Source organism: Pseudomonas sp. GW823-FHT04A03, assembly GCF_058796615.1.
In genome coordinates, this window is record NZ_JBXAIV010000006.1 from 113,834 (window position 1) to 169,062 (window position 55,229).

Genomic DNA, 55,229 nt, shown 5'->3' on the forward strand with positions numbered 1-55,229 from the left:
CTGTTGCGCGGCTGGCCGCAGTTGACACCGAACCGCTTCAACCTGCGCATCGACCCGCCGAATATCCCGGCACTGCTCACGGCCTTGCAGGCACGCTTCCAGCTCGATGACAGCCGGATCGTCGATCAGGCGCGGCTCAAGGGCTGGTCGATGCAAGTCTTCGAACGCACCTTCGCCGCGACCGCCGCGCTGAATAGCCTGACGCTGGCCGTCGCCGGCGTGGCGCTGTTCATCAGCCTGCTGACCCAGAGCCAGAGCCGTCTCGGCCAGCTCGCACCGTTGTGGGCGTTGGGCGTGACGCGGCGGCAATTGATGCTGCTCAATCTCGGGCAAACGTGGCTGTTGGCGCTGCTGACGCTGGTACTGGCCTTGCCATTGGGTATCGGCCTGGCGTGGTGTCTGGACGCGGTAATCAACGTTCAGGCCTTCGGCTGGCGTCTGCCGCTGCGGGTGTTTCCATTGCAGTTGCTGCAACTGATGGGGCTGGCGCTGCTGGCGACGTTGCTGGCCTCGGCGTGGCCGCTGTATTCGCTGTACCGCACGCAACCGGCGGACTTGTTGAGGACGTTTGCCCATGAGGACTAGGTTTGCGCTGGTGTTTTTGGCGTTGTTGCTCGGTGGTTGTGACAACCCCGCACCGGAGCAGAAGGGGTTCGCCGGGATGGGCGCTCAGGCGCAGGCGTTTACGCCGGTGGTGCCGGGGCGGGTGTTCAGCTTCCCGGCGGATCACGGCGCCCATGACGGTTTTCGCATTGAATGGTGGTACGTGACGGCCAATCTCAAGGATGCGCAGGGCAACGATTTCGGCGTGCAGTGGACGTTGTTTCGCAGCGCTCTGAACGCCTCGCCGCAGCAGCCGGGCTGGGCCAACCAGACGATCTGGCTCGGGCACGCGGCGGTGACCTCGGCCAGCGTCCACCACGCCGCCGAGCGTTACGCCCGTGGCGGCGTCGGGCAGGCCGGCGTGCGTGCGGCGCCGTTCGAGGCGTGGATCGATGACTGGCGTTTCGTCAGTCAGGCGAGCGATCCGCTGGCCGACCTGCAACTCAGCGCCCGGGACAAGAACTTCAGCTATCAACTGCGCCTGACCTCCAGCCGCCCGCTGGTGCTGCAAGGCGACAAGGGTTACAGCCAGAAATCCGAACAGGGCCAGGCGTCGTATTACTACAGCCAGCCGTTTTTCCAGGCCAGCGGCACCCTGCAGATCGATGGCCAGACCTACACCGTCAACGGCCCGGCCTGGCTCGACCGCGAATGGAGCAGCCAGCCGCTGACCGCCAACCAGACAGGGTGGGACTGGTTCTCCCTGCATCTGGACAGCGGTGAACACGTCATGCTGTACCGCATGCGGCAGAAGGAAGGGGCGCCCTACCTGACCGGCACGTGGATTGCCGCCGATGGCCAGACCGAAACCCTGCACGCCGAACAGATCAAGCTGACCCCGAAGGACACTGCGAAGGTCGCCGGCCGTTCGATGCCGGTGCGCTGGTCGATCGACATTCCGCAAAAAAATCTGCAGATCACCCTCGATGCAATCAACCCCGACGCCTGGATGAACCTGCGCATTCCCTATTGGGAAGGGCCGGTGCGCCTGAGCGGCAACCGGGGCGGGCAGGGTTATCTGGAGATGACCGGGTACTGATTGACCTGGATCGAGGAGCAACGGCCGATCAGCGTCTATGCTCCTTGGCACGCCCGGTGCCGAGACCGATTCGGCGCCGGGTGCTGCCATCCATCACAGGGAAAGTACCGCTTATGAAGCTCCAAGCACTGACGCACGCCATTGCACTTGCAACTGTCCTGTCCGCTTCCACGGCTTTCGCTGCCGATATTCCGTTGTCGGCGGCTGTCGAGAAGGATCAGGTCACCACCAAAGTGCTGGCAGTTGATCCGGCCAATCATCAGGTTGTCCTTGAAGGCGAAGAAGGTCGCCAGGTGCACGTTCAGCTCAGCGACAAGGCGAAAAACCTCGCCAATCTCAAGGTTGGCGACCAAGTTCAGATCGAGGTGACACGTTCGGTCGCGGCTTTCCTCGACACTGACGTGGATAAAGGTCTGCCTGGCTCCACCGAGCGTACCGGTGAACTGCGCAACGCCGTGGGCAGCAGCAACCCCGGTGGCGAAGCCTTCCGCCAGGTTCAGGTGCAACTAAAAATCACCAAAATTGATTTGGCGAAAAACCAGGTGACCCTGGAAAACCCGTCGGGCCAGTCGAAAACCCTCAACGTCGAGAAGCCTGAGATTCAGGCCAAACTGAAAAACCTGAAAGTCGGACAGAGCGTCGTGGTCACTTACACCGATGTATTAAAAGTGACCAGTCAGCATGAAAGTTGAGTATTGACTCTACAGAATGACTGTTCTTGTACAAGTAATTGTATGAGAGCAGTCATATAAAATGTTCGAGTCGGATAATTCTGAAAGTTTGTCGGGAAATATCGGTCATCAATATTCGTTAACTTTTTAGTACATAAATTTCATCTTCAATTAGCACGACATATCCGCCAACTTCCATTAAAATCCCTCCCGTTCGCCCAGTGTCAGGGCTCTTTACCGGTGCATGGATTGCCAGGCCATTACACTGGGCGAACACCTCCCCGGAGTGGAGGCCAAAGAATTCAGATGCAAAAAGGGCGACTTTGAAGTCGCCCTTTTTTATTGTCTTACTATTTTGCAGGTCGCATGCCTTGTTGTAACTGAAGGCGCTTGAGCGTTTCCTGATACATGGTGGTGCGACGGTGTTGCGTACCGTATCCACCGATCGCGGCCACGGTGCCGGCCTGGATGTGATCGAGGTAACGGAAGATCGTCCGCGGCGAAAGACATTTGATGCCGTAACCAAGGCTGCTTAAACGATCCTGCAGCGTGTATCCCGGGACCCGGTCGTCCATCGAAAAATGCAGCCCGTGAGCCTTGATCAACCGTGCATTCCACAAGGTGCAGAAGCTTTTCAGGTGAGTTTCCCGGTACGGTTTCGGATCTCGGGACGGCAACCCAAATTGCTGTTTTGCCCGGCGGAAATAGTGTTTGAAGTAACGCGAAGACAAACGCCAGGTGTCTCTAAGGACGCCGCGATCCAATTGCTCGACGCAACCTACCGCTGCTGTATCCAAAGATTGCATGCACTCATTCATCATCATCGAAAAGACAGTGCTGTCAAAAACGAAAGTGTCGGTGTGCAGCAAAAAAAGGTAATCGGTTTCAACTTTCGCAAGTGCCAGATCAAGTGCCTTGCCATGAGCGATATGTCCCGCTTCCTTGCCGGGTGAAGGGCGCTCGATCAAGTTGATCCAGTCCAGGGACCGCAAGTAGATCAGGCTTTCATCGGCGGAATCGTTGTCCACCACCCACACCGGAATTTGATGATCCTTGACGTACTGCTGGAGAAACTCCAGGCACATCCGGGTTATTTCCGGCGTCTTGTAATTGACCAATACAAGACTGAAGGCGGGCGGTTGTTTAGAGGTGGAATCGATCGCACTCATGGTCCGGGCTCACTTCAAGTTGAAGGGTTCTGCTGACGGCAATCAGCACACAGAACCGCTGCTTTGTGGCCCGGATGGTAGGGACGCAACCTTAGTTGAAGCTTAATTTTCGAGCGCCCGGGCCGGGCGACTTGTTACGGCTTGCGACACCGGCGAGGCGCTTGGCGATCAAGCGCGGTTCCACGGTAAGATGCGCCGCCATTCCAAGCTCAAGGAAGACAACGGCCCGCGCCGTTCGCCACGGATGAAACCACTTTCCCTCTACCACCCGGCCCTTTACTGGCTGCGCGTGTGGCAAAAAAGACTGTTCCGCCACATCGCCTGGCACTGCTCGAGCAAACGCTACGCGCGGCCTGCCACAACGTCCGCGCGCCTGCCTTACCGCTACCTCAAACACACCTCAAAACTGATCCGCAAACTCGGCGACTCTGACCTTGCGCTGCAACACAACAAAGTCATCAACCTCAAACTCGCCGTCGCTGCCATCGATGGCGTCACCATCGCCCCCGGCGAATATTTCTCCTTCTGCCGCCTCGTCGGCCGCCCGACCCGCCAACGCGGCTACGTCGAAGGCATGGAACTCTCATTCGGCGAAGCCCGCACCGGCATCGGCGGCGGCATCTGCCAACTCAGCAACCTCATCCACTGGATGGCCATTCACTCACCCCTGGTCGTCATCGAACGCGCCAACCACAGCTTCGACCCCTTCCCGGACGACGGCCGCGTCCTGCCATTCGGCTCCGGCGCGGCGATCTTCTACAACTACATCGACCTGGTACTGCATAACCCGACGGATCGCAGCTTTCAGCTGAAGCTGAAGGTGGGGGAGACGCAGCTGGAGGGGGAGTTGTTGTGTGATCGGGAGCGGGCTTATCGGTATCACGTGTTTGAAGTGGGGCATCGGTTTGTGCGGGAGGGGGAGCGGGTGTACCGGGAGAATGAGATTTGGCGGGAGGTGAGGGAGAAGGGGCAGGTGGGGGCGTTGGTGGAGAGGGAGCGGTTGTATGGGAATCGGGTGGTGGTTAAGTATGAGGTGGGGGAACAAGCCATTGAAAGGCAGCAGTAGGTTGTGTTTCTTGCCTTAGGATTTCTACCGTGCGACGGAAATAACGCAATTACAGGTTTCGGTAGGGATACGTTTCGCCGCATAGGTGAAGCGTATCGTCCAAATAATAAACTCCGGAAATCGAGTTTATTACTAGTTCGAGTTCTCCCTTTGATGGGTATAGCAAATAGAACAGCTCAAAGAATAAGTAGTCCTTGATGAGGATTACCGCTACGTCTGGGTGGTTTTTTATCAAGGTTGAAAGTAGCGGGTAATTGCAATCTCGTAATGCGGGGATGTCGGCGTAGCCTTGTTTGTTATCGTCTTGTATGCATTCGGTGATGAATGCATTTGTTAGCTCGTAGAATTGCTCGGGCAGTTCGTGATTTTTTATTGATAAAGTATATTTTTTGGCATGGTTGGAGAGAGGTTCACCGAAGCCAAGGCTGCGGTAGGTTACAGAGGCTGGGTCAATGATGTTGTTTTCAGATTTGAAGATCATGATTTTTTAATCGCTGGAGGGAATGAGGGCGATGCTGTATGTACGCAATCGTGGTCGTCTACATAAGTTAAGAAGCTAAGGGCTGTATTGGTTGTCCAGAATGGAAAGCCAGTTGTTTCTGAAAGCAATATTTTCAGATCGGATGATGACTGAAGCGTCCAAGCATGGATTTGGTTGTCGAGGACGATTAATGTTGGTTTCTCAGAAGGGTATAGGAGATCGACCTTTTTCCAAAAATCTGGGTCGTGTTGTTTTGTTACGAATTTTAGATTCAAGGGGGCAAGGGTATTTGTGTTGGAGTAAAAGAAGCGGGTTTTTACGTCTGAAATTATTTTTTCTAATTCATCTTTTTTGAGTTTCTGGTTTTTTAGATGATTTGTTTCGAGTGCTGATGTGATTTCTTTTTCCAAGTAACTCATCGAGGTATTCCTGTTGTTTTTTTTTTTTTTTTTTTTTTTTTGGAGCGTGAATGGAAGTGAGTTAATTCCCTTTGTGGAAGTGTTTTAATTATTGATTGTAGATTCGATAGCCAGCGCAAAAGTTGCTAGTGGTGTGAGTGTTGCTATATGTGGGGTCGAATAGGCCTGTGAGGGGTGGTTGAGTAGGTTTTTCTCTTGAGTTTAGTTTTTCTAAAGATTTTTGAAGCTCGGGGTAGCTCTCAATGTATGTGTGGTCTGATGAGTTAAATTCAAGTGTTACAGTGTCGGGTGAAATGAATGCGAAGTTAATCAAAAGCTCAGGGGTCGAAAAAACTCTTCCGCTGATGTCGTAAATCTTGTCTCCGGTATTTAATTTTTGACCGTAGCACTCGTGGGTTAAATATCCGTGATCTTGGTTTGATCGTCGCAGTAGTTTTTCGTAGCCTTTTATTGACTCAAAGGAAATGCTGGCTTGTCTTATTATAAGGAAGCCGTCTTCGGTCATGTTCTTCAAAAACGTTGAATTCTGCCTGTTGATCGAATCGATGACGGTCTCGTCGATCAGGTTAAGTACAAAATTTGATAGCTTAAGGCGAAATTTTTCCTGAGGATTCTCGATGGGTGGGATGCTGATACAGCTTATAATCCCGCCTGCGTTATCGGAGTCGATTGCGCCAAAGCACTCTGTGATATCAATTGAGAAAATCATTGCGCTCTCCAGCGAGAACTGAATACACCTATAAGATGTTGGAAGTGGATGTTTTTAATCTTCTTTATTCCATTCCGCATGGGTCTCAATGGCTATTTTTAGCCACGCGCTAAAGTCAGGATGTTCTCCGTGAAGCTCCCATCCCTCTGAAGCATATGCATGTATTATTAGCACTTTTGGATTGCCGGATAAGTCATAGCCGTCAAAGCAAGCAATATCATCATTGGCGTTGAACTTTGCGAAAGGAACTAACGTGCGGTTGGGATACAGATTTTTTAGCGTGTTGTGCCAGTAATTTATTTTTCCCTCTTGATATATTAGTAACCACCAAGGTTTGATGTCCGGTTCAGGTTCCGTAGTCGCGAATTCTATAAAAGTACTAGGGAAGTTATAGTTTTTCAGATGTTCAATGTTGAGAAAAATTTTCATTTTGGTTGTTCGAAAAGGGGATAGATTGTCCCTTTGATTCTGTTTTTTTATTAAGACCATTCTATGGAAAGGTTGTCTGGCCGATCAATGGGTACTATTGCTAATGTGCCGCTTGATGATTGAACATGGATGCTGCTGTTGTAAATGATGATTTTTTCAAATGGATTGGTTCCGCTCAATACGATCAGCCAGACTAGTTCGCCGGTGTATTTTTTGGAAAGTGCAATGAAGCCATCGTCCCCGGAGGCTAGGCATTCGCCGCAAGTAAAAGAATTGTTATTAGACCCTTCTGCTGTATAAATGGTCGATAGGCCCTCGCATGTGTCAGTGTGGTTTAGCAAGAAATCATTTGCCGGAATCCATATTTTTTTTGTTAATTTTTCTTCTTTTGCTGAGTGCTCGAAGAAGCAATAGAATCCATTATTGAACGTAATTGAGTTTTGTCGAGGGTATATTTCTTCAAGCCAATGTTCTTGAATTTTATTTTTGTCGGCGGTGAACATTTTTACTTGCCAATTCGTTTATCTTTGGTTGGTCTTTCAAGCCTGTTAGCTGAAAGGGGATAGATTTATTCTCTTCAGTAAAAAATAAATCTACCCCCTTTGTTTTGTAGTTTTGATAGCCCGTTTTAGCTTTCTAGTGGTTACTCTAGATAATAGTTAAATTTTTCCTCCCATCCGAAATTCACATCCTGTTGCTTCGTACGTTCAAAAATATTTATTATTTTATTGTACGAATCTCCCATGTTTTTTTGAGAGTGTTCAGAATTTTTCCATATTAAATCTACTGGGCGTTCCACGTCGGTGCTGAGTAGGTCCCATAAGGCGCTGAGATTGTTTCCATAAAAATCTGTCACCGCAAAAGCAATGGCTATTTTTTTATGAAACTCTTGCTCTGATGAAATGGTTAAGCCATCAAGTACAATTATCATTTTTAAAACTCACTTCCAGGTTCCAATAGAACTAACGGTGTCGTAGTGGTCGCTAGTTATATAAAGAAGTCCATCGTCTGAATAAAGTAGTCTTGTTCCTGGTTGGTTGCTACGAGACATTGTATTGTTAAGGCCTACATCAGCTTCATACCAAGTTCGACCAGGGGCTGAAGGGAGTACGTTTGTATCATTATGGAAAACATCACCACCTAGCTGACCACCAGGAACGCTATTGTTTAGTGCTTTTCCCGGTTTCCATCCACTCTGCGCTGCTTGAGTCTTTGTGACATAGTTGCCTGGAAGCTGTCCCGTCGTTCGTAGGCTTTCAACCACAGGGTTCGCAGCCTCAGTCGTTTTTAGGTCTCGCTTCATTGCCGCGTATTTAGCAGCGTTATGAGCCGAGTTGTCATACGTTTCGGGTCCATCGCATTCTTTACTCGCTAATCCCAACGGATCCACCCACCCCGTAGGGTTAGGCACGTACTGGTAGTTATTCAACCCACCAGCAAGCTTGATCGGATCCGGAGTCAGAAAACGCCCGGTCCCCGGATTGTAGTAGCGATGACGGTTGTAGTGTAGGCCCGTCTCTGCATCGAAATACTGACCCTGGAATCGCAACGGATTGTCGATTTCGCTGACATCCAGTGCAGCGAGGTTGCCGTACGCATGGTACTTCGCCGACCACATGATCTCGCCACTGTAGTCAGTGAGTTCCTGCGGCGTGCCCAGATGATCGAGCTGGTAATAGAACGGGGTCGCCTTGCGAGGCCCTTCACCATCGAGCATGGCAAGAGGGCGGAATGTGCCCGGTTCATAGATATAGCTGCGGTAACGATTGTCAGCGCTTTCGGCGATCAGGCGTTCGCCTTGCCACAAGAATTCGGTTGTGTGGCCGTCGACGGTTTTCTCGATGCGGCGACCGAAAGCGTCGTACTTGTAGGACGCGGTGCTACCACTCGGCAGGCTCGCGCCGATCAGTCGATGCTGGGAATCGTAGCGGTATTCAGTGACGAGTTTCTGGCCAGCGCCACGGCGTTCGCGGATCAGGTTGCCATAGGCGTCGTAGTCGTAGTGGCGGTCGCCCTGCATCAGCAGACGGTTGCCTTTGACGTTGGCGAGGTTGGCTGTGCCTTCGTTGTTCTGGCCGAGCAGGTTACCGGCCGGATCGTGAGCAAAGGTTTCCGGCGTAGCGCCACGAACGCTGATCAAGCGATCGAGCGGATCGTAGTGGTAGCTGCGGTTGCCTTTGCGGCTGTCGTCGATGCCGGCGAGGTTGCCGTTTGCGTCGTAGTTGTAGCGGCGCTGGAACAGGTTTTTGTCGCGTTGGCTGACACTGTGAGCCTGCAAGCGGCCCTGTTCGTCATATTGATACTGGCTGAGCAGCAAGCCTTGCTGGCGCTGCTGTTCGCGACCACCGCTGAACTGGTGAGACGTCAGGCGCGAGCCATTGAGGTCGATGCCGCTGAGCAGGCCGCCGGGTTGGTGGCGATAGTCGAGTTTGCTGCCATCGGGCAAGCGACAGTGCTTGAGCTGGCCGACGCTGTCGTACTCATAGCGCAAGGTGCCCCAGCCCTGGTGTTCGGTGACGAGGCGATCTTGCAGGTCGTATTCGTAGGCGAGCGGCCAGTGTCCGTCGTGGACGTTGACCAAGCGGCCGAGGGCGTCGTAGCTGTAGTGGATTTCTTCGCCATCGGGAAGAGTTTTCACCAGAAGCCTGCCTGCGGCGTCGCGTTGGTATTCAGTCACCAACTCGCTGCCGTCATCGCCGAATTCGGTTTTCTTCAGCAACTGGCCATTCAGGTCGTATTCGTACGCAGTGCGACGACCGTCGAAGCCGGTTTCTTGCTGGATCAGGCCATTCGGGAAGTAGTCGAGGTGGTAATGCTCGCCGCGTTCGTTTTCGATCTCGGTCAGCAGCAAGCGCGAGTTGTCGTAGCGGTAGCTCAACTGGCTGCCGTCAGGATTGATGCGACGGCTGACAAGGTGCAGTTTATCGGCGTATTCGTAACGGGTGACGCGGCCAAGTTCGTCACGTTCAGCAGTGACGTTGCCGTAGGCGTTGTAGGTGAACGCGCGTGTTGCACCGCCCGGCAGGGTAATTTGTGCAAGGCGGTTGGCGGTATCCCATTGGTACTGGGTAATGGCCCCGGACTCTTCTTGCCGAGTAATCTGCCGCCCCAACGCGTCGTAGCGGTATTTGCGTTGACCACCGTCGGGTAGGCGTTCTTCAAGCAATTGACCGAGGTTGTTCCAGCCCAGTTGGTGACGGCTGCCATCCGGGTGACGGATCTCCAGCAAACGTCCTTGACGGTCGTAGCTGTAAAACGTCGAATTTCCGTCCGGGTCGATCTGCTGGGTAACATCGCCCTGTCTGTTGCGTTGATACTTCCAGCTGGCTTTGCCGCGATGAACATCGCTGACGAATCCGTTGCTGTATTCGTAGGCGATGGCCTCATCTTCAGGAGGGATGACGGCGATCATCAATCCATTGTCGTCGTACCGATATTCGGTCACGGCGCCGAGAGGATCTTTTTCCGCGACCAATTGGCCTTTATCGTTATAGGCCTTGAGGTGCTCGGCACCATCCGGATCGATCTTGCTGACCAGTCGCGCCTGGTCGTCGTGGGTGTAGACCTCTTCGCTGCCGTCTGCGTTGGTAACGGTCACGCTACCTTTGTCATCCCAGGCGTAGTGCGCGTCCATCTGCGAGAAGTTTGCCCAATGGTGGACGCATCGAGCCAGTTTGCCTTCGTTCTCCCACTCCCAGAAGAAGCTCGCGCCACCGGCCAGTTGCCGTTCCAGAATCACGTGTTGATCATTGTAGCGATAACGCTCGGCTTCCCCGGCAGCATTCTTCGCTTCAATTAACCGGTGCTGCGCGTCATAGGTGTAGGTGACCAGCGTCTGGACGGTGTTCCAGGCATCCTCAAGATTGTCCGCTGGAAGAAACTGCTGATAGTCGACTGCGACAATGTGTTTGCGGTCGTAGCGTAAAAGCAGGGCACGACCTGCGCCGTTGTCGAGGCGTTTGATCCGTCCGTGGATGTCCCGTGTGATGTGCAGGCGATTGCCATAGCTGTCGCTGATGGCGATCAGGGTGGCGCCTTTGCTGTTGAACCGGAAGTGGTAGAACGATGGGCGTTTGCCGGCTTGAGCCAGTACCAGTTCTGACGGGTCATCGCCGAGGAAAATGGCTGCACGCGAGAGGCTGTTGGTGATCGCCGGGCGCTGCTCGCTTGGAAGCGGGAACGGTGTGGAGCGGTTTTCGTGGTCGGTCCAGATGACTTCTTCGCCCACGATTTCGATGCGGTGAGCAAGGGCGTGACTCCACCCGTATCCCAGGCCACAGTCGAGTTCCACGGCACTGGTTCTGTACAGGCGTGTCCATTCAAACGGCAGCAAGCCGTCGAGTTGGCCATCTGTCAGCGTCAATAGTTCTTCGCCGGTGACCATCGACACCGGGCATCCGTTGGTACATGTCTCCGAGGCTGGCTCGGCGCTCTTTTCCGCAGGCGTCTTTGCCTGTTTTGAAGCGTCATCACCGACTTCGCCTTTACCCAGCCTTGCGTTCTTTTTCCCGTCGAAGCGCAGCTGAGAGACTCCGTTTCTCACCTTTGCCGTCACCCCGCGCGCCGCAACGGCGGTGTATTTCGCGACGTACTCCATAAAGCCATTGATGATCTTGAACAACGACTTCACGAAGCTGGTGACAGCGTTGATGACAAGCTCACCGTACTTCTTCAGTCGGGCGGCGAGGTAGATAACCCCTGTGCCTTCAGCCGCAATCGTCAGAACCACGCCAATCACGATGTCGATCGCGATGCCGACGACAATGGCCGTGGTCATCTTCGCAACGTCGCCGGCCATTTTCATTGGCGGCAAGCCTGCCAGCCAGATCACGGCACTGCGTACCAGCAGGAACAAAGCGGCTTCGTCGCTGGCCAGCAACATGGCTTTTTTCATGATGTCTGGCGAGCTTTGGGCGACTTTGATCAGGTCCTGGACGCCTGCGCCGAGATCATTCGCAAACTTCTTGGGGTCTTGCAGAATGTCGAGCACCAGGCTGATGCCATCCCACACGCCTTTGATGGCTTCCCAGCCACCTTCAAGAATGCCGTTTCCGATGGCCATCGCAGTGCCTGAAGCCGACAGGTTCGACCATTGCGGCTTGAACCCGGCCCACTCCTTGCGCAGGAAACCTTCGAGGTCTGCTGTCACGCCGCTGTAGGAACTGAACAGAGCGTCGATCTGCGCGGGTGTCACTTCGTTGTGAACACGGATTTTGTAGAACTTGCCGGGAATCCCACCGGTCCAGCTGGCTTTGCCTTGTTGATCGAGTTTGACCTTGCTGACTGCACCACCTTCAACAGCGACGATCTCGACTTCGATATCGCCTACAGGAATGTCATAAACCGATTCGAACTTGCTTTCGATCAGCAGCGGTCCCTTCAACGGGCACTGAGCCACGTTCGAAGTGAAGTCGCCGTCGGTCATGCTCACCGATTTGCTGGTGTCGCCAACCTTGATCACTCGCTCCATGCCCAGCAGGGAAGGTAGGTCAGCCGCTCGGCTGGCTTTGTCCGCGACGTTGGCGTACCAGGTTTTGGTCTGTTCCTGATACAGCTTCAGACTGTCCTTGAAGGTGTTCAGTTGGTTGTCAACAAAGGCAACGCGATCCATCAGCCTTGCTCCAGAATCAGGTGGTTTAACAGTGCTTCTTTAAGGTTGTCCGGAGCATCCGGGCGACGCACGAAACGGGTGATTTTCAGTTTCAGGTTGTTCTCGGGCCACGCGCTGTAGAGGTCCGGGCGTGCTTCTTCGAGCCATTGCATCAAGTTGCCGACCAGCGTCGTCTGATCTTCTTTCGCCAACTGATCCAGCAACTTCTTCGGCACCTCCCACCACGGCCAATCCTTCGCCTTCGGCACCACCCTCGGCCCGACTTCCAGGCTCTGCCCATTGATCAGATACCGCTCAAACACCGGCAACACTTCCCCAGCCGTCTCACCCAACCCTTCAAGAATCGGATAGATATGCCGCCCATCCCAGAACCGGAAAAACACTTCGGTCCCGTCCGGCATCTTCACTTGGGTCAAGCTGCGCAGGTGTTCGAAAACTTCGTTGGGCTCCGAGCGGGAGACCGCCAGCCAGCCCCAGTCGAGGGCGTCGGTTTCGGTGATCCAGGGCAGGAAGGCCGAGTTGGCCTGGAGTTCGGCGACGTAAGGCATCACCGGTTGCCAGGTGGAGTAGGGCGTTCCGCCCCAGACGGGAATGGCCTGGATGGACGGTTCGCTCTGATACAAGGCTTTGAGCGCTTGTGCATCGCTCGCGGCGCTGATGACCAGATACAGACGTTCGTCTTTCTGCAACGGCTGTTGTGCCAGCCAATCCTTGGGTGTCAGTCGATTAGATGGCACAGGCACCTGCCTTGCATTTTTCACACTCTTCACAAAACGGCGCATTACGTTTGAGGGTATTGATTTGCGCCGGCGTCAGCACGGCACCCGCCTTGTCGGCATCCGCCTGTTTCAGCACGCCCGGCATCAACGGTGCAGCACCGGTTCCGCTGCCCGGTCCGCCGCCGGAGTTGATGTTGATCGCCGGCCCGCTCATGGTCACGCCGCCGCCATCGATCTTGATGAAGCTGCCACCGCCGACCAACGTCAGTTCAGCCCCAGCCTCCAGCACCACCTTCATGCCACTGCTCAGGTGAATTTCCTGGCCGGCGTCGATGAATTGCCCGGTGCCGATCTTGATGTGCTGGTTCACGCCCACGGTCAGGTGGTCGTTGGCGCGTGCTTCGACTTTGCGGTCTGCGTAAACGGTGTGGTGTTCTTCGGCCTTGAATTCCGTGTAGCTGTTTTTTTCCACGACATCGTGGCGTTCGTTGCCGACGCGGATTTTCTGGTCGTGTTCGATGTTTTCGTCCCAGTCGCGCTGGGCGTGGAGGAAGATCTGTTCCTGGCCTTTCTTGTCTTCGATGCGCAGTTCGTTGAAACCACCGCCACCCATCGAGCTCAGGGTCTTGAAGGTGGTGCGGGTCTTGTTCGCCGGCAGGGCGTAGGGGACGGTGTTTTCCTTGTGGTACAGGCAGCCGCTGATCAGCGGCTGGTCGGGGTCGCCTTCGAGGAAGGTCACCAGCACTTCCATGCCGATGCGCGGGATGGCGATGCCGCCGTACTGGGCGCCGGCCCAGGCGGAAGACACGCGCAGCCAGCAGCTGGTTTTGTCGTCGGCCTGGCCATCGCGGTCCCAGTGGAACTGGACTTTCACGCGGCCGTATTCGTCGCAGTGGATTTCTTCACCTTTCGGCCCGGTGACCACGGCGCTCTGGCTGCCGAGGATGCGCGGCTTTGGATGGCACAGGGGCGGGCGGTTCGGCACGTCCCACGGGGTGGCCTGGAAGCGGTTGCGGTAGCCTTGATGGAAATCGTCTTTCAGGGCGGTGGTGTCGCTGGTGACCGACTCTTCCAGCACTTGCGGCTGCTTGCCTTCGTGCAGGACTTCGGTGAGCAGCCACAGGTCATTCCACTTGGCTTTCGGATGTTCTTTCAGCGCGAGGAAATGACCGCTGACCAGCAACGGCTGGTCGCTCTTGCCTTCGGCGAGCTGGAAGTCGCTGCGATGACGTTCGAGGGCGCGTTTGGCCAGGTGCTTGCCGCGTTCGCGGTCGACGAAACGGCCCGGGTAGTCGTAGTCCTCGAGGTCGGGCAGGGCGTCGCCGCGGTTTTCGCTTTCGAGGGTGATCCGGGGTTTTTCGAAGTCGTAGTCGCGGCGGGTGGTGCGGCTGGTGCGGGTTTCCAGGCGCAGGTCGAAGCGCTTGATCACCGGGTCGCTGGCGACCATGCCGGAGTCCTGCTGATAGGCCACCGGCGCCAGTTTCTTAAACACCGTCTGGTCATCGCCGAACACCAGTTTGTGCGCCGTCGCGCTGTGCTGGAAGTGGTAGTGAATGCCTTCTTCTTCGCACAGGCGCTGGATGAAATGCAGGTCCGATTCGTCGTACTGCACGCAGTAGATGCGATCGGGGTAGATCGAACCGGTCTGGAACGCGTAGGCGTTGCCCTGTATACCGTGTTCTTCGAGCACCTTGCCGATGATTTTCGGCACGCTGAGGTTCTGGAAGATCCGCTGGTTGATCCGGTGGGCGAGGTACGCGAGTTGCGGGCGTAGGGTCACGGAGTAGCGGGTCAGGCGCTTGCCGGAATCGCCTTGCGCGGCGCGATAGATCAGGCCGTGGATGCCGCTGCCGTCGGGCGACAGTTGCAGGAAGGCCGGTTTGTGCAGCAGGGTTTCGAGGTCCAGCGACGGCTGCTCACTGACCAGCTCCACCTCGAATACGAAAGGCTGGCTGACGGCTTCCCGACCGGTGAGGGTAAACACCTGGAAATCGGCGGAAAGACCTTCGATGGTCAGGGCAAAGTGGGTTTCATTGGCCGGCGCGAACATCCCTTGTTCCTCGTGCTGTACAGCGGCGTTCGTCGATGACCGCCAAGCGGATCAACGCACGCGAAATTCTGGAGGGGCGTAAACAACATCGACCAGCAGAGCTGGCCGATGCTTGAAACGATCAGCCGTAATTAAACGACTGGAGCACGCCAGTCATCGGAACCCGAAGTACCGGATACTTCGTGGGTCCAGGTGATTTTGCGGTAGGTGAACTGCACTTCTTCCAGGTGGGTGAAGTGCGCGTTGCCTGGATCCTGGCAGTTGTGCATTTTGTTGTTGATGGCGACGATGATCGCGTCTTCCAGTTTGGTGGTGTAGTAGTGCTCTTGGGTACCTTGAGCCGAAGTGCGGTACCACTGGATAACGATTTCGCTCATGCGCTCGCCGGAGGTCAGAGCGGCTTGCAGCAGAGGCGAAGCCTTGTCGTAGACCTTGGTGATCACAACTGGCTTGTGCACGCGCTGACCGGTTGGCTGACCGGATTGTGGGTCACGCGGGATGATCACGTCGTGGGTGAAAGCCTGAACCATAACCTGGTCTTCGTGGCCTTCCTGATAGGTGTTGCCAACGGAGTCGGCGGTGAAGGCGCCGGCAGTGATCAGGCCTTGTTTTTCGCCGGTAACCGACATGTACGCTGGTGTTGCCATGGGATGCTCTCCTTGCGGATAAAGTTAGGGTGCCCGGGAGGCGAAATCGCCCGGTGGGTGGCTGACTGTTATCAAGGAGCGTGCCAGCTTTTGGCACATGCCCGGGAGCTGGGGACTTCGCCGCTCTGATTCGCGGCTTTGAGCGTTTTTTGAACAGCGAAATGGCTGGAAGTGCGCAAGAAGTTGCGCAGTACTGCGCAACTTCTTGCGCACTTGGCTGGAGGCCTTGAAACACATGGCCTCCAGCAGAATCGGTGAGCGTTTTCAGGGAACAAGTGCGCAACTTCTTGCGCAGTATGGCCAATCGCCGCTTTTTACGCGGATCGGGCGATTGCAGCGAGGCATTCCTCGATCGAGCGTTGCTGGGTTTCGGCATACAGGCCCAACTCATCAATGGTCGAACGCCCCAACGCCAACTCGAACGCTTGTCGGTTGGAATGCTCGCCATAGTGCGCCTGCGCCGCGTCTCCCAGGTTCGACTGAAAAATTCCCGCCGCACTCACTGGCAGGAAATCTTCGTACACCAGCGGTTCGGCTTTCACATAGCCGTCGCGCAACAATGCTTGCAGCGAAACATCAGCGGGACGACTCGCCGCCAGCCCTTTGTCTGTCAGGAAATAACGGAAGTACGCCAGCTCCTGCTCGCGCATGCCATCGAGGCTGTCAGGGAATTCGCTGAAATGCTGAGCCATCAGCGCGTTATAGCGTGAGGCGTTGGCTTCGTTGGGGAAGTCGCCGAGTTCATCGCGCGCCGCGTTCAGCAGTCGGTCGTACAACGCACGGCCTTTGGGAGTGAGCGCCGCGCCGCGTTGTTCGATTTCACCGAAGCGTGCGCTGTGGCTGCCTCGGGTTTGCGTCTGGTCGGTGAAGGCGATCGGCTCGTCCAGCGCCTTGAAACTGGTCTGACGCAACAGGATCGGGTGCTGCCGACGCGGTGGGCCTTCGATCACCGCTTTGGGCGTGATGCCATGCTGCGGCATCTGCGCCTGGACGATGTCGATGTCCAGCGTGCGCGGGGTCAGGTGGTTGATGTGCGGGCCCTTGAAGGCGACGACATCGGCGATCAAGCGATGCTGAGCGCTGAGGGTCTGGTATTGCGCAGCGGTGACGGTGGCGCTGTGGTGCCAGCGAAAAGTCTCCAGCGCTTGCAGGACAAATTCCCCGGCCTCGGATTCATTCAGTCCGCCAGCGGACTCGGCCTGTTCGATCAGCCTTAGCGCCGAAGGTGTAAAGATCGAACGCTTATCCAGCACCGATTCAGCAAAGGCCCGCAGCTCAGGATTTTCAATCAATTCCAGTCGCAGCAACGAGGTGAACACCCGGAACGGGCTGACCTGCAGCGCATCTTCATGCACCGCGCGAAATGCCGTGGAATGCACCGGCACCCCGGCAGGTGTCAGGTCGTAATAACCCACGGGCTGCATGCCCATCACCGCGAACAGGCGGGCGAGGGTGGCCAGCTCAGTGGCGGTGCCGACGCGGATCGCACCGTGGCGCTCCATGTCCAGCCGTTCGATTTCTCCGGTGCTGTGCAGTTGGCTGGCGATCTGCGGTTCGCGTGCCAGCACGTCGCGATTGGTCTGTTCCACCAGTTCCATCAACGCGCCGTACAGTGGCACTTCTTCGCGGTACATGTCGGACATCGCTTTGGAGAAGCGTTGGCGGATCAGGTCGGGGCTGATGAAAGGCTGCACGGTCATGAAAAAAATTCCTGGCACGGTCACGTAAAGGATGTCGGAAAAGATCGCAGTCTTCGCCGACGCGGGCAAACGAAGAATCCTACGAACTTCATTCTGCCAACGACTGACCGGTTACCTGTCCTGACGCGAATTCTCCCCCAGGAACTCGCGATACAGACGTGCCGTGTTCGACGGTTGCTCGACCATCGGCATATGGCCGACGCCATCCCAGACATCGACCCGCAAATTGCTGATGCCTTTGCTCCACACGGGCACGCTGCTGACGTCGATCAACCGGTCCTTGCGACCCCAGAGCAACAGCGCCGGGCATTTGATGTCCGGCAGTTTCGGCTCCATTGGCGGGCTGGCGCGAAAATCCCGGAAGATCTCTTCCAGTTCATCGCGACATTGTTCGTAACGCTGGGCGATCGCATCCAGAACCAGACCAGGCACCCATGGCGGCGAGGCCATGGTCATGGCATAGAAGCGTCGGAATTCTTCCCGGGAATTGATCAGGAACGGATTGTGCCCACGGGCCAGATGGCGCTCCATGTCGCTGGCTTCGGGTGCGGTGACGCCGGCCGGGTCGATCAGCGCTACCGAAGCGATGCGATCCGGGTAGGTTGCCGCCAGCCACGCGGCGATGTAGCCGCCCATGGAGTTGCCGATCACGTGGACTTTCTCGACGCCGCAGACGTCGAGCAACTGGATCATGCGCTTGGCCTGCACCGGGATGTCGTAGCCGCCGCCGGCCTTGAAGCCGGTTTCGCCGTGGCCGGCCAGGTCCGGGATGATCACCCGGTACTGCCCGACAAAATGCCGGGCGAAGCGCAGCCACAGGTTCTTTTCGGCGCTGTAGCCGTGCAGCATCAGAATGCTGCTCGACGCTTCATACGGCCCGCCTTGCCAGGTCGACACGGTCATTTCGGCAATCGGCACTTCAATCTTGTGCAACCGGTACAGCCTGGCCTCGAGGGCCGCGCTCAGATCGTAGAGCCAATGGCCGACCGCCGGGTAACTCAACCAGCTCCAGGCCACGAAAACCGCGAGGGCGACAAACAGCAAAAGCATCGTGGGTCTTCCTTGTTCAAGACAGAATGTGGTCGGCCGGTTTCAGCGCCCGGGTCAACCGGTGGTAGCTGAAACTGAAGCCGGGGAACATCGCGATCACGTGACCGCTCCTGCTTTGATACCAACTGTGGCAGCCGCCGGTTTTCCAGACCGTGCGTTCCATCTCCCGATGAATCATCTGAGTGTAGGTACGTTCTGCTTCGGGGCGAACTTCGATGCTGCGCAGACCTTTGGCCTGCAAGGTGCGGATGCAGTCGAGGATGTAGTTCATCTGCGATTCGATGATGAACAGCGCCGAGGTGTGGCCAATGCCGGTGTTCGGCCCGGTGACGATAAACAGGTTGGGAAAGTCCGGCAGGCTGGTGCCGAGGTAGGCGCGCGGATATTGCGCCCAGACATCGCGCAGTTGCACGGCGTTTTTTCCGCTGACCGGGTAGGAAATCACGCCGTCGGTGGCGTCGTAGCCGGTCGACCAGACGATCAGATCGACGTCGATGTGCTGGCCGTCCGTGGTGACGATGCCGGTTTCATCGAGGCTGGCGATGCCTTGTTCGCGGCTGTGCAACGTGACGTTGGAGCGGGTCAGTGCCGGATAATACGTGCTGGAGAGCAGCACCCGTTTGCAGCCGATGGTGAAGTCCGGCGTCAGTTTTTTCCTCAACTCGGGGTCAGTCACCTGGCGTTTGAGAAACTTCAGCGCCTGGCTCTGCACCATGTGAATCGCCGGTTTCGAGTATTTGAAGGCGATGACCCGGGTTTCGAACTGCCAGTAGATCATCCAGCGCAGCAGTTTGTAGGCGGGTTTCAGACCCAGCAGCCAACGCTGGAAACGCCCGAACGTACGATCGGCCCGGGGCAGCACCCAGTGCGCGGTGCGCTGAAATACGTGTAATCGGGAGACTTTAGGTGCTATCGCCGGAATCACCTGGGCCGCACTGGCGCCGCTGCCGACAATCGCCACCCGTTTACCGTGATAGTCGTAGCTGTGGTCCCAATTGTTTGTATGAAAGGTCTTGCCCTGAAAGCGATCCTGACCGGGGAAGTGTGGGATAACCGGTTGGCTCAACGGCCCGGTGGCATTGATCAGGAACTGCGCATAAAAAATGCCCTTGGTGCCGGTGTGTACGGCCCAGCGTTTTTCGGTGTCGTCCCATTCGACGCGCTCGACGTTGGCTTCCAGTTCTACACGGTCGCGCAGGCCGAAGCGTTCGACCACATGGTCGGTGTAGCGGTGCAGTTCGGCCTGTTCGGCGAACATCTGGGTCCAGCGGTAAGGCGCAAAAGACAGCGAATACAGCGGCGACGGCACATCCACCGCTGCACCGGGGTAGGTGTTCTGGCACCAGGTGCCGCCGAAAAAGTCCCGACGCTCCAGCAAGCGAAAATCGTCGATACCGGCCTTGAGCAGATTGACCGCCGCGCACTGGCCGCCAAAACCGCTGCCGATAATCAACACTCGATAGGTCTGCATGGGCCTCCTTCTTATAGTCTTTTTTCCATTTTCCTACTTTCATGTATAGCTAAACATTTGCCTGCCGTGTGGTGCTGATGACGGGGTATTCGGCCCGCTGGCCGGTGATGGCTATTTAACGTCGCCCTGATAGACTCCCAGCACATCCGGTCTGCGGCCTGCGCAGTGCCGTCGAGTGGTCGAGGCCCCTATGGGAAGAACGGGAGGAAAGGGACTTTCACTGGCCAGGAGGCTCTACACATCGCGAACCCTCGGCTTGGTACTGGGGCTTTTGTGCGTGAGCGTCGCGATGTACCCGCTCGACCCGCCGGCCTGGGTCTGGGCGCTGATGCTGTTCAACGGCCTGGTCTGGCCGCACCTCGCGTATCAATGGGCGCGCCGGGCGAGGGTTCCGTACCACGCCGAACACCGCAACCTGTTGATCGACGCCTTCCTCGGTGGCTTCTGGGTCGCCGCCATGCACTTCAATCCCTTGCCCAGTGCCACGACCATTTCGATGATGGCGATGAACAACGTCGCCATCGGTGGCCTGCGTTTTCTGCTGGCTGGGGCGGCGGCGCAGTTGCTTGGCGTTGGCGTCGGGCTGGTGGTGTTTGCCCCCGCGTTCGTCCCGATGACCACGCCGGCGCAGCTCTATGCCTGTCTGCCGCTGTTGATGCTGTATCCGCTGGCGCTGGGCTGGATCTGCTTTCGCCAGGCCTACACGCTTGGCCTGCATAAACGTGAATTGCTGGCCCTGAGCCGCACCGACAGCCTCACCGGTCTGCTCAACCACGGCGCCTGGAAGGATCAACTGGAAATCGAATTCGAACGCTGCAAACGTCAGCAGACCGGTGCCGCGATTGCGCTGATCGACATCGACCACTTCAAGGCGATCAACGACACCTACGGCCACGTGGCTGGCGATATCGTCCTGCGTCAGCTGAGCAAGATGCTCAAGCAGAACCTGCGCATGGCCGATGTGGCGGGGCGCTACGGCGGCGACGAGTTTTGCGTGATCCTGCCGGACTTGCCGCTGTTCAATGCGGCGCAGGCGATGGAAGCGTTGCGTGAGCGTTTTTCCTTTCTGGTGTACGAACAGAACCCGGCGCTGAAAGTCAGCTTGAGCATCGGTCTGGCGGCGCTCGATCCGGCTCATGGCGATGCGACACGCTGGCTCGATGACGCCGATCAGGCGCTGTACGAAGCCAAGGCCGGCGGGCGTAACCGGGTGATCTGCTGCAGCGACGACAAGCCTAGGCGCGAGGTATTCGATTCGGTTTGATCGGATTGGGTGTCGCATCCGGGATAGAGCCTTGGCGCAATGTCAGGTACGGTTCAGTACCCGACACGAAACAAGGATTGATTCATGACGTTCAAATTCCCTCGTTCCCTGCTGGCCGCCGGTCTCGGCCTGACCCTGTCTTTCGCCACCGCTGGCGCCTTCGCCGAACCGCACAAACAGGTGCTGGCCGACGCCGAGCAATACAAACCCGAAGCCCTGAAACTGCTCGAACGCCTGGTCAATATCGACTCCGGTTCCGGCTATGAACCGGGGCTCAAGCAAGTCAGCGACATCGCCATCGATGAGCTGAAAAAGCTCGGCGCCACCATCGAACTGGTGCCCAACACCCCGGAAAAAACCAACCACGTGCTCGCCACGCTCAAAGGCACCGGCAAGGCGAAAATCCTGCTGATGGCGCACATGGACACGGTGTTCAAGGAAGGCTCCGCCGCCGAGCGACCGTTCCACATCAAGGACGGCCGCGCCTACGGGCCGGGCGTGATGGACGACAAGGGCGGGATCGTCGCCGGCATCTATGCGCTGAAAATCCTCAAGAACCTCGACTTCAAGGACTACGCGCAAATCACCTTCCTGCTCGATGCCAGCGAAGAAACTGGTTCGGACGTCGCCACCGACCTGATCAAGAAAACCGCCAAACTCCACGACGTCACCCTCAATCTCGAGCCGGGCCGTCCGGCCGATGGTCTGGTGGTGTGGCGCAAGGGCAGCGCCACCGCGCTGGTCGAGGTCAAGGGCAAGGCTGCCCACGCCGGTGTCGCGCCGGAACTGGGGCGCAACGCGGCGATGGAGGCGGCGCACCAGATTCTGCAACTGGGCAAGCTTGGCGACGAGGCCAAGAAAACCACCATCAACTTCACCGTGCTCAAGGCCGGCGACCGCACCAACGTGATCCCGGATCAGGCCACGGCCAAGGCTGACGTGCGGGCGGCGGTGCCGGAGGAATTCGACCGGATCGAGAAGGATCTGGCGCGGGTGTCGCAGGACAAACTGATTCCTGACACCGAAGTGAAGACTTCATTGCAACGCGGCTTGCCGCCGATGCCGCAGACGGCGGAGTCGGATCGTTTGATGGCGATGGCGCAGGGGATTTACGGTGAGATTGGCCGCAAGTTGACCGAAGAAGGTAGCGGCGGGGCGGCGGATGCCAGTTTGTCGGCCGGGGTGGGGACGCCGACGCTGGACGGGTTCGGGATTGTCGGCGGCAACATTCATACGCCGGAGGAATACGCGGAGGTGGAGAGTGTGGCTCCGCGGATTTATCTGTTGTCGCGGATGATTATGGAGTTGGCGAAACGGTAACGGCAGGCAGCGGTTTCGCGGCGGGCGCCATGCGAGTGGACTCGTGATGGCGTCGGGCCGCTCTGCCTCTTTGTAGCGTGGTGCGAGGTTACTCTTTGACGCTCATGTATTCCTTGGCCCAGAGGATGTATTCCTCAGGCTGGGTGTAGGTGTGGGTCAGTTCGGTGGCGCTCAGGTCAGAGGCCTGGGTGAAGATCTGGCGTTGTTCGCGCAGGCTGTCGTAAGTCGCCTTGATTGCCGCGAAGTAGGCACCGTGGCCGTCGATGGTGACGCGCACACCGAGTTCGGCCAGGCGTTTGTCGTCGCGCAGCGCCGGGTTGCCGTAGGTCACCAGCATCAGCGGGACGGTCAGGTGTTCGGCGATTTGCTCGAGCTGGTCGAAGTCCTGGATACCCACCATGCAGATACCGTCAGCGCCAGCAGCTTGATACTGCTTGGTGCGGCTGATGATTTCCTGGTTTGGCAGGATACCGGCATTGGTCCGGGCGATGATTGCCATTTCCGAATCGACCCGGGCTTCCAGTGCCGCGCGGATCTTGCCGACGCCTTCGGCGACGGTGATCAGGTCGGTGGATTTACGGCCGAACTGGGCCGGCAGCAGGGTGTCTTCGATGGTCAGCGCGGCGACGCCGGCGCGTTCCAGTTCAACGATGGTGCGCATTACGTTCAGGGCGTTGCCGTAGCCGTGGTCGGCGTCGGCGATCACCGGCAATTGGGCGACGCGGCCAATGCGGGTGGCCTGCTCAGCGAATTCGCTGAGGGTGATCAGGGCAAAGTCCGGAGCGCCCAGGACCTGCAACGAGGCGACCGAGCCGCCGAGAATCCCTACTTCAAAACCCAGGTCAGCGGCGATGCGGGCGGACATCGGATCGAACACCGAGGCGGTGTGATAGCAGGTGTCGGAAGCCAGCAGCTGACGGAAGTTACGGCGCAAATCTTGATGAGAAAGCCTGGTCATACGAGTTCCACCAATACAAAGGAATGGAAAGGCTTGAGCAAAGGTGTCAACGCCGAAGGTGAAAAGGCTATCACGCCAATGGGTCAAGGATCATGACGAATTAACGAGGAAGTTAACCAGGAAAATCCTGTTCAGGCTTTCTTGCAGCAGGCAGAGGCGCTCAGGCCGCCACCGCCTGCTGCTGTTGATTGGGCAGCGGCACCGCCCGCACCGAGTTGCCCGGCTGCAATTGCAGGCGTTTGGCAGTGAGGCGGTCGATCACCAGACTGCTGCCGACCCGACGTCCCGGCGCGACGGTGATGCGGCAGTTTTCCAGACGGCGGTTGTGGATCAGCCACAGCGGTGCCTGATCGTCCGGGGTGCCGATGCTCAGGGTCAGTTCCAGGCTGTCGCGCACGGTGCGGATGCTGCGGATCGGTGCTTCGATCACCGGGCCACCGTCGAAGATGTCGATGTAGCCTTTGTGAGCGAAACCCTCGGACTGAAGAATTTTCAGTGCCGGCTCGGTGTTGGGGTGGGCCTGACCGATCACGGCCTGGGCCTGTTCGGTGAGCAGGCAGGTGTACAGCGGCTGACGCGGCATCAGTTCGGCGATGAAGGCCTTGTTGCCCAGCCCGGACAGATGGTCAGCATGGCTGAAGTCCATCTGGAAGAAGTGCCGGCCCAGACTGTCCCAGAACGGTGAACAGCCTTGCTCGTCGGCACTGCCGCGCAGTTCGGCGATCATCTTCTCGCCGAACAGGTGCGGGAATTCGGCGACAAACAGCAAGCGCCCCAGCGATAGCAGTCGTCCATTGCTGCCGTGGCGCTGGTCGTGGCGCAGGAACAGCGAGCACAGTTCCGATTGGCCGGTCAGTTCGTTGTTGAGGAACAGCGTCGGGATCTGCCGCTGGATGCCCAGATCCGGCGCCGAGCTGACGGTCAGCCCTACCCGATAGTTGTACCAGGGCTCACGCAGGCCGACGGCCCCGGCCAGGGCGCTGACCCCGACCACTCGCTGCTCGTCGTCTTCAAGCACGAACAGGTAATCGGCATCGGCCCGCTCGACCTGTTCGGCGAAGGCGCGTTGGGCCCAGCGTACCCGGTGGGCCAGGCGATCTTCGTTGGCGGGCAGGGTGGTGAACCCCGGCCCGGCCTGTTGCACCAGCGTCATCAACGCTGGCAGGTCGCTGACTTGAACCGGACGGACAATCATGCTGCAACTCCTTTTGCGCGCCTGCTCGGGCACTGTCGTTGGGTAGGGGCGCGGTTCACAGAGCGATGACCCGGATCGTGCCGCCAGCGCGGACGTTCAGCGCCGCGCACAGGGCCGGATCGAGCGCCAGGGGCTGACCGGGCTGGAAATCCAGCTCGGCGACCACCGCCCGAAAGCCATGCAGAGCATCGTTGCTCACCAGATAGCGACCGCGAGCATCGATCAGCGGTTCCTCCTGAACCGTGACTGTCTGGCTCTGCGCGATCGAACGGATGTTGGCGGTGCGTGCATACAAGGTCGGGCCGGCATCGAACAGGTCGATGTAGCTGTTGGTTTCAAAACCCTCGCGCTCGAGGATGTCGAAGGCTTCCTGGCCGTCCGGGTGGATGCGGCCGATGCAGTCCTGCGCGGCTTGCGGCAGCATCGGCACGTAGATCGGGTATTGCGGCATCAGTTCGGCGAGAAACGTACGGCTCTGCAAACCGCACAGGCGTTCGGCCTCGACGTAGGGCAGGTCGAAGAAATGTTTGCCCAGCGCATCCCAGAACGGTGAATGGCCTTGAGCGTCGCTGTAGCCGACGATTTCGGTGATCACTGCTTCGGCAAATCGCGGCGCGTGAGCGGCGATGAACAGCAGGCGTGCCCGCGACAGCAATTCGGAAAACGGCGTGCGCACCAGCGCTTCATCGATGTGAAAACCGCGCAACAGCGTATGCCCGCTGAGGTCGTGACACAGCGACAGCGCCGGCACGCCGTGTTCGATGTTCAGCTCTCGCGAGGCACTGGTGAAGTGGCGGTTGCGCAGGCTGTAGAACGGCTCGTTGAAACCCGCGGTGGCGAGGATCTCCGAGCAGCCGACCAGTCGATGGCTATCGTTGTCTTCCAGCACGAAGAAGTAGTTCTCCGGGCCCTGAGCGGCCGCATCGCTGTCGAACGAGGCGCAGGACGCGGCGATTTTTTCGCCAAGGTGCTCGCTGTCGTCCGGCAGGGATGTGACGCCCACCAGGCTGTCGCGCGCCAATTGTTGCAATTGAGGCAGGTCGGTTGGCTCGACTGGACGTAAGACCAGCATGGATGCACTCCTGTATCAAAAGGTTCGGCCCATTCGCCGAACCTGACTATCACTGTCGGTTTCCACGCGTTAAAGCGGCGGTCGCCTGATTTGTTGTCAGACGCCACTCTTTTTCTTGTCAGCCATTGCTCGGGTCAGGCAGCGCGGTACTGGCGCCGAGCTTGTTCAGGAAGAACAGGTACACCAGACCCAGTGCGATCCAGATCAGGCCGAGTTTCTGTGCATCGACGCCCATGTTGTACATGATGGCCGCGACGATGATGAAACCGATCACCGGGCAGATCAGATGACGGATCACCTGGCCGGATTTCTGCCGGCGCCAGTAGTAATTGATCACGGTCAGGTGCAGCAGCATGAAGCCGCTCAGGGCGCCGAAGTTGACCAGCGAGGTCAGGGTGTCCACCGAATTGATGAACAGGTAGCAGATCACCAGCGACAGCACGGCCACCAGATAAATGCTCAGGTACGGCGTGTTGTGTTTCGGATGCACCTTGGCCAGCACCTTCGGCAGCTTGCCGTCGCGGGCCATGCCGAACAGCAGGCGCGAGACTGCGGCTTGCGAAGTGATCGCCACCGCCACGCCCCAGGCCAGGGCCGTGGCCACGCCGGTCAAGGTTGCGAGCCAGCTGCCAGCGGCGATTTCGGCGATTTCATAGAACGCGGTGTCGGCGGACTTGAAGCCCATGCCGGCTGCCAGATCGGTAGCGATCCAGGTTTGCGCGACGAAAATCACACCCATCACCACCAGAGTGATCAGTGCCGCTTTGCCGACGCTGCGGCCCGGATCGCCCTTGATCTCTTCGGCGAGGGTGGAGATCGCATCGAAGCCGAGGAACGACAGCACCGCAATCGACACCGCTTGCATCAGCAGGGCGAAGTTGAAGGTTTCCGGGTGATACAGCGGCGCCAGGGTCAATTGACCGTTGCCGCCACCGTTGTGCAGGGCATTCCAAGCGTAGAACAGGAAAATCCCCAGCACCACGAGTTGTGCCAGCAGGAACAGGATGTTCATGCGGGCGGTGAAGGTGATACCGCGCAGGTTGACGAAGGTCGCACTGACCAAAAACGCCAGAATGAACCCGACCTTCGGGATGTCCGGGTACAAATGGTTGAGCGCCATCGCTGCGTAGACGTAAAGCAGCGGCGGAATCAGCAGGTAATCGAGCAGCATCAGCCAGCCGGCGATGAAACCGACGTGTTGATTCAGGCCCCGTTGCGCGTAGGAATACACCGATCCGGCGATCGGAAAGGCCCGGGCCATGCTGCCGTAACTCAGCGCAGTGAAAACCATCGCCACCATGCCGATGATGTACGCCAGAGGCACCATCCCCGGTGCCTCGGCGTTGACGTAGCCATACACGCCGAACGGGGCGATGGGGATCATGAAGATCATCCCGTACACCACCAGATCGGTCAGTGTCAGGCTACGTTTCAACTCCTGTTTGTAGCCGAACTCTTCTATTTCCATGAAGCGCAACTCCTTGTCAGCCAATCGGTCGTTTTAGTTGTTATATCGGTCCGTCGTTTACAGCGTCAGCAGTGGTTACAACAATCCTTACAGCAATGGAGCCAGATAATTCGCCCAGCGGGTCACCGCTTCCGGGCTGCGCAGCAGGTCGTTGCGCACTTCGATCAACACCGACTCCAGACCCCGGGCATCGCCGTGTACCGGCACGGTCATGTCGCCCAGCGGGTCGATCTTGTACGGCTGGTTGCCGGCGACTTTCAGCGGATGTCGTTCCAGACCGTCGAGCATCCGTTGGGCATAGGCCCGGGCCTGACCGAACAGCACGCCGACTTCCAGCTCGCGCGGCTGGCCGTAGTACACCGGGGTGAAACTGTGAATCCCTACCACCCGTACCGGCCGACCTTCGGCCAGACGTGCATCGATCAGTTGTTGCAGCCGTGTGTGAAACGGCTTGAACAGGCACTGGCGACGGTATTCGCGGGTCGCTTCGTCGAGCTCGCGGTTGCCCGGCACCTGATAGATCTCGCTCTGCGCCGGGATGCTGTCGGGCGCATGCCGGGGGCGGTTGAGGTCGATCAGCAGGCGCGAATAGTTGGCGCTCAGCAACGTTGCACCCAGTTGCTCCGACAGTTGCTCGGCCAGCGCCAGGGCACCGATGTCCCAGGCAATGTGTTCGCGCGCCGCCGTTTCATCCAGGCCCAGATTGTTCAGGGCCTCGGGGATGTAGCGGCTGGCGTGTTCGCACACCAGAATCAGCGGGTGCGTCGAATCTTCACGACTCAGGTTGTAGACCGGTCGGGTGTACAACCCAAGCTCGGCGGATTCAGTACAGGCGTGCATAGTGCTCACATAGATCAGCGGGCGAGAGCTGTTCCGTCAGCGCCAGTTCCTCGGTTTTAAGGGCGAAAAAGGTTTCGAGCAACGCGGTTGGCAGCGCTTCGACCAGCGCTTCACTGCGACGCAGGCAATCCAGTGCCTGGGCCAGGGAGGCGGGCAGGGCAACGATGCCCCGGGCCTTGCGTTGTTCGTCATTGAGTGAATCAGGGATTTCATCAGTGATCGCGTTCAGCGCCAGACGCTGCTCGATGCCCAGACGTCCGGCGATCAGCAGCGCGGCCATTGCCAGATGCGGCGAGGCGGTGGCGTCCATGGCGCGGAATTCCAGGTTGTATTGCTTCGCCACGGGCTTGTTGCCCAGGCTCACGGTCGGGCAGATGCGCAGCGCCGCTTCGCGGTTCTGCTGGCCGAGGCATGCGTAGGACGCGCTCCAGTGGTGCGGCTGCAAACGTTCATACGACACCGGCGTCGGTGCAGTGAACGCGCACAGCGCCGGCAAGTAATGCAGCACGCCCGCCGCCCAGTGCTGGCCGAGGGTCGACAGACCATTGCTGGTGCCCGCGTCGTAAAGCATTGGCTGGCCGGCCAGATCGAGCAGGCTGATGTGCAGGTGCACGCCGTTGCACACCGCGTCGGCCGCAGTCTTCGGCGCAAAGCTCAGATCCAGGCCCATCTGCCGGGCGATTTCGCGGGTGATCTCGCGCACGTTCACCGCGCGATCCGCCGCCGCCACGCCAAGGGTCGGGCGGCAGGTGATTTCGTATTGATGCTTGCCGTATTCGGGCAGGAACATTTCCGGCTCGATGCCCCCGGCGCGCAACGCGCTGAGCAGCCAGCCACCGAATTCGGCGCCCTGGCGCTGGGCTTCGAGCGAGAACGCCAGGTGTTCGGCAAACCCGGCGTGCAGATTGAATTCGTGTTCGAACGCTGCGTTGACCTGCAAGCCGAGTTCATCGCGATAGCGCTCGACCTCATTGCGCAACAGCGTGCGCGGGCAGGCTGCCCATGGTCGGCCATCGGTTTCGCGGATGTCGCCGTGGATGAAATCCAGCGCTGGTGCTGCGGCATCCGGGCCGTTGCCGACGGTGACGCGGCTGGCCAGATCGGGAATCAGCCGCAGATCGCCATAAGCGCCCCACGGGCTGGTCGAGGCGATAATGTCCTGCGGCGTCAGCGCGCTGTTGGCCGGCACCCAGCCGCAACCGGCGGCCTGATAATGCTCCAACTCATCGGTGGGAAACGAACGGCCACGGGTGACGCCGATCAGGTCGGTGGTGACGATGGTGGTCATCGGCAACGGCGACAGGCGTTCGCTCATGGATGCATCTCCTGCAACCGGCCGAGAACGGTGTCGGTGTCGGTGATCCAGCAGTAGCCCTTGATCGCGTTCAGACAGGCGTCGTGGCGTGTTTCGGTGTAGGTCGCGCAGGCGTCTGCCACCAGAGTGACGAGGTAGCCACGGTCGGCGGCGTCGCGTACGGCCATGTCCACGCACTGGTCGGTGACGATGCCGGCGATGATCAGGTGACGGGTTTCCAGATTGCGCAGCACGTAGTCGATGTTGGTCGAGTTGAAGACTCCGGAGGATGTCTTCGGCAGCACGATTTCGTTTTCCACCGGAGTCAGTTCGGCGATGACCTGTGCCTGCGGGCTGCCCTTGGGCAGGTGCATGTCCGACAGTTTGTGATCCAGCGAGCGGTCGCGGCCGTCGGCGGTCAGGCTTTCGATCAGGGTGTGCAGCACGTTCTGCCGTGCGTTGCGGAAGGCGTTGAGCAGGCGAACCTGATTGGGTACCACTTGCGAGCGCGTGCGGTTGAGGAAGTACGCGGCGTCCGGGCCTTCGAGGTGCGGGTCGAACTGCGGCTCGAGCCAGGCGCGCTGCATGTCCACCAGCAACAGGGCGGTGTGGTCGGTGACAAACGGCAGGTCCCGTGGCGAGCGATGGGGAAGGCTGAACATCCTTATTTATCCTCCAGCAAGTGGGTGTCGAAGTTGTTGCGCAGGGCATCGATGCCTTCCAGGCGATCGGCCAGGTCCGGGCAGCGCAGGGTCAGGCAAGCGATCAGCGCTTCAACCTGGGCCAGCGCCGGGACCATGGTGTCGAACGGCGAGGCCGACTCCACCGGAGCGCTGATGATCATGTCGGCCAGTTCGCGCAGCGGCGAGGCATAGATGTCGGTGAACAGCACGACGCGAGCGTTGCTGTTCTTCGCCGCGCTCGCCACACGCAGAGCCTGGGTCTGGTAGCGGCGATAGTCGAACACCAGCACCACGTCCTGACGTTGCAGGTCGAACAGGCGGTCGGGCAGTTGCGCGTTGTCTTCCAGCGCAAAGCAACCGGGGCGCAGCAGACGCAAATGATTGAGCAGGTAAGTCGCCATCAGGCTGCTGAAACGTCCGCCGAAGCAGTAGACCTGATGCCGGGTGTCGAGCAGCCAGTCGGCCAGAATTCGCACATCTTCCGGTTGAGTCAGGGCCTGGGTTTCGGCCAGCAGGTTGTGGCTGTGAGCCAGATAGTGACTCCAGGCATCGTCCTTGTTCTGATGCGAGCGCGGCTGCAACAGGGTGCGCGGCGAGCGCAGGCGATGGTCCATGTCGCTGAGCAGGGCGTCCTGGAATTCAGCGTAACCGCCGAAGCCGAGCTTTTTCACCAGCCGCACGATGGTTGGATCGCTGACGCCGGCATGTTCGGCCAGGCGTGCCATCGGGCCAAGCCCGTTGCGTGGATACTGATCGAGCAAGGCGCGAACGACTTTGCGCTCCGACGGCGTCAGGTCAAGGCCGGGGTCGGTGATCAGGTCTCTTAAAGGGGGCATCCGGGCTCCTGCTGGATGGGGTGTTGAATTCGCTTCACAATCCGTTAAAACAGTATTTATGTAACTGACGCTACATGTCTAGCGAATTTTTCGGCGTTTAAACCGAGCCCCAAAATGGGGCGGGATGCCCGTAACGCAAGGGTTACACGGATGTCGATCACGCTTGTAGTCCATTGCCCATAGTGGTGTCAGACATTGCCGCTTTCTCATGCTCGGATTGCTCAATCGACTTGCCCGTAGCCTCCCGGTTTACGGCACAATTGCCGCTGCATCAGCGATTTCGCCGATGACCGTCATGTTTTCCAGCCGAGTGACTTCCCGTGCAGACCACCCGTTTGACATTGATCTGCCATGCCAGAACCGTCGCACAAAAATTGGCGTGTTTTCCTACGAACGAACCTGTTGAAGAAACGGGGCTAGCGTCCTGCTCGCTGGCTTCGCGTTTCGACACAGCTTCACGGCTGATTTGCGGCCCGGAGCTGCGCACCCGCCAGACGGCGGCGTGGTTTGGTCCTGAAGCGCATATCGATCAGGCCCTGCGTGATTGCGATTGGGGACGCTGGCAAGGTCAGTCGATCAAGGACTTGCAACGCAACGAACCCGAAGCATTGCAAGCCTGGCTCGAGGATCTGCACGCCGCACCCCATGGCGGCGAGTCGGTGGCGCAACTGCGCGAGCGAGTGGCGGCGTGGCTGTTTTCACTGCAAACCACGCCGGGACACGTGGTGGCGGTCACCCATCCGTTCGTGATTCGTGCTGCATTGATGCAGGTCGTGCAGGGCGAGGCGTTTCACAGCATTGATGTCGAGCCGCTGGCGGCGGTCGATCTGCAGTTTACCGGGCACTGGCGGCTACGCTTATCCGGCATGAGCCTGGAAGGAGCAGAGCAATGAAGCGATTGCTGGTGATCGGCATCGGTGCCGGTAACCCGGACTACATCACGATGCAGGCGGTGAAGGCGCTGAACCGGGTGGACGTGTTTTTCCTGATGGACAAGGGCCAGAGCAAGGACAAGCTGATCGACCTGCGGCGAGAAATCTGTGAGCGCTACATCACTGATCGTACGTACCGTTTCGCCGAAGCCCACAGCCCGGAACGCGAGCGCGGCGATGTGGACTACAGCGCCAGCGTCGATGATCTGAACCGCGCCAAGCAGCAAACCTTCGAACGGCTGATCAATGACGAATTGTCTGACGGGCAGTGCGGCGGTTTTCTGGTGTGGGGCGATCCGGCGTTGTACGACAGCACGATTCGCATCCTGCAGGCGATTCTGGCCTCGGGGCGATGTGCGTTTGAATTCGAAGTCATTCCCGGCATCACCAGCGTTCAGGCCCTGGCGGCACAACACAAGGTGCCGTTGAACACCATCGGCCGCTCGATTGAAATCACCACCGGCCGACGCCTGGCGGCGGGGCAGGTGAGCGATACGGACAGTCTGGTGGTGATGCTCGACGCGGAAGATTCCTACCATCGGGTGGCGGATCAGGAGACCGAGATTTACTGGGGCGCCTACCTCGGCACACCGGATGAAATCCTTATCCATGGCAAGCTCGGCGACGTTGCCGATGAGATCGAACGGGTGCGCAAAGCTGCCCGTGCCGAGCATGGCTGGATCATGGACACCTATCTGTTGCGCAAGCCTTGATCTCGCGACCGAAGCGCTCGCGATATACCGACGGCGGCACCCCGACCACACTGCGAAACGCCACACGAAAGCTTTCCACCGAGCGATAACCACAGCGCAGGGCGATCTGCTCGGTGTTCTGCGGTGTGCTTTCCAGCAATTCCCGGGCCCGGGCCAGTCGTTCGTGTTGCAGCCAGGTCTTGGGTGACTGGCCGCTGGCTTCCGTGAATTTGCGCAGGAAAGTGCGCTCGCTCATCGCCGCTTCGCTGGCCAGATCGCGCACTTCCAGCGGTTCGTGCAGGCGCTCGCGGGCCCACTGCATCACGCGCGACAGATCGCTGCGCGGCGTCGGGCTGACCGGTGTCGGAATGAATTGCGCCTGACCTCCGGTGCGCTGCGGCGACATCACCAGCCGTCGCGCCACCGAGTTGGCGATCTGAGTGCCGAAGTCCCGCGCCACCAGGTGCAGGCAGGCGTCGATCCCCGCTGCGCTGCCGGCCGAAGTAATCAATTGGCCGGAATCGACGTAAAGCACGTCCGGGTCGACATCGATCGCCGGGAAGCGCTCGGCCAGCTCGGATGTGTAGCGCCAGTGAGTGGTGGCGCCGTGTCCGTCGAGCAGGCCGCTGGCCGCCAGAACAAACACGCCCGAGCAGATCGACAGCAACCGGGCGCCGCGTGAATGGGCAGCACGCAATGCTTCCAGCAAGGCTTCCGGCACCGGCGCACTGCGGTCGCGCCAGCCGGGAATGATGATGGTGCGTGCATCCGCCAATATCTCCAGACCACCGTCCGCCAGCACCTGGATCCCGCCCATGGCGCGCATCGGGCCTTGATCGACCGCTGTAATGCAGTGCTCGTACCACGGAAAATCGAACTCCGGTCGAGCCAGGCCGAAGATCTCCACGGCGATGCCGAACTCGAATGTGCAGAGGCCGTCGTAGGCCAGAATCGCGACCAATCCAGGTGAATCAGGCATTTGGCGGAAAATTCCCGGTGAGTGTCTTGTGCGCCACTGTAGCGGCAAGCGGCGGCTCGATAAAGTCTGTTCATCCCCACAGACAAAGGAGTGATTCAACATGCCCAGCCTGGTTCGCGAAATTCCTGCTGCCCCTTCGGCCATTGCCCTGATGCATTTCAGCAACCGTCTGACCTTCGAAACCGATTGTTCCGACGTCTTCAGCAGCCAGGAAGCCGGCGAAGTCGACTTTGTGCTGGTGGACGTGCGCGGGCCGCTGGCCTTCGAGCGCGGCCATGTGCCTGGGGCGATCAATATTCCCGGGCGTTTGCTGACAGCGGAAGGGCTGGCGGACTACTCGAAAAACACACTGTTCGTGGTTTATTGCGCCGGACCTCACTGTAATGGCGCGAACAAGGCCGCGGTGAAGCTGGCTGCCTTGGGTTATCCGGTCAAGGAGATGATCGGCGGGGTGACCGGCTGGCTGGATGAAGGCTTTCAGTTGAGTGTTGCGACACCACGCGTCGCCACTGCGCCGATCGCTTGCGACTGCTGATAGCCAGAAGGTTGCCGCTTCGGCGGCACCTTTTGTCGGCTTTGTCCTACAACCCTTGCACCGCTCTGGCGCACACTTTTCCCACGTGATGGCACTCGCCGATTTTCTGTAAGTATTTGTCGCTTAAACACAATTTGCCCCGTGCGCGCCGCCATAGACTGCCGGCCACTTCGGTTTCTTTGCGCTACACAGCCCAAGGCCGAACCTGACAATCGAAAGCTGCCAATAAAAGCCTCCGCACACGGGAGTAATAAATGAAAAAGCTGGTTATGTTCGGTGCCCTGGCACTGTCGATGTTGTCCCTGACCGCCGTGGCCGAAGACGCCAAACCGATCCGTATCGGTATCGAAGCCGGTTACCCGCCATTCTCGATGAAAACCCCTGACGGCAAACTGGCCGGTTTCGACGTGGACATCGGCGATGCGCTGTGTGAGCAGATGAAAGTCAAATGCACCTGGGTCGAGCAAGAGTTCGACGGCCTGATCCCGGCGCTGAAAGTGAAGAAGATCGACGCGATCCTGTCCTCGATGACCATCACTGACGACCGCAAGAAAAACGTCGATTTCACCATCAAGTACTACCACACCCCGGCGCGCTTCGTGATGAAGGCTGGCTCGGGCGTGAAAGACCCGCTGGTTGAGCTCAAAGGCAAGAAAGTCGGCGTGCTGCGTGCCAGTACCCACGACCGTTACGCGACCGAAGTGCTGGTGCCGGCCGGGATCGAGCTGGTGCGTTACGGCTCGCAGCAGGAAGCCAACCTGGACATGGTGTCCGGTCGTATCGACGCGATGCTGGCCGACTCGGTCAACCTGAGCGACGGCTTCCTGAAAACCGACGCCGGCAAAGGCTTCGAATTCGTCGGCCCGACCTACGAAGACGCCAAGTACTTCGGCGGCGGCGCCGGTATCGCGGTGCGTAAAGGCGATACCGAGCTGGCGGAGAAATTCAACACCGCCATCAACGAAATCCGCGCCAACGGCAAGTACAAGCAAGTGCAGGACAAGTACTTCGACTTTGACGTGTACGGCCATTAATACGCCGTAGAAAAAAGTGGCCCCGTTCATTCGGTGGCCACTTTTTTTTCGCCCGTGATTTATCCTGTCAGCACATTTTCAATGCGGTCACTGCGTTGGCAGCGACCACAGAATTTCCGGAGTTCCCCATGCAACGCATCGATCATCTTCTGCCCTGGAGCCACTTGGGCAGCGAACGTTCCCTGAGCGTGTTCCGTTACGGCGCCGGCCCGCGCAAAGTCTACATCCAGGCCAGCCTGCACGCCGATGAACTGCCGGGCATGCGCACCGCGTGGGAACTGAAAAAGCGCCTGGCCGAACTGGAAACCAACGGCCAATTGCAAGGCGTGATCGAACTGGTGCCGGTGGCCAACCCGATCGGCCTCGATCAGCACCTGCAAGGCAGCCACATGGGGCGTTTCGAGCTGGGCAGCGGCAAGAACTTCAACCGCTCCTTCGTCGAACTCAGTGCGCCGGTGGCCGAGCGCATCGGGAATCAGTTGGGCAGCGATGCGGAAACCAACATCGCGCTGATCCGTCAGACCATGGGCCAGGTCCTCGACGAACTGCCAGCCCCGGCCTCTCAACTGGAAGCACTGCACCGTCTGTTGCTGCGTCACGCCTGTGAGGCCGACATCACCCTCGACCTGCATTGCGATTTTGACGCCGCGATTCATATTTACGCACTGCCGCAGCACTGGCCGCAGTGGCAGTCCCTCGCCGCACGACTGAAGGCTGGTGTGGCGTTGTTGTGCGAAGACTCCGGCGGCAGCTCGTTCGACGAATCCTGCTCCTCGCCATGGTTGCGTCTGGCCCGGGCCTTCCCGAACGCGGCGATTCCACCGGCCAACCTCGCCACCACCCTGGAACTGGGCAGCATGGGCGACACCCGCGTCGATCAGGCTCAGGCCAATTGCGAGGCGATCCTGGGCTTCCTGGCCGAGCAGGGCTTCATCAGCGGTGAGTGGCCGAAAGCGCCGGAAGAATGCTGCGAAGGCATGCCGTTCGAAGGCACCGAATACCTGTTCGCACCGCATCATGGCGTGGTGAGTTTCCTGCGCGATGCCGGTGAATGGGTCGAGCGCGGCGATGCGTTGTTCGAAGTGGTCGATCCGTTGAATGATCGCGTGACCACCGTGCGCGCAGGCACCAGCGGCGTGTTGTTTGCCATCGATCGCGGACGCTACACCCAGCCGGGCATCTGGCAGGCGAAGGTGGCGGGGCGCGAGCCGATTCGAGTTGGAAAGCTGATCAACGACTGACACCCCATCCTCGGATCACAGTGTTAGGCTCTGCCCCGAACCCTGCACTGTGTGAAGGAAGGCTTATGTTGAAGGTGTTTGCGCTGTTGACGCTGCTCGCGTCCACTGCCGTTCAGGCTCAGACCTCGCTGCAAAACGATCTGCCGCTCAACTACCTGGCCCAGGTGCACCCGGACGCCGAACAGCGTCCGCTGGTGATTTTCCTGCATGGCTATGGCAGCAACGAAGCAGACTTGATCGGTATGAAATTTCAGCTGCCCAAGCAGTACAATTACCTGTCGGTGCAGGCACCGATGGCATTGGGGGAAGGGCGTTTCCAGTGGTTTCGCAAGAAAGGCGAAGGAGCCTACAACGGCGAGACCGATGATCTGAAGGTCAGCAGCCAGAAACTGCGGGCCTTTATCGCCGCTGCGGCGCAGAAATATCACGCGCAACCGGAGAAGGTGTACCTGATCGGTTTTAGCCAGGGCGCGATGATGACCTATGAGGTCGGACTGCGGCAGCCGGCGGCAGTGGGTGGTATTGCAGCGTTGAGCGGGCGGGTGTTGCCGGTGCTCAAGAGCGAGCTGAAGTCAGAGCAACAGCATCCACCGCTGGAAATCTTCATCGGCCACGGCACAGCGGATGATCGTGTGCCTTACAGCGGTGGCACCGAGGCCGATGCGTTGTTGCAGAAGCTGTCGTACAAACCGCAATTTCATGCCTATCCCGGCGTCGGCCACAGCATCAGCGCGGCCGAACTTCGGGATTTGAACGACTGGTTGCAGCAACTCAATCCCTGAGCATCACTTTTCCTTGAGGATGGTTTTCACCAGCGCCTCGTGACCGCTCTTGTCGCTGGCCCGGGAAATCACCTGGACCAGTGCCATGCGCGTGCCGGAACCGGCCAGCAATGTGGTGTTGAGGGTCTGGCCGCCGCCCTGGGTGGCGGTGCTGTCGACCTGACGCAGACCGAGGCCGTTGCCTTTCTGGGTCAGACTCTTTTCGCTGAGCTTGTTGAAGTCCGGCAGGGCTTTGCGCTGGGCGTCGATGAAATCGGAGACGGTGCCATCGAGGAACGCGCTGTCGTTGTCCTTGACGTTGTTGCCTTCGGGAATCTGGTTTTCGGCGACGATGACCACCGTCTTGGTGGCGTCGTTGCTGTACATGGTGCCCTTGGCACCGGTCGGGCCGGCCGGCAGCGGGTCGCCGACAAAGCCCTTGGGCAGGACAAAACTGAATTTGCCGTCGAGCATCGAGACTTTCTCGGTGACAGCCTTCTCTTTGGCCTTGGCTGCCTGAGCATTGATGGCGCCGAAACCGGCCACCGCCGCCAACAACAGGACGACGGCTTTCTTGCTAAGCAATGACATTCGAATCTCCGAGGGATGGTCGCGCTTGGGCGGCGATCATCCCACGGAGCACACCCGGCACTCCAGAGCGGTTTGTCCGGGCGGGTTCAGTTCGGCGACGGTGCCGGCGCGGGTTTGGCCAGCAACTGCCGGGTGACGCCCAGCATCGCCACCGAAACGGCCACGGCCATCACGAAACCGCCGAAGCCCAGATTTGGAACCGTCAGCGCCAGCACCAGACAAAACGCCGAAAACGAATACATCCCCGTCGCCGTCGCCCGCAACAACGCGGCGGTAAACGCCGGGCCACGGGTCTGCTGGGAAAACACCGCCATCACGCTGCCGAGCACCGGGAACACCGCGAGCAGACCGCTCCAGCGTTCACCGACGGTGCTGGCCAGCATCGTCACCACTAGCGTCAACGCCGCACCGGCAATCATCCGCCACACCAGTTTGTCCGACTTCGGCGCCGGGCCGCTGACCACCGGTTGCACCTTGGGAAACAGGTATGGCGCGGCAAGAAGGGCGGTCGCAGCAGCTGCAATCGAGAAAGGCAACGAGGCCGGAATCAGCGACAGGATCAGTGCCAGCATTGCCCAGACCGATAAGGAAACCACCAATGCCAACGGCCAGTTCGCCCGCTGCGCCACCTGCGCATAAGTGACGCAAAACGCGATCATCGCAAACATGGCCGACAGTGCCGCGACCGCCGATTGCGCGGCAAACGCCGGGCCTTGTTCGATGGCGAGGAAAAACAGAATCGGCCCGACCACCACCGGCAATCCCGACAGCCACCCGGCGACGCTGGGGCCCCAACGCTTCCCGGCCAGGGAAATCAGCAGCAAAAAACCGGGAATCAGCAGCAGTTTGAGGATCAGCACGCAGGTGTCTCCGTCGGGTCAATGAGGGCCACGTTAGCATTGTCGTTCGCGGATTGCTGCATATGCATGCAAAACATGTATACAAAATGACGAGCGCAATAGCGGACTATGCTCTGAGTATCAGGGTTTACCGGAGTCGATGCCGCGATGAGCAGTACACCGAAGGTGTTGCGTGGATGCTGCGGGATCGGCTTGTGGGCCTTGTTGCTGACACCCACCTGGGCCAGTTGGCAGGACGCGGTACCTGGCGCACAGATCATCGGCACCGGCGATTTCAGCGTATTCGGTTTCGACGTCTACAACGCCCGGTTGTGGAGTGCGGCGCGACCGCTGGCCGATGGTCAACCCTTTGCCCTTGAGCTGATCTACCGGCGCTCCATTTCCCGCGATGACCTGGTGAAGGCCAGCGTGGATGAGATCAGGCGCCTGGCCGGTGCCTCCCTCAGTCCGGTGCAACTGGCCGTGTGGCAAACCCAGATGCAGCAATCGTTCGTCGACGTGCAGGCTGGTACGCGGATCACCGGGGTGTATCTGCCGGGGCAGGGCGCGCGGTTCTTTGTCGGCCAACAGTTGCAGCATGAAATCGATGATCCGCAGTTTGCCCGGGCGTTTTTCGACATCTGGCTCGACCCGCGCACGCGCAGTCCCGAGCTGCGCCAGCAATTGCTCGGCAATGCCAAACCCTGAGCACAGCACATCTGCTCTTGGGCACGTCGACTGAAACGTCTAAGCTGCGTCTTTCGACTTGTTTCTGGATGTGTGCGTGAAATTCAGCTTGCCCAAAATCGCCACGGCGCCGTTCTGCCCGCCGGAGGTGGCCGGCAGTGTCCCGGTCGATCCCAACGCCTCGTTCTTCAAACGCGTGCTGCGCTTTGCCGGCCCCGGTTTGCTGGTGTCGATCGGCTACATGGACCCGGGCAACTGGGCCACCGCCATCGAGGCCGGTTCGCGCTTCGGTTACAGCCTGTTGTTCGTGGTGTTGCTGGCGAGTCTGGCGGGCATGGTCGTGCAATGCCTGTGCTCGCGATTGGGCATCGCCACCGGGCGCGACCTGGCGCAGCTGTCCCGCGAACGCTACAGCACTCCGACCGCAAGGCTGCAATGGGTGCTGGCGGAAATCTCGATCATCGCCACTGACCTCGCAGAAGTACTCGGCTGTGCGCTGGCGTTTCACCTGTTGCTGGGGTGTTCGTTGACGTTCGGCATCGCCCTGACCGCATTCGATACGCTGCTGGTGCTGGCCCTGCAAAACCGTGGTTTCCGCCGGCTGGAGGCAATCATGCTGGTGCTGGTGGGCACCATCGGCGCGTGTTTCTTCGTTGAATTGCTGTTGATCAAACCGTACTGGCCGGACGTCGCCCTAGGCTTCAAACCGTCACTGTCGGCGATCAGCGATGCCGCGCCGTTGTATCTGGCCATCGGCATCCTCGGCGCCACCGTCATGCCGCACAACTTGTACCTGCACACGTCGATCGTGCAGACACGGCTGATCGGCAAGGATCTGGCCAGCAAGCAGGACGCGGTGAAACTGGCGCGCATCGACACCATCGGTTCGCTGGCGCTGGCGTTGCTGGTCAACGCGGCGATCCTGATTCTCGCGGCGGCAGCCTTTCATCAGTCCGGGCACACCGACGTGGTCGACATCCAGGACGCCTATCACTTGCTCGACCCACTGGTGGGCGGCGCGCTGGCCAGTGTGCTGTTCGGCGTGGCGCTGCTGGCGTCGGGGCAGAGTTCGACCTTCACCGGCACCATCGCCGGGCAAGTGATCATGGAAGGCTATCTGAACCTGCGAATCCCTTGCTGGCAGCGGCGCCTGATTACCCGTGGGCTGGCGCTGATTCCGGCATTCATCGGCGTGTGGCTGATGGGCGACGGCGCGGTGGGCAAGTTGCTGGTGCTGAGCCAGGTGGTGTTGAGCCTGCAATTGCCGTTTGCGCTGTATCCGCTGATTCGCATGACCAACGACAAACAGTTGATGGGGCCGTTTGTGAACCGGTTGCCGACCAAGGTGCTCGCGTGGGGATTGTTTGTGGTGATCAGCGGGGCGAATGCCTGGCTGATTCTGCAGCTGGCCGCCTAACGGCCAAACGCCTCGACCACAAAATCAATGAACACCCGGGTCTTGGCCGGCAGCAAGGTGCGGCTCGGGTAGTACAGCGATATCGCCCCGGCATCGCATTGCCAGTCGGGCAGCAGCCGCACCAGTTCACCGCGTTCGATCTGCGCGCTGACATCGGGCAGCACCAGCATCGTCACGCCCAGACCCAACAACGCAGCGGTGCGCATGGCCATCGGATCGTTGAGCACGATGTTCGGGTTGAGCAGGGCGCTGGCCTGTTCGCCCGCTTCGTTGTGCATCTGCCATTGGCGCAGGCGCCCGGTGCGCAGGCCGCGCATGACGATGCCGTGGTGATCGGCGAGATCAGCCGGATGTTGTGGCAGGTTGCGTCCGGCCAGATACGCCGGCGACGCCACCGCCAGCACTTCGGCGGACGACAATGGCCGGGCGACCACGCCGGGCGTCAGCTCGAATCCGCCGCCAATCGCCACGTCATAACCCTCGGCGATCAGATCCACCTGACGATTCTCGAAGTGCCATTCCGGGCGAATCAGCGGATAGCGCGCCAGAAACTCCGGCAGCAGCGGCAGCATGTGATCGATGCCGAACGTCGGTGGCAGGCTGATCTTGAGCACGCCCGCCGGCTCGCCGCGTTCGGTCGCCACTGTGGCAATCGCGGCCTGCAAGGCGTCGAGGTTGCCGCCGATGCTCGCCAGAAAACCTTCACCGGCCTCGGTCAGCGCCAACTTGCGGGTCGAGCGCTGAAACAGCCGCACGCCGAGGTTGCGTTCAAGAATCGCCACGTTACGGCTGACCGCCGCCGGAGTCAGCGCCAGCAAGCGAGCGGCGGCCGAGAAGCTGCCGGTCTCGGCACTGCGGACGAAGGATTCAAGATTGGCGAGGGTTTCCATGGGTTCGACCTGATAGCGATGCTTGAAGATCATTCAAGGCATTACCGGCTAATCAAGTGGGAATGGCAAGCGCAAGATTCGTTTCGAGTCTTACCCCACTTTGAGGAGAACACCATGAGCACTATCGGAATCATCGGCGCCGGCGCCATCGGTTCAGCGTTTGCCAAAGCCTTGTCGCGTCAGGGCATCCCGTTGGTTATCGCCAACAGTCGCGGGCCGGAGACCCTGGCTGAACTGGTGGCAGAACTCGGCCCGACCGCCCGCGCCGTGACCCGTGAAGAAGCGGCAGCCCAGGACATCGTGCTGGTCGCGGTGAACTGGTCGAAACTGCCGACGGCGCTGGCCGGGCTGCCGGACTTCGGCGGGCGGATCGTCATCGACGCCAACAACTCGATCGAAGCGCCATCGTTCAAACCGGTGGATTTGCAGGGGCGGCCGTCCAGCGAAGTATTCGCCGAGTGGGTGCCGGGGGCGCGGGTGGTCAAGGCGTTCAACCATTTGCTGGCGCGCTTGCTGGAAGCGGATCCGGCGTCGGAGGGCGGCAAGCGCGTGTTGTTCCTGTCCGGGGATGATGCGCAGGCCAAGGCGGAAGTGGGTGCGCTGATCGATCAACTTGGTTTTTTCGGTATCGACCTGGGCGAATTGAGCGTGGGCGCGCGGCTGGTGCAGTTCCCGGGCGGGCCGTTGCCGGTGCTGAATCTGGTGAAGTTCGCCTGACCTTCAGGCAAAAAAATACCCGGTGCGACGTGAGTCGTACCGGGTTTGTTGCCAACGGGCAGTGGATGTCGTGGATCCGCCGCCCGCTGTTGAACCTCTTTTGCTCTTAAGCGCGTTCCAGCGCCAGGGCCACGCCTTGACCGCCGCCGATGCACAGGGTCGCCAGACCCTTTTTCGCATCACGCTTGATCATTTCGTGCAGCAGGGTCACCAGCACGCGGCAGCCCGATGCACCGATCGGGTGACCGAGGGCGATGGCGCCGCCGTTGACGTTGACCTTGTTCAGATCCCATTGCAGATCCTTGGCCACCGCCAGCGATTGCGCGGCGAAGGCTTCGTTGGCTTCGATCAGGTCGAGCTGGCCGATACTCCAGCCGGCCTTGTCCAGGCAGCGGCGAGTGGCGGAAACCGGGCCGATGCCCATAATCGCCGGGTCGACGCCCGCGTTGGCGTAGGCGGCGATTTTCGCCAGTACCGGCAGGCCCAGGGCCTTGGCTTTTTCGGCGCTCATCAGGATCACGGCTGCGGCGCCGTCGTTCAGCGACGAAGCGTTGCCGGCGGTGACGCTGCCATCTTTCTTGAAGGCCGGACGCAGTTTGGCCAGGGATTCGGCGGTGGTGTCGCCGCGTGGCTGCTCGTCAACCTTGAACGCCACCGGATCGCCTTTGCGCTGCGGGATCAGGATCGGGGTGATTTCATCGACAAAACGACCGGCCTCGATGGCAGCGGCGGCTTTCTGTTGCGACGCGGCAGCAAAGGCATCCTGCTGCTCGCGGCTGATCTCGTACTTCTCGACCAGGTTCTCGGCGGTGATGCCCATGTGGTAATCGTTGAACGCATCCCACAGGCCATCACTGATCATGGTGTCGACGATTTGTGCGTGACCCATGCGCAGGCCGGTGCGCGCGCCCGGCATCACATAGTTGGCCAGGCTCATGTTTTCCTGGCCGCCGGCGATGATCACGTCCGCGTCGCCGCAACGGATCGCCTGGGCGCCGAGGTGCAGGGCCTTGAGGCCCGAACCGCAAACCTTGTTCAGGGTCATGGCAGGTACAGCGTGCGGCAGGCCGGCCTTGATCGCCGACTGGCGCGCCGGGTTCTGGCCGGCGCCGGCGGTCAGCACCTGGCCCATGATCACTTCATCGACCTGAGCACCGTCCAGACCGGTCTGCTCAAGCAACTGGCGGATGACCGCTGCGCCCAGATCCACGGCGGAGACGGTGGCCAGGGAACCCTGGAAACTGCCGATCGCGGTACGCGTGGCGGCAACAATGACGACGTCTTGCATTTTCGAATTCCTCACTCGGCAGCGAACTGCATTTCCGGTACGTGATCCGGGACGATCAGTTTACCAGCGGTTTTGGCGACGATTTCCTCGACGCTGACGCCAGGTGCGCGTTCCTTGAGGACAAAAGCGCCATTTTCGATTTCCAGGTACGCAAGGTCAGTCAGCACGCGCTTGATGCAACAGGCGCCGGTCAGCGGCAGGCTGCACTGGCTCAGCAACTTGGACTCACCGTCCTTGGACGCGTGGGTCATGATGACGATGATGTTGTCGGCGCCGGCTACGAGATCCATCGCGCCGCCCATGCCCTTGACCAGTTTGCCGGGGATCATCCACGAGGCGATGTTGCCTTGCACGTCGACTTCGAAGGCGCCGAGCACGGTCAGGTCGACGTGGCCGCCGCGGATCATCGCGAAGGACTCGGCAGAGCTGAAGATCGACGCGCCGATGCGCGCGGTCACGGTCTGTTTGCCGGCGTTGATCATGTCGGCGTCGATGGTTTCTTCAGTCGGGAAAGGGCCCATGCCGAGCAGGCCGTTTTCCGATTGCAGCATGACTTCCATGCCTTCGGGGATGTAGTTGGCGACCAGGGTCGGGATGCCGATGCCGAGGTTCACGTAGTAGCCGTCCTGCATTTCGCGGGCGACGCGTTGAGCCATTTGTTCGCGGGTAAGTGCCATGTTCTTGTTCTCCGTCAGCCTGGATTATTTGCGGATGGTGCGTTGTTCGATGCGTTTTTCGAACGTGCCGCAAATGACCCGGTCGACGTAGATGCCGGGCGTGTGGATGTGTGCCGGATCCAGCTCGCCGGGTTCGACGATTTCTTCGACTTCGACCACGGTGATCTTGCCGGCGGTGGCGGCCAGCGGGTTGAAGTTCTGGGCGGTGTGGCGGTAGATGACGTTGCCGAAGTGGTCGGCTTTCCAGCCTTTGACGATGGCGAAGTCGCCGGTGATGGACTCTTCCATCAGGTACTTGCGACCGTGGAATTCACGCACTTCCTTGCCTTCGGCAACCGGGGTGCCGACGCCGGTTGCGGTGAAGAAGGCCGGAATGCCGGCACCGCCTGCGCGCATTTTTTCGGCGAGGGTGCCTTGCGGGGTCAGGACGACTTCGATGTCGCCTTTGAGCAGTTGCTCTTCGAACAGTTTGTTTTCGCCGACGTAGGAGGCGACCACCTTGCTGATCTGGCGGTCGGTCAGCAGCACGCCGAGACCGAAGCCATCAACGCCGCAGTTGTTGGACACGACGGTAAGGTCGCGGGTGCCCTTGCGCTTGATCTCGGCGATCAGGTTTTCCGGAATGCCGCACAGGCCGAAGCCGCCGGCGATCACGGTCATGCCGTCTTCAAGACCTGCCATGGCTTCCTCGTAGGAATACACGCGCTTGTCGAAACCTGCCATATGCACCTCTTTTATTGTTTGTCGGGCGGCTGGCTAGCCGAATGACTGGAGTGTCGCGCTGAAGAATATATTTGTTAAGTTGATTTTTAAGGTTGATTGATTGATAAAGCTCATTAAATGTCCGCCGTGGTTGGCGGACGGATGTTCAGCTTAGTCCGGCGAGTAACACAACCATGACCATCAAGCAGATCCGCGCCTTTCTCGCCGTGGCCCAGAGCCTGAGCTTCGCCGTGGCCTGCGAGCGCCTGCACCTCTCGCAATCGGCGCTGAGCCTGACCATCAAGGCGCTGGAAGAAGGCCTGGGCGGGCGCCTGTTCAGCCGCAACACGCGCAACGTGGCGTTGACCCCGGAAGGGGAATCGCTGCTGCCGCTGGCCCGGCGCCTGATCGCCGACTGGGACAACGCCGAAGACGAGATGCGCCAGCGCTTCAGCCTGCAGCGCGGGCGGGTCACGCTGGCGGCGATGCCGTCGTTTGCCGGCAACCTGCTGCCGCCGATCCTCAAGACCTTCCGCGCGCGTTATCCGAACGTCAACGTCACGGTTAACGACGTGATCAACGAGCAAGTGCTGGAAATGGTCCGCGATCGTCAGGTTGAACTCGGCGTGGCGTTCGAGCCGATGCAGAACACCTCGCTGACATTCACACCGCTTTATCGGGATCGCTTCGTCGCCGTGGTGCCACAGGATTCGCCCCTGGCAGGCCGTAGCGACATTGATTGGCAGACCTTGCTGCAGGAACCGTTCATCACCCTGCAACGACCGTCCACGGTGCGGGTGATGCTGGAAGAACACTTGCAGGCCCGAGGGATGAAACTGCCGGTGGAGTTTGAAAGCCATCAACTGGCGACGGTGGGGCGGATGGTGGCGAGCGGGCTGGGCGTGAGTGCGGTGCCGGCGTTGTGTGCCGGGCAAATGCGCGAACTGGGCGCGCATTGCCTGACCTTGCATGAGCCGGTGGTGGAGCGGGCGATTGGCGTGCTGACGGATCCGGGGAATGAATTGTCGGCGGCGGCGCAGGCGTTGTTCGACATCCTTAAGGCTGAGCATTGAGGCTTTGTGCCAGTTGCGGCAATAGCTGTTCGCACGACCCCTCAATCTTCAAATCCAGCAACTCATCCGCCCGGGTCTTTCCCAGATTGATTGCAATCAGCGGCCTGCCCCGATCCGCAATCACCCGGCACAGGCGAAACGCCGAATACGCCATCAACGACGAACCAACCACCAGCATCCCGGCGGCATTTTCCGCCAGCGCCATGGCCCGCGCCGCCGTCGGTTGCGCCACGTTCTCACCGAAAAACACCACGTCCGGCTTCATCCGTTCGCCTGCGCAATGCGGGCAATGCGGCACCTGAAAGCGCGCTTCGAAGGCCGGATCGAGCAGGGTGTCGCCGTCCGGTGCCTGCACGGCATCGACACCCGCCAGATACGGGTTTTGCGTTTCCATCAATTGCTGAATCGAATCCCGCTCGCTGCGCTGGCCGCAATCCAGACACAGCACCCGGTGCAGGCTGCCGTGCAGCTCGATGACGTCGTGACTGCCAGCCTGATCGTGCAGGGTGTCGACATTCTGAGTAATCAAACCGCCGATCCGGCCGTGGCTTTGCAGACTGGCCAGCGCCTCATGGGCAGCGTTCGGCCGCGCCTGGCGCACCCGCGGCCAGCCGAGCATGGCCCGGGCCCAGTAGCGCCGGCGCGATTCCGGGGCGGCGAGGAATTCCTGGTACATCATCGGCTGCCGGCCACGGCGTACGCCGTCAGTATCGCGATAATCCGGGATGCCTGACGGCGTGCTGATGCCGGCGCCGGTCAGCACAATGAAGTCGCCGTCGGCCATGACCTGTTGCAGATAGTCGAGCGGGTCGGGGAGGGGGCGGTCGAGCATGATCAGCGCTCCGCAGGCTGTAAGTGCCTTGCAGGTTAGCACTGACGGACGCCTCTTTTCAGAGGCGTCCGCTGCCCGAGGTTACTTGCGTGCCTCCAGAATCAGGTTGAACGGCGTCTGCGTCGCCCGCCGAAAGTGTTTGAAGCCGGCTTCGGTAAACACTTTGCGCAAGCGCATCTCGCCGGCCTGCGCACCGAGCCCCAGTCCCACTTCCTGAGACAGCGAGTTCGGTGTGCAAATGAACGTCGATGCCGCGTAGAACAGCCGCCCGACCGGATTGATATTGTCGTCCAGCGCATCGTTGGCGAAGGGTTCGACCAACAACACCGTTCCGTCGTCCTTCAAGCAATCGTAGGCATGCCGCGCCGCGCCGACCGGATCGCCCATGTCGTGCAGGCAGTCGAAATAGCAGATCAGGTCATAGTCATCGCCGGGATAGCTTTTCGCCGTGCCCTGGAAGAACCGCGCGCGACTGCTGACGCCGCCTTCTTCGGCCCGTTGGGTGGCGACGGTGATCGAAGGCGCGTGATAGTCGAAGCCGACGAACCGCGAGTTGGGATAGGCCTGAGCCATGATCACCGTGGACGCACCGTGACCGCAGCCGATGTCGGCGACCTTGGCGCCTTCCTCAAGTTTGACCACCACGCCGTCCAGCGCCGGCAGCCACTCGGCGATCAAATGCCCCTTGTAGCCGGGACGAAAGAAGCGCTCGGTGCCGGTGAACATGCACGGATGGTGATCGCCCCAAGGAAGGGCGCCGTTACCGCGCATGGCCTTGACCAGTTTGTCCTTGTCATGGAAAAACGACGCCACCACCCCGAGCCCGCCGGCCACGTACACCGGCGAATCTTCCTTGGCCAAAGCCAGCGCCTGTTCTTCTGGCAGGCGAAACTTGCCGTCGTGGTGTTCCATGTAGCCGGACGCCGCGTGGGCGCTCAGCCATTCGCGGACCAGTCGCGGGTTGCAGGTGGTTTTCGCAGCGAGGGATTCGGGGCTGATCGGCTGGCTGTCGGCCATTGCCCGATACAGGCCGAGTTCTTCGCCGACAATGACATTGGCCAGCATCGCCGCGCCGCCCATGTCGTTGACCAGTTTGCCCATGAATTCGTTGAGTCTGGCCTCGTCCATTTCATGTGCTCCTTTGACAGGATCACAGTCCGGTGGCGTTGGGGGTCGAGGCATTCACCACCGGGCGGTGGTCGTGGAAACGGGCAGGGCGACACTGCTGTCCTGCGTCCCCCTCGACTGGGTACTGATTGAGTCTAGCCGCTGTTGGCGCCGGCGGGAGCGGGCTGTGTGGATTTCGGGGCTGTGAATCGTTGTGTGTCGCGATGGTGCGCTCTTCCACCTTAGCGTGGGCTCCCGAATTTGATTCCGCTAAGAGGCCAAGACAAAGCGCCGGCCCATGTCCGCCTGGAGCAAATGATGGGCGAAAAAAAACCGCCTTGCGGGGCGGTTTTTTAGCAAGCCTCAGATTGCGGCTGAGGCTTAGTGCATCTCACCGGAAGCACTGGCGTGGAAGTCATGTTATTGAGCTTTTCCTATCCTTGCAACGTAATTTTTACCCGCGATGAGTGGGTGTATTAGAGATCCTGAACGGTGTTTTCAGTACCTGATATAGGAGAGAGGTACTGACAGAAATAACGGTTTACAAAATGCGTGCTTCTTTCATTTAGGAATCACTGGGCCGAGACTTACCACCTGCGATTCTGGGTTAATATGCCCGCGCTCACACCCTGGTGCAGCGGTAGGGTTTGGCTGGTGGCCTAACGGTTTCAAGCCCTCTGACACGGTTTTGCATCCGTGCCGGAATGATGATTCGGAGGGATTTCAACCGGCCGCCTCACCGGAAGTACTGGCGTGTTCTTCCGAAGGTACGCGTGATCCGGTAAGTGCGCTGGAGGTTTGGCCCCCAACCTTGGAGGCCAAAACGTATGAAGCTTTTGTTGCGTACGTTGAGCCTCGTATGGAGATTGTTGAAAGCGTTTCGCTTTTACGAGTTCCTGCGAGACCACTTTGACGACCTGAAGTAACTGTCGTTGATGTGGGGGGAACCCGTGTCAGTTTCGGCTGACGCGGGTTTTTTTTGCTTCATTAATCTGTCAAAAATGACAATTTAATCAGATGGTTCTCGTGCGAAGGTAGGGCATTTCGCCGGCATCTGTAGGAGTCATCCGTAAGCTCTGGATATACAGGGTTGTATGTACAGTTTCTGAGTTGGTTTAAACCGATGAATTCGCCGTTCGCTAAGAAGGCAGCGGTTCTGTATCCCACTGTGTACAGACTCACCGCCGATACAAAACCCGCCACTTCCCGCGCATTGCCCACACAGCCGCGATACACCCACCGGTTTAACTGAGCCTGTCAGTCGCCACGCCCGGCGGCTCCTCAGCAGAGACCTTGTACATGCAGATTCCCCACCCCACCTTGCAGGCCAGTGTCGGGCTCGGCCTGCGTCGCGGTCTGATGAAAGACCTGCAGGCCGCCCGCACCGGCGATTTCGATTTTCTTGAAGTCGCCCCGGAAAACTGGATCGGCGTCGGTGGTGCCCATGGCGCCGCGTTGCGCGAGCTGGCCGAGCGATATCCGTTGTCCTGCCACGGATTGTCGTTGTCGCTGGGTGGCTCGGCGCCGCTGGACGTCGGTTTTCTCCGGGAAGTGCGGACCTTTCTCGATCAACACAAAGTGCCGCTTTACAGCGAACACCTGAGTTATTGCAGCGACGACGGTCACCTCTACGACTTGCTACCGCTGCCGTTCACCGAAGAAGCGGTGCACCACGTCGCCGCGCGGATCCGCCAGGCTCAGGACATTCTCGGCCGACGCCTGGCGGTGGAGAACGTTTCCTACTACGCCGCGCCCCGGCAGGACATGGACGAAGTGACCTTCACCAACGCCGTGCTGCGCGAGGCCGATTGCGACTTGCTTCTCGACGTGAACAACGTCTACGTCAACTCGATCAACCACGGTTTCGATCCGCAGACATTTCTGGCTGCCATCGAGCCGGGCCGGGTGGTCGGCATGCACGTGGCCGGGCACTTCGACGAGTCCGACACGCTGAAAATCGACACCCATGGCGCCTCGGTCAAACCGGTGGTCTGGTCGTTGCTGGCCGACGCCTATGCCCGATTCGGCGCACAGCCAACGTTGTTGGAGCGGGATTTCAATTTCCCGGCGTTTTCTGAACTGGTGGCCGAACTGCAAACCATCCGCCGCCTGCAAACTGAAGGAGCCCCGCGTGGATAATCTTCTGCTGCAACAACAGGCGCTGACCTGCTATTTGCGCGACCCAGAGCATCAAACGCCGCCCGCCGACATGAACGCGGCGCGGGTTAATGTCTATCGCGATCTGGTGTTCAACAATGTCTCGCAACTGCTGGGCAGCACATTTCCGGTGTTGATCCGGATTATCGGTCAGGAACGCTGGCGCACGTTGATCCGCGGCTTCCTGCGGGACTACCGCGCGCAGACGCCGAAATTCGGTGAGATCGCCGAGGAGTTTGTCGGTTACCTCGCCTCGGAGCCTGCCGTGTTGAGCGAGGGCGACTGGCCGGCGTTTCTGGTGGAGCTGGCGCACTACGAATGGGTGGAAATGGTGTTGCAGCAGTCCGACGCCGAACCTTTGCCCGCGAGTGATCCGACGCGATTGCTGGAGCAGCCGTTGCAGGTTTCGGCACTGGCCTGGCCCTTGGCGTACACCTGGCCGGTGCAGATGCTCGGGCCGGATCATCAACCGGCCACGCCACCAGCCCAGCCGACGCTTTTGTTGGTACGGCGCACGGCGGACTGGAGTGTGAAGTTTTCCGAACTGAGCCCGCTGGCGTGGCGGTTGTTGCAGCGGATCGAGGAGTTCCCGTTGCTCAATGGTCGTGAGCAACTGCAACGCTTGGGATTGGAGGCGGGGTTGCCGGAAACAGTGTCATTCATGGACAGCGGTCTGGCGTTGTTGCAGCAACTGCATGAGGACGGGGTGATCGGCATCAACTGATCTCACCGACAACAAAAAGCCCTGTGAGAGCATTGGCTCCCACAGGGCTTTTTGTTGGATCAGGCCTGTAGCGGCAGTTTCAGCTCCGCACACAACCCGCCACCGTCTCGATTGCTCAGGGTCAGCGAGCCACCCAGCGCCATCGCCAGTTGCTGGGCAATCGCCAGCCCCAGCCCGGTGCCGCCGGTGCTGCGGTTGCGCGAGTTTTCCACGCGATAGAACGGCTCCATCACCTGGGCCAGTTCTTCTTCGGCGATGCCCGGGCCGCGATCCATGACCTTGATCGAGAGGCCGCTTTTGTCCCGTTGAATCAACAGCTCGGCAGCCCCCGCGAATTTCAGCGCGTTGTCGGTCAGGTTGACCAGCACCCGGCGCAACGCGTGGGGGCGGGTGTCGATGACCGCATCACTTTTGCCGCTCAACTGCACCTCTTTGCCCATGTCCTGATAGTCGAACACCAGGCTGTCGAGGAACGAATCCAGATTGGTGCGGCGGCTTTCTTCGGTCGAGCCGTGGATGCTGCGGGCGTAGGCCACGCCCTCGCGCACCAGATGTTCCATCTCGCCGAGGTCGTTCCACAGTTTGTCTTTTTCGGCCGAATCGTCCATGAACTCCGCCCGCAGTTTCATGCGGGTGATCGGGGTTTGCAGATCGTGGGAGATCGCCGCCAGCAGTTGCATGCGTTCCTTGAGGTACGCGGCGATGCGCGCCTGCATCGAGTTGAAGGCGCGGGCGGCGTAGGCCACTTCGTTCGGGCCTTTTTCGTCGAGGTTGATCGGGTGGGCGTTGGGGTCGAGGGTTTCCACCGCGTTGGCCAGGCGGGTGAGGGGACGGATGGCGATGCGCACCGCCAGCCAGGTGCAGGCGAGCATCAGCGCCAGTTGCCCGAGCAATACCACCGGCAGCCATGGCGACAGCGGCACCATCGACGGACGCACATCGATGGTCACCGGGCTGCCGTCGCTCAGGCGCAGGTGGCCCTGAAAGTGTTTTTTCGGGCCGGGAATGTCGGTGAAGGTCAGCGGGTACGCTTCGCCGATCGCATCGGTGATCGAGGTCACCGCAATCGGCACTTCACCCGGACCGATCGGCGTGCCCGGTTCGCCTTCGCTCAACAGGTAACCGTAATTGTTGCGCGCCAGGCGCTTGAGCCACATCGGGCGCTCTTCGGCGGGCAGGCGGTCGAGGATGGCAATCGAGGTCGATACGTCGGTTTCGAGGTTGCCGAGCATGGTGTTCTTCGCGCTTTCGTAGCGCTCGTAATATTGCGCGCCGAACGACAGCGCCTGAGCGAGGATCAGGCCGATCAGGAAAATCAGCGACAACCGGGAGGCGAGGGTGCGCGGCCAGCGCAGGGCGACATTCATGCGGGGGCTCCGAGGACTTCGACCGGCAGCGAAAACACATAGCCTTCGCTGCGCACGGTCTTGATGTAGGCCGGTTCGCGGGCGTCATCCAGCAGGCGCTGGCGCAGACGGCTGACCAGCAAATCGATGGAACGGTCGAACAGATCGGCATCGCGGCCCTGGGTCAGGTTGAGCAATTGATCGCGGCTCAGCACCCGTTGCGGATGGTCGAGGAACACTCGCAACAAACGGTATTCCGCGCCACTGAGCGCGACCATGGTGCCGTCCTTGTCCAGCAGATGCCGGGCCGATGTGTCGAGCTGCCAGCGACCGAACGCCAGCAGCCGGCCGCTTTCGGTCACCACCAGATTCGGCGGCAGCATCCGTGTGCGGCGCAGCACGGCGTTGATCCGCGCCAACAGCTCGCGGGCGGCGAACGGTTTGGTCAGGTAATCGTCGGCGCCCATTTCCAGGCCGAGGATGCGGTCGGTTTCATCGTTGCGCGCGGTGAGCATCAGGATCGGCGTAGCCCTGTGTTTGCCGGAGCGCAATTCGCGGCACAGCAGCAGGCCATCGTCGCCGGGCATCATGATGTCGAGCACGATCAGGTCGACGGTGTTGGCTTCCAGAAAACTGCGCATCTGCCGGCCATCGGCAACCACTGTGGTGCGCAGGCCGTTCTTCTTCAGGTAATTGCCGACCAGTTCGCGAATCTCGCGGTCGTCGTCGACGATCAGGATGTGATCGACATGTTCCATGGGGCCAAACCTCAATCAAAGGGGATTGCCGGGCAGTCTATCGAGCCTGCGCGAGGCCGCCTGCCTGCCTTTGTATTGCAGTGTATCCAGCGCTGTGACGGATACACGCCGACGCAAAAAGCGGATTTTTACAGGGTTTTGTATCGCTGTGTATCCCGGGCGCGCGCGGATACGTAGCGATTTATACACGGCATTTGCCGACACATGCGCGATACCTCGCGAGCTTTAAATGAGCTCCATCGAGGCACACACAGAACGCCTCGGCCCACTCAACGATTCAACCATTGAAGCCCCGAGGAAAACGCCATGAACACCAAGACCAAATCGATCGCTGCCGCCTGCCTGTTTGCCGCTTTGAACATCTGCACCCTGTCGGCCCGCGCCGAAGCCGATGTCACCCCGCAAACCTACTCCTACGGCAGCCACCTGGACATTCAGAAAGTGGTGTCGCTGAAACAGGACAACTCGATGACCTGCGGCATCGTCGACGCCCGCCTGACCTACCTCGACTCGGCCGGCAAGACCCAGGTGCTCGACTACCGCAAATTCGCCGACGGCTGCAACGAAGACAACTGATTACCCACCTCTATAAAAGGAACATCGCCATGAACAACGTATCGCGCTATCTGACCGCTGTTGTCTTCTCCCTCGCCGGCGTCGCGGCCCACGCCAACGCTGCCGTTGAACAGAACAGCTGTGGCAGCAGCACCTGCTTCCAACTGGCCCCGGTGGCCAAGCCGGGCAGCGACGGCCTGATCGCCGCCGACGGTGCCAGCCGCACACCGCAGGGGCAGATGGTCGCCGCCGACGGTTCCAGCCATACGCCGCAAGGCCAGATGGTGGCTGAAAACGGTGCCAGCCGTACGCCGCAAAGCCAATGGCTGGACAACCAGACGGCTTGAGGATTGAAGGGGGCTGCCCGTAACGAGCGGCCCCTGAACCACTCAACAGACCATCCCTCATTCAAAAGGTGAACCTCATGTTTCTCATCGCTTTCCTGGGCGGTCTGTTGACTGTCCTCAGTCCCTGCATCCTGCCGGTGGTGCCGTTTTTGTTCGCCGGAGCCGACCGTACCCGTTCTTCGATCCTGCTGACCCTCGGCGGCATGGCCCTGACCTTTGCCCTGATCTCCAGTCTGGCGGTGGTCAGCAGCGAGTGGGTGATCCAGGCCAGCAACACCGGTCGCCACATTGCGCTGGCGGTGATGGTGCTGTTTGCGCTGTCGCTGATTTCCGCGCGCATCGGTGACTGGCTGGCCCGGCCCTTCGTGCTGCTGGGCAATCGCCTCGACCCGGACAGCCGGAAAAAGGCCGGCCCCATGGCGTCGATCATGATCGGTGTCGCCACCGGTCTGTTGTGGGCGCCGTGTGCCGGGCCGATCCTCGGCGTGATCCTCACCGGTGCCATGCTGCAAGGCGCCAATGCCCAGACCAGCCTGTTGCTGCTGGCCTACGGCGCGGGCAGTGCGCTGTCGCTGGGGACGCTGATCTTCGCCGGCCGCGGGCTGGTCAATCGGCTGAAACCGTCGATTCCGTTCACCGGCTGGTTCCGTCGCGGTGCGGGCGTCGCGGTGCTGGCGACGGCGGCGGTGATCGCCACCGGTGCCGATAATCTGCTGCTGGCCAACACTTCGTCCCAAGGCGTGGCGTCGGTCGAGAAAAGCGTGCTGGAAAACGTGCCGAAGGTGGTGGACTACTTCGTCAGCAAAGTCCGTGCAGACTCGACCGAAGATGAGGCCGGCAAAGGCGCGATGCCGTCGCTGTCCGGCGCGGTGCAGTGGCTGAACTCGCCGGAACTGAGCACTGAATCCCTGCGCGGCAAAGTGGTGCTGGTGGACTTCTGGACCTACGACTGCATCAACTGCCAGCACACCCTGCCGTACGTGAAGGAGTGGGAGAAGAAGTACGGCAAGGACGGTCTGGTGGTGATCGGCGTGCACACCCCGGAATACGGCTACGAGCGGATCATCGACAACGTCAAGGATCAGGTGAAGAAGCTCGGCATCACCTATCCGGTGGCTATCGACAACAACTACGCGATCTGGCGCAACTTCGATAACCAGTACTGGCCGGCGCACTACCTGGTCGACGCCAAGGGGCAAGTGCGTTATACCCACTTTGGCGAAGGCAGTTACCAGGCGCAGGAGCAGATGATTCAGCAACTGCTCAAAGAGGCCAAGGCGCCGGCTGCGTAAACCGCAAAACTCAATGGCTCACAGGTCGCGCACCATGAGCCATTGTTCGTTGCCCCAGGCGTGAAAACGCTCCAGCACCGTCCAGCCGCGTTTGGCGTAATAGCCCTGTTTGCTTTGTGTGTGCAGGTAGAAACGCGGCAGGCCCCAGTGTTTCGCTTCTTCGGCAATTCCCTCGATCAGCCTTTCTGCCAGACCCTGGCCGCGTGATTCAGGGCTGACCAGCACACAGGCCAGCCACGGCCCCAGATCCGGTCGAAGGGCAAGGTCCGCCCGGGCCAGTGCCGCACCGCCC

General features: G+C 59.7%; 55 protein-coding genes (2 of these 55 running past the window's edge). 21 read left to right on the forward strand and 34 right to left on the reverse strand.

Going from position 1 to position 55,229, the window contains the following annotated elements; translation table 11 throughout:
* The 3 genes from AC1Q9F_RS17080 to AC1Q9F_RS17090 all read left to right on the forward strand — a co-directional run.
* A protein-coding gene (locus AC1Q9F_RS17080; RefSeq protein ID WP_492620410.1) for an ABC transporter permease crosses the window boundary here: on the forward strand, window positions 1-585 show its 3' portion. It extends 1,887 nt beyond the left edge of the window; the window shows 585 of its 2,472 coding nt (coding positions 1,888-2,472); its start codon lies beyond the left edge, outside the window; it ends in the stop codon at window positions 583-585.
* A complete protein-coding gene (locus tag AC1Q9F_RS17085; protein ID WP_492620411.1) occupies window positions 575-1,642 on the forward strand; it encodes a lipocalin-like domain-containing protein in 1,068 nt (355 codons plus the stop codon). The genes AC1Q9F_RS17080 and AC1Q9F_RS17085 overlap by 11 nt, the downstream gene beginning before the upstream one ends.
* A 113-nt stretch (window positions 1,643-1,755) precedes the next feature.
* Window positions 1,756-2,334, forward strand: coding sequence for a hypothetical protein (locus AC1Q9F_RS17090; protein WP_492620412.1), 579 nt, complete (start codon window positions 1,756-1,758; stop codon window positions 2,332-2,334).
* Window positions 2,335-2,663: 329 nt separating this feature from the next.
* On the opposite strand, the gene AC1Q9F_RS17095 is transcribed toward AC1Q9F_RS17090, so the two are convergent.
* On the reverse strand, window positions 2,664-3,482 hold the full coding sequence (locus AC1Q9F_RS17095) for a glycosyltransferase family 2 protein (RefSeq protein WP_492620413.1): 819 nt from the start codon (window positions 3,480-3,482) through the stop codon (window positions 2,664-2,666).
* A 244-nt stretch (window positions 3,483-3,726) separates the two neighbouring features.
* Between AC1Q9F_RS17095 and AC1Q9F_RS17100 the strand changes: the two genes are divergently transcribed.
* Window positions 3,727-4,548, forward strand: a complete 822-nt coding sequence (locus AC1Q9F_RS17100) for a VanW family protein (RefSeq protein WP_492620546.1) — start codon at window positions 3,727-3,729, stop codon at window positions 4,546-4,548.
* A gap of 49 nt (window positions 4,549-4,597) precedes the next feature.
* On the opposite strand, the gene AC1Q9F_RS17105 is transcribed toward AC1Q9F_RS17100, so the two are convergent.
* The 13 genes from AC1Q9F_RS17105 to AC1Q9F_RS17165 all read right to left on the reverse strand — a co-directional run bounded on the left by AC1Q9F_RS17105 (window position 4,598) and on the right by AC1Q9F_RS17165 (window position 19,834).
* A complete protein-coding gene (locus AC1Q9F_RS17105; RefSeq protein WP_492620414.1) occupies window positions 4,598-5,029 on the reverse strand; it encodes a hypothetical protein in 432 nt (143 codons plus the stop codon).
* Window positions 5,026-5,448 (reverse strand): hypothetical protein, encoded by a 423-nt coding sequence (locus AC1Q9F_RS17110; protein ID WP_492620415.1) that lies wholly within the window; start codon window positions 5,446-5,448, stop codon window positions 5,026-5,028. The genes AC1Q9F_RS17105 and AC1Q9F_RS17110 overlap by 4 nt, the downstream gene beginning before the upstream one ends.
* A gap of 88 nt (window positions 5,449-5,536) precedes the next feature.
* Window positions 5,537-6,157, reverse strand: coding sequence for a hypothetical protein (locus AC1Q9F_RS17115; RefSeq protein ID WP_492620416.1), 621 nt, complete (start codon window positions 6,155-6,157; stop codon window positions 5,537-5,539).
* 54 nt (window positions 6,158-6,211) lie between these two features.
* Window positions 6,212-6,586 (reverse strand): hypothetical protein, encoded by a 375-nt coding sequence (locus AC1Q9F_RS17120; protein WP_492620417.1) that lies wholly within the window; start codon window positions 6,584-6,586, stop codon window positions 6,212-6,214.
* A 50-nt stretch (window positions 6,587-6,636) separates the two neighbouring features.
* Window positions 6,637-7,089 carry a hypothetical protein gene (locus AC1Q9F_RS17125; protein WP_492620418.1) on the reverse strand — a complete coding sequence of 151 codons (453 nt, stop codon included), beginning with the start codon at window positions 7,087-7,089 and terminating at the stop codon, window positions 6,637-6,639.
* Window positions 7,090-7,229: 140 nt separating this feature from the next.
* Entirely contained in the window at window positions 7,230-7,517 is a 288-nt protein-coding gene (locus tag AC1Q9F_RS17130; RefSeq protein WP_492620419.1) for a barstar family protein, read from the reverse strand.
* A 9-nt stretch (window positions 7,518-7,526) separates the two neighbouring features.
* Window positions 7,527-12,197, reverse strand: coding sequence for an RHS repeat-associated core domain-containing protein (locus tag AC1Q9F_RS17135; RefSeq protein ID WP_492620420.1), 4,671 nt, complete (start codon window positions 12,195-12,197; stop codon window positions 7,527-7,529).
* Window positions 12,197-12,934 carry a DUF4123 domain-containing protein gene (locus tag AC1Q9F_RS17140; RefSeq protein WP_492620421.1) on the reverse strand — a complete coding sequence of 246 codons (738 nt, stop codon included), beginning with the start codon at window positions 12,932-12,934 and terminating at the stop codon, window positions 12,197-12,199. The genes AC1Q9F_RS17135 and AC1Q9F_RS17140 overlap by 1 nt, the downstream gene beginning before the upstream one ends.
* Window positions 12,924-14,966 carry a type VI secretion system Vgr family protein gene (locus tag AC1Q9F_RS17145; protein ID WP_492620422.1) on the reverse strand — a complete coding sequence of 681 codons (2,043 nt, stop codon included), beginning with the start codon at window positions 14,964-14,966 and terminating at the stop codon, window positions 12,924-12,926. Before AC1Q9F_RS17145 ends, AC1Q9F_RS17140 begins: the two co-directional genes overlap by 11 nt.
* A 131-nt stretch (window positions 14,967-15,097) precedes the next feature.
* Complete coding sequence (locus AC1Q9F_RS17150; protein WP_007949952.1) at window positions 15,098-15,613, reverse strand: Hcp family type VI secretion system effector; 516 nt, start codon at window positions 15,611-15,613, stop codon at window positions 15,098-15,100.
* A 314-nt stretch (window positions 15,614-15,927) separates the two neighbouring features.
* Complete coding sequence (hglS, locus tag AC1Q9F_RS17155) at window positions 15,928-17,313, reverse strand: 2-oxoadipate dioxygenase/decarboxylase HglS (RefSeq protein WP_492620423.1); 1,386 nt, start codon at window positions 17,311-17,313, stop codon at window positions 15,928-15,930.
* 111 nt (window positions 17,314-17,424) lie between these two features.
* On the reverse strand, window positions 17,425-18,363 hold the full coding sequence (locus tag AC1Q9F_RS17160) for an alpha/beta fold hydrolase (protein WP_007956226.1): 939 nt from the start codon (window positions 18,361-18,363) through the stop codon (window positions 17,425-17,427).
* A 16-nt stretch (window positions 18,364-18,379) separates the two neighbouring features.
* Window positions 18,380-19,834 carry a flavin-containing monooxygenase gene (locus AC1Q9F_RS17165; RefSeq protein WP_492620424.1) on the reverse strand — a complete coding sequence of 485 codons (1,455 nt, stop codon included), beginning with the start codon at window positions 19,832-19,834 and terminating at the stop codon, window positions 18,380-18,382.
* Window positions 19,835-20,024: 190 nt separating this feature from the next.
* Here AC1Q9F_RS17165 and AC1Q9F_RS17170 point away from each other — a divergent pair, with 190 nt between their 5' ends.
* Window positions 20,025-21,098, forward strand: a complete 1,074-nt coding sequence (locus tag AC1Q9F_RS17170) for a diguanylate cyclase (protein ID WP_492620425.1) — start codon at window positions 20,025-20,027, stop codon at window positions 21,096-21,098.
* 84 nt (window positions 21,099-21,182) lie between these two features.
* Complete coding sequence (locus AC1Q9F_RS17175) at window positions 21,183-22,418, forward strand: M20/M25/M40 family metallo-hydrolase (protein ID WP_127797590.1); 1,236 nt, start codon at window positions 21,183-21,185, stop codon at window positions 22,416-22,418.
* 88 nt (window positions 22,419-22,506) lie between these two features.
* On the opposite strand, the gene AC1Q9F_RS17180 is transcribed toward AC1Q9F_RS17175, so the two are convergent.
* The 8 genes from AC1Q9F_RS17180 to AC1Q9F_RS17215 all read right to left on the reverse strand — a co-directional run bounded on the left by AC1Q9F_RS17180 (window position 22,507) and on the right by AC1Q9F_RS17215 (window position 30,764).
* Window positions 22,507-23,376 carry an isocitrate lyase/PEP mutase family protein gene (locus tag AC1Q9F_RS17180; RefSeq protein WP_007956238.1) on the reverse strand — a complete coding sequence of 290 codons (870 nt, stop codon included), beginning with the start codon at window positions 23,374-23,376 and terminating at the stop codon, window positions 22,507-22,509.
* A 160-nt stretch (window positions 23,377-23,536) separates the two neighbouring features.
* On the reverse strand, window positions 23,537-24,571 hold the full coding sequence (gene astA, locus AC1Q9F_RS17185) for an arginine N-succinyltransferase (protein WP_007956239.1): 1,035 nt from the start codon (window positions 24,569-24,571) through the stop codon (window positions 23,537-23,539).
* Window positions 24,572-24,626: 55 nt separating this feature from the next.
* Window positions 24,627-25,643 carry an arginine N-succinyltransferase gene (locus AC1Q9F_RS17190; protein ID WP_492620426.1) on the reverse strand — a complete coding sequence of 339 codons (1,017 nt, stop codon included), beginning with the start codon at window positions 25,641-25,643 and terminating at the stop codon, window positions 24,627-24,629.
* A gap of 118 nt (window positions 25,644-25,761) precedes the next feature.
* Complete coding sequence (locus AC1Q9F_RS17195; protein ID WP_085686274.1) at window positions 25,762-27,111, reverse strand: APC family permease; 1,350 nt, start codon at window positions 27,109-27,111, stop codon at window positions 25,762-25,764.
* 87 nt (window positions 27,112-27,198) lie between these two features.
* Window positions 27,199-27,951, reverse strand: a complete 753-nt coding sequence (locus AC1Q9F_RS17200; RefSeq protein WP_492620427.1) for an N-formylglutamate amidohydrolase — start codon at window positions 27,949-27,951, stop codon at window positions 27,199-27,201.
* On the reverse strand, window positions 27,935-29,266 hold the full coding sequence (locus AC1Q9F_RS17205; protein ID WP_492620428.1) for a type I glutamate--ammonia ligase: 1,332 nt from the start codon (window positions 29,264-29,266) through the stop codon (window positions 27,935-27,937). Before AC1Q9F_RS17205 ends, AC1Q9F_RS17200 begins: the two co-directional genes overlap by 17 nt.
* Entirely contained in the window at window positions 29,263-29,907 is a 645-nt protein-coding gene (locus AC1Q9F_RS17210; RefSeq protein WP_492620429.1) for a cysteine hydrolase family protein, read from the reverse strand. The genes AC1Q9F_RS17205 and AC1Q9F_RS17210 overlap by 4 nt, the downstream gene beginning before the upstream one ends.
* 2 nt (window positions 29,908-29,909) lie before the next feature.
* Window positions 29,910-30,764 carry a MurR/RpiR family transcriptional regulator gene (locus tag AC1Q9F_RS17215; protein ID WP_207985704.1) on the reverse strand — a complete coding sequence of 285 codons (855 nt, stop codon included), beginning with the start codon at window positions 30,762-30,764 and terminating at the stop codon, window positions 29,910-29,912.
* Between the two features lie 320 nt (window positions 30,765-31,084).
* Between AC1Q9F_RS17215 and AC1Q9F_RS17220 the strand changes: the two genes are divergently transcribed.
* Together AC1Q9F_RS17220 and cobF are read left to right on the forward strand one after the other, a co-directional pair.
* Window positions 31,085-31,657 carry a histidine phosphatase family protein gene (locus AC1Q9F_RS17220; protein ID WP_492620430.1) on the forward strand — a complete coding sequence of 191 codons (573 nt, stop codon included), beginning with the start codon at window positions 31,085-31,087 and terminating at the stop codon, window positions 31,655-31,657.
* Window positions 31,654-32,409, forward strand: coding sequence for a precorrin-6A synthase (deacetylating) (gene cobF, locus AC1Q9F_RS17225; protein WP_492620431.1), 756 nt, complete (start codon window positions 31,654-31,656; stop codon window positions 32,407-32,409). The genes AC1Q9F_RS17220 and cobF overlap by 4 nt, the downstream gene beginning before the upstream one ends.
* On the opposite strand, the gene ftrA is transcribed toward cobF, so the two are convergent.
* On the reverse strand, window positions 32,378-33,367 hold the full coding sequence (gene ftrA / locus AC1Q9F_RS17230; RefSeq protein ID WP_492620432.1) for a transcriptional regulator FtrA: 990 nt from the start codon (window positions 33,365-33,367) through the stop codon (window positions 32,378-32,380). The genes cobF and ftrA overlap by 32 nt on opposite strands.
* 100 nt (window positions 33,368-33,467) lie before the next feature.
* On the opposite strand from ftrA, the gene AC1Q9F_RS17235 reads away from it, so the two are divergent.
* The 4 genes from AC1Q9F_RS17235 (at window position 33,468) to AC1Q9F_RS17250 (ending at window position 36,959) form a co-directional block, all read left to right on the forward strand.
* Entirely contained in the window at window positions 33,468-33,902 is a 435-nt protein-coding gene (locus AC1Q9F_RS17235; protein ID WP_492620433.1) for a rhodanese-like domain-containing protein, read from the forward strand.
* Window positions 33,903-34,156: 254 nt separating this feature from the next.
* Window positions 34,157-34,936 carry an ABC transporter substrate-binding protein gene (locus AC1Q9F_RS17240; RefSeq protein WP_007956251.1) on the forward strand — a complete coding sequence of 260 codons (780 nt, stop codon included), beginning with the start codon at window positions 34,157-34,159 and terminating at the stop codon, window positions 34,934-34,936.
* A gap of 128 nt (window positions 34,937-35,064) precedes the next feature.
* Window positions 35,065-36,177 (forward strand): succinylglutamate desuccinylase/aspartoacylase family protein, encoded by a 1,113-nt coding sequence (locus AC1Q9F_RS17245; RefSeq protein WP_492620434.1) that lies wholly within the window; start codon window positions 35,065-35,067, stop codon window positions 36,175-36,177.
* Between the two features lie 65 nt (window positions 36,178-36,242).
* On the forward strand, window positions 36,243-36,959 hold the full coding sequence (locus AC1Q9F_RS17250; RefSeq protein WP_492620435.1) for an alpha/beta hydrolase: 717 nt from the start codon (window positions 36,243-36,245) through the stop codon (window positions 36,957-36,959).
* Window positions 36,960-36,962: 3 nt separating this feature from the next.
* Here AC1Q9F_RS17250 and AC1Q9F_RS17255 read toward each other — a convergent pair whose 3' ends face one another.
* Together AC1Q9F_RS17255 and AC1Q9F_RS17260 are read right to left on the reverse strand one after the other, a co-directional pair.
* A complete protein-coding gene (locus tag AC1Q9F_RS17255) occupies window positions 36,963-37,529 on the reverse strand; it encodes a DcrB/PsbP domain-containing protein (protein ID WP_085748241.1) in 567 nt (188 codons plus the stop codon).
* Window positions 37,530-37,615: 86 nt separating this feature from the next.
* Window positions 37,616-38,389, reverse strand: a complete 774-nt coding sequence (locus AC1Q9F_RS17260; RefSeq protein ID WP_492620436.1) for a hypothetical protein — start codon at window positions 38,387-38,389, stop codon at window positions 37,616-37,618.
* 147 nt (window positions 38,390-38,536) lie between these two features.
* Here AC1Q9F_RS17260 and AC1Q9F_RS17265 point away from each other — a divergent pair, with 147 nt between their 5' ends.
* Entirely contained in the window at window positions 38,537-39,076 is a 540-nt protein-coding gene (locus tag AC1Q9F_RS17265; protein WP_127797603.1) for a chalcone isomerase family protein, read from the forward strand.
* 127 nt (window positions 39,077-39,203) lie between these two features.
* The gene (locus tag AC1Q9F_RS17270; RefSeq protein ID WP_492620547.1) at window positions 39,204-40,472 is read left to right on the forward strand and encodes an Nramp family divalent metal transporter; all 1,269 of its coding nucleotides are present in this window, start codon (window positions 39,204-39,206) and stop codon (window positions 40,470-40,472) included.
* On the opposite strand, the gene AC1Q9F_RS17275 is transcribed toward AC1Q9F_RS17270, so the two are convergent.
* Complete coding sequence (locus AC1Q9F_RS17275) at window positions 40,469-41,362, reverse strand: LysR family transcriptional regulator (protein ID WP_492620548.1); 894 nt, start codon at window positions 41,360-41,362, stop codon at window positions 40,469-40,471. The two genes, AC1Q9F_RS17270 and AC1Q9F_RS17275, sit on opposite strands and share 4 nt — an antisense overlap.
* Before the next feature lie 114 nt (window positions 41,363-41,476).
* On the opposite strand from AC1Q9F_RS17275, the gene AC1Q9F_RS17280 reads away from it, so the two are divergent.
* Window positions 41,477-42,079, forward strand: a complete 603-nt coding sequence (locus tag AC1Q9F_RS17280; RefSeq protein ID WP_011333514.1) for an NADPH-dependent F420 reductase — start codon at window positions 41,477-41,479, stop codon at window positions 42,077-42,079.
* Between the two features lie 106 nt (window positions 42,080-42,185).
* Here AC1Q9F_RS17280 and AC1Q9F_RS17285 read toward each other — a convergent pair whose 3' ends face one another.
* Genes AC1Q9F_RS17285 through AC1Q9F_RS17295 form a run of 3 tightly spaced genes read right to left on the reverse strand, consistent with a single transcriptional unit; the run spans window position 42,186 to window position 44,767 of the window.
* A complete protein-coding gene (locus AC1Q9F_RS17285) occupies window positions 42,186-43,367 on the reverse strand; it encodes an acetyl-CoA C-acetyltransferase (protein WP_492620437.1) in 1,182 nt (393 codons plus the stop codon).
* Between the two features lie 11 nt (window positions 43,368-43,378).
* Window positions 43,379-44,044: a CoA transferase subunit B gene (locus AC1Q9F_RS17290; RefSeq protein ID WP_492620438.1), complete on the reverse strand. Its 666-nt coding sequence runs from the start codon at window positions 44,042-44,044 to the stop codon at window positions 43,379-43,381.
* Between the two features lie 24 nt (window positions 44,045-44,068).
* Window positions 44,069-44,767: a CoA transferase subunit A gene (locus tag AC1Q9F_RS17295; protein ID WP_007956274.1), complete on the reverse strand. Its 699-nt coding sequence runs from the start codon at window positions 44,765-44,767 to the stop codon at window positions 44,069-44,071.
* A 173-nt stretch (window positions 44,768-44,940) separates the two neighbouring features.
* Here AC1Q9F_RS17295 and AC1Q9F_RS17300 point away from each other — a divergent pair, with 173 nt between their 5' ends.
* Window positions 44,941-45,819 carry a LysR family transcriptional regulator gene (locus AC1Q9F_RS17300; RefSeq protein ID WP_492620439.1) on the forward strand — a complete coding sequence of 293 codons (879 nt, stop codon included), beginning with the start codon at window positions 44,941-44,943 and terminating at the stop codon, window positions 45,817-45,819.
* Here AC1Q9F_RS17300 and AC1Q9F_RS17305 read toward each other — a convergent pair.
* Together AC1Q9F_RS17305 and AC1Q9F_RS17310 are read right to left on the reverse strand one after the other, a co-directional pair.
* A complete protein-coding gene (locus AC1Q9F_RS17305; RefSeq protein ID WP_492620440.1) occupies window positions 45,803-46,651 on the reverse strand; it encodes an NAD-dependent protein deacetylase in 849 nt (282 codons plus the stop codon). The genes AC1Q9F_RS17300 and AC1Q9F_RS17305 overlap by 17 nt on opposite strands.
* Window positions 46,652-46,732: 81 nt before the next feature.
* Window positions 46,733-47,779: a class I SAM-dependent methyltransferase gene (locus tag AC1Q9F_RS17310; RefSeq protein WP_492620441.1), complete on the reverse strand. Its 1,047-nt coding sequence runs from the start codon at window positions 47,777-47,779 to the stop codon at window positions 46,733-46,735.
* A 1,278-nt stretch (window positions 47,780-49,057) separates the two neighbouring features.
* Between AC1Q9F_RS17310 and AC1Q9F_RS17315 the strand changes: the two genes are divergently transcribed.
* Both AC1Q9F_RS17315 and AC1Q9F_RS17320 read left to right on the forward strand, forming a co-directional pair.
* Window positions 49,058-49,897 (forward strand): HvfB family MNIO-type RiPP peptide maturase, encoded by an 840-nt coding sequence (locus tag AC1Q9F_RS17315; RefSeq protein WP_492620442.1) that lies wholly within the window; start codon window positions 49,058-49,060, stop codon window positions 49,895-49,897.
* The gene (locus AC1Q9F_RS17320; RefSeq protein WP_492620443.1) at window positions 49,890-50,639 is read left to right on the forward strand and encodes an HvfC family RiPP maturation protein; all 750 of its coding nucleotides are present in this window, start codon (window positions 49,890-49,892) and stop codon (window positions 50,637-50,639) included. The genes AC1Q9F_RS17315 and AC1Q9F_RS17320 overlap by 8 nt, the downstream gene beginning before the upstream one ends.
* Before the next feature lie 59 nt (window positions 50,640-50,698).
* Here AC1Q9F_RS17320 and AC1Q9F_RS17325 read toward each other — a convergent pair whose 3' ends face one another.
* On the reverse strand, window positions 50,699-52,006 hold the full coding sequence (locus AC1Q9F_RS17325; RefSeq protein WP_492620444.1) for a sensor histidine kinase: 1,308 nt from the start codon (window positions 52,004-52,006) through the stop codon (window positions 50,699-50,701).
* On the reverse strand, window positions 52,003-52,743 hold the full coding sequence (locus AC1Q9F_RS17330) for a response regulator (protein WP_007956289.1): 741 nt from the start codon (window positions 52,741-52,743) through the stop codon (window positions 52,003-52,005). The genes AC1Q9F_RS17325 and AC1Q9F_RS17330 overlap by 4 nt, the downstream gene beginning before the upstream one ends.
* A 306-nt stretch (window positions 52,744-53,049) precedes the next feature.
* On the opposite strand from AC1Q9F_RS17330, the gene AC1Q9F_RS17335 reads away from it, so the two are divergent.
* From AC1Q9F_RS17335 to AC1Q9F_RS17345, 3 genes are all read left to right on the forward strand, one after another.
* On the forward strand, window positions 53,050-53,319 hold the full coding sequence (locus AC1Q9F_RS17335) for a DUF2790 domain-containing protein (protein WP_007956290.1): 270 nt from the start codon (window positions 53,050-53,052) through the stop codon (window positions 53,317-53,319).
* A 29-nt stretch (window positions 53,320-53,348) separates the two neighbouring features.
* Window positions 53,349-53,645 (forward strand): hypothetical protein, encoded by a 297-nt coding sequence (locus tag AC1Q9F_RS17340; RefSeq protein WP_492620445.1) that lies wholly within the window; start codon window positions 53,349-53,351, stop codon window positions 53,643-53,645.
* A 77-nt stretch (window positions 53,646-53,722) separates the two neighbouring features.
* Window positions 53,723-54,937: a cytochrome c biogenesis protein DipZ gene (locus AC1Q9F_RS17345; protein WP_492620446.1), complete on the forward strand. Its 1,215-nt coding sequence runs from the start codon at window positions 53,723-53,725 to the stop codon at window positions 54,935-54,937.
* A gap of 18 nt (window positions 54,938-54,955) precedes the next feature.
* Here the strand turns inward: AC1Q9F_RS17345 and AC1Q9F_RS17350 are convergent, their stop codons facing one another.
* Window positions 54,956-55,229 carry the 3' portion of a GNAT family N-acetyltransferase gene (locus tag AC1Q9F_RS17350; protein ID WP_492620447.1) on the reverse strand. Its footprint extends 188 nt past the window's final position, so the window shows 274 of its 462 coding nt (coding positions 189-462); its start codon lies off the right edge, out of view — the gene reads right to left on this strand; its stop codon occupies window positions 54,956-54,958.

Coding starts and splice junctions, on each gene's coding strand:
- AC1Q9F_RS17085 (WP_492620411.1), top strand. CDS start 575: ATGAGGACTAGGTTTGCGCTGGTGTTTTTGGCGTTGTTGCTCGGTGGT.
- AC1Q9F_RS17090 (WP_492620412.1), top strand. CDS start 1,756: ATGAAGCTCCAAGCACTGACGCACGCCATTGCACTTGCAACTGTCCTG.
- AC1Q9F_RS17095 (WP_492620413.1), bottom strand. CDS start 3,482: ATGAGTGCGATCGATTCCACCTCTAAACAACCGCCCGCCTTCAGTCTT.
- AC1Q9F_RS17100 (WP_492620546.1), top strand. CDS start 3,727: ATGAAACCACTTTCCCTCTACCACCCGGCCCTTTACTGGCTGCGCGTG.
- AC1Q9F_RS17105 (WP_492620414.1), bottom strand. CDS start 5,029: ATGATCTTCAAATCTGAAAACAACATCATTGACCCAGCCTCTGTAACC.
- AC1Q9F_RS17110 (WP_492620415.1), bottom strand. CDS start 5,448: ATGAGTTACTTGGAAAAAGAAATCACATCAGCACTCGAAACAAATCAT.
- AC1Q9F_RS17115 (WP_492620416.1), bottom strand. CDS start 6,157: ATGATTTTCTCAATTGATATCACAGAGTGCTTTGGCGCAATCGACTCC.
- AC1Q9F_RS17120 (WP_492620417.1), bottom strand. CDS start 6,586: ATGAAAATTTTTCTCAACATTGAACATCTGAAAAACTATAACTTCCCT.
- AC1Q9F_RS17125 (WP_492620418.1), bottom strand. CDS start 7,089: ATGTTCACCGCCGACAAAAATAAAATTCAAGAACATTGGCTTGAAGAA.
- AC1Q9F_RS17130 (WP_492620419.1), bottom strand. CDS start 7,517: ATGATAATTGTACTTGATGGCTTAACCATTTCATCAGAGCAAGAGTTT.
- AC1Q9F_RS17135 (WP_492620420.1), bottom strand. CDS start 12,197: ATGGATCGCGTTGCCTTTGTTGACAACCAACTGAACACCTTCAAGGAC.
- AC1Q9F_RS17145 (WP_492620422.1), bottom strand. CDS start 14,966: ATGTTCGCGCCGGCCAATGAAACCCACTTTGCCCTGACCATCGAAGGT.
- AC1Q9F_RS17150 (WP_007949952.1), bottom strand. CDS start 15,613: ATGGCAACACCAGCGTACATGTCGGTTACCGGCGAAAAACAAGGCCTG.
- hglS (WP_492620423.1), bottom strand. CDS start 17,313: ATGACCGTGCAGCCTTTCATCAGCCCCGACCTGATCCGCCAACGCTTC.
- AC1Q9F_RS17160 (WP_007956226.1), bottom strand. CDS start 18,363: ATGCTTTTGCTGTTTGTCGCCCTCGCGGTTTTCGTGGCCTGGAGCTGG.
- AC1Q9F_RS17165 (WP_492620424.1), bottom strand. CDS start 19,834: ATGCAGACCTATCGAGTGTTGATTATCGGCAGCGGTTTTGGCGGCCAG.
- AC1Q9F_RS17170 (WP_492620425.1), top strand. CDS start 20,025: ATGGGAAGAACGGGAGGAAAGGGACTTTCACTGGCCAGGAGGCTCTAC.
- AC1Q9F_RS17175 (WP_127797590.1), top strand. CDS start 21,183: ATGACGTTCAAATTCCCTCGTTCCCTGCTGGCCGCCGGTCTCGGCCTG.
- AC1Q9F_RS17180 (WP_007956238.1), bottom strand. CDS start 23,376: ATGACCAGGCTTTCTCATCAAGATTTGCGCCGTAACTTCCGTCAGCTG.
- astA (WP_007956239.1), bottom strand. CDS start 24,571: ATGATTGTCCGTCCGGTTCAAGTCAGCGACCTGCCAGCGTTGATGACG.
- AC1Q9F_RS17190 (WP_492620426.1), bottom strand. CDS start 25,643: ATGCTGGTCTTACGTCCAGTCGAGCCAACCGACCTGCCTCAATTGCAA.
- AC1Q9F_RS17195 (WP_085686274.1), bottom strand. CDS start 27,111: ATGGAAATAGAAGAGTTCGGCTACAAACAGGAGTTGAAACGTAGCCTG.
- AC1Q9F_RS17200 (WP_492620427.1), bottom strand. CDS start 27,951: ATGCACGCCTGTACTGAATCCGCCGAGCTTGGGTTGTACACCCGACCG.
- AC1Q9F_RS17205 (WP_492620428.1), bottom strand. CDS start 29,266: ATGAGCGAACGCCTGTCGCCGTTGCCGATGACCACCATCGTCACCACC.
- AC1Q9F_RS17210 (WP_492620429.1), bottom strand. CDS start 29,907: ATGTTCAGCCTTCCCCATCGCTCGCCACGGGACCTGCCGTTTGTCACC.
- AC1Q9F_RS17215 (WP_207985704.1), bottom strand. CDS start 30,764: ATGCCCCCTTTAAGAGACCTGATCACCGACCCCGGCCTTGACCTGACG.
- cobF (WP_492620431.1), top strand. CDS start 31,654: ATGAAGCGATTGCTGGTGATCGGCATCGGTGCCGGTAACCCGGACTAC.
- ftrA (WP_492620432.1), bottom strand. CDS start 33,367: ATGCCTGATTCACCTGGATTGGTCGCGATTCTGGCCTACGACGGCCTC.
- AC1Q9F_RS17235 (WP_492620433.1), top strand. CDS start 33,468: ATGCCCAGCCTGGTTCGCGAAATTCCTGCTGCCCCTTCGGCCATTGCC.
- AC1Q9F_RS17240 (WP_007956251.1), top strand. CDS start 34,157: ATGAAAAAGCTGGTTATGTTCGGTGCCCTGGCACTGTCGATGTTGTCC.
- AC1Q9F_RS17245 (WP_492620434.1), top strand. CDS start 35,065: ATGCAACGCATCGATCATCTTCTGCCCTGGAGCCACTTGGGCAGCGAA.
- AC1Q9F_RS17250 (WP_492620435.1), top strand. CDS start 36,243: ATGTTGAAGGTGTTTGCGCTGTTGACGCTGCTCGCGTCCACTGCCGTT.
- AC1Q9F_RS17255 (WP_085748241.1), bottom strand. CDS start 37,529: ATGTCATTGCTTAGCAAGAAAGCCGTCGTCCTGTTGTTGGCGGCGGTG.
- AC1Q9F_RS17265 (WP_127797603.1), top strand. CDS start 38,537: ATGAGCAGTACACCGAAGGTGTTGCGTGGATGCTGCGGGATCGGCTTG.
- AC1Q9F_RS17275 (WP_492620548.1), bottom strand. CDS start 41,362: ATGGAAACCCTCGCCAATCTTGAATCCTTCGTCCGCAGTGCCGAGACC.
- AC1Q9F_RS17280 (WP_011333514.1), top strand. CDS start 41,477: ATGAGCACTATCGGAATCATCGGCGCCGGCGCCATCGGTTCAGCGTTT.
- AC1Q9F_RS17285 (WP_492620437.1), bottom strand. CDS start 43,367: ATGCAAGACGTCGTCATTGTTGCCGCCACGCGTACCGCGATCGGCAGT.
- AC1Q9F_RS17290 (WP_492620438.1), bottom strand. CDS start 44,044: ATGGCACTTACCCGCGAACAAATGGCTCAACGCGTCGCCCGCGAAATG.
- AC1Q9F_RS17295 (WP_007956274.1), bottom strand. CDS start 44,767: ATGGCAGGTTTCGACAAGCGCGTGTATTCCTACGAGGAAGCCATGGCA.
- AC1Q9F_RS17300 (WP_492620439.1), top strand. CDS start 44,941: ATGACCATCAAGCAGATCCGCGCCTTTCTCGCCGTGGCCCAGAGCCTG.
- AC1Q9F_RS17305 (WP_492620440.1), bottom strand. CDS start 46,651: ATGCTCGACCGCCCCCTCCCCGACCCGCTCGACTATCTGCAACAGGTC.
- AC1Q9F_RS17310 (WP_492620441.1), bottom strand. CDS start 47,779: ATGGACGAGGCCAGACTCAACGAATTCATGGGCAAACTGGTCAACGAC.
- AC1Q9F_RS17315 (WP_492620442.1), top strand. CDS start 49,058: ATGCAGATTCCCCACCCCACCTTGCAGGCCAGTGTCGGGCTCGGCCTG.
- AC1Q9F_RS17325 (WP_492620444.1), bottom strand. CDS start 52,006: ATGAATGTCGCCCTGCGCTGGCCGCGCACCCTCGCCTCCCGGTTGTCG.
- AC1Q9F_RS17330 (WP_007956289.1), bottom strand. CDS start 52,743: ATGGAACATGTCGATCACATCCTGATCGTCGACGACGACCGCGAGATT.
- AC1Q9F_RS17335 (WP_007956290.1), top strand. CDS start 53,050: ATGAACACCAAGACCAAATCGATCGCTGCCGCCTGCCTGTTTGCCGCT.
- AC1Q9F_RS17340 (WP_492620445.1), top strand. CDS start 53,349: ATGAACAACGTATCGCGCTATCTGACCGCTGTTGTCTTCTCCCTCGCC.
- AC1Q9F_RS17345 (WP_492620446.1), top strand. CDS start 53,723: ATGTTTCTCATCGCTTTCCTGGGCGGTCTGTTGACTGTCCTCAGTCCC.